Origin of the sequence: Microbacterium sp. TPD7012, from assembly GCF_003075395.1 — a bacterium.
Lineage (GTDB): Bacteria > Actinomycetota > Actinomycetes > Actinomycetales > Microbacteriaceae > Microbacterium.
The window spans coordinates 169224-225998 of sequence record NZ_QDFV01000003.1; the positions used below are offsets into that span (position 1 = coordinate 169224).

Genomic DNA, 56775 nt, shown 5'->3' on the forward strand with positions numbered 1-56775 from the left:
CACCGTCCATGGCGGCACGCTCACGGTCGACGGCGGCGCGGTCGTCGAGGAGCTGAACGCGTGACGCGCGAACTCGCCATCGCGATCATGATCGCCGTGGCCGTGCTCATCCTGCTCGCGATGCTGTTCGCGTGGCGACGACGACTGCGCCGGGACTCCGGTCTCACCGCACCGCTCGGAGTCCCGGAGCACGCGGAGGTCGCCCGCCGCGACGAGGTGCTGTACGTCTCGACGACGCGACACGACCAGCCGCTGGAGCGGCTGGCGGTCTCGCCGCTGATCTACCGCGCCCGCGGTGAGCTCGCGGTCACGGATCGGGGTGTCGCGCTCTGCCTCGACGGCGCGCCGACGGTGTTCCTCGCCTCGTCCCGCCTCGTGCACGTCGACAGGGCCACCGTCACGATCGATCGCGTCGTCGAGCCGGGCGGGCTCATCCGCATCGCCTGGAACGTCGACGACGACACGGTCGTCGACTCCTACCTGCGCCTCGCCACCGGCGACCCGAAGAACCTCATCTCTGAACTGCAGCGGCTCGTTCCCGCTGCCCCCGACACAGGAGCCACACGATGACCTCCCTGCCCGAAACCGCCGTCCTCGTCCTGGAAGACGGCACCCGCCACACCGGTCGTGCGTACGGCGCGCGCGGTCGCACCCTCGGCGAAGTGGTGTTCGCGACCGGCATGTCCGGCTACCAGGAGACGATCACCGACCCGTCGTACGCCGGTCAGATCGTCCTGCAGACCGCACCCCACATCGGGAACACCGGCATGAACGACGAGGACGCCGAGTCCCGCCGTATCTGGGTCGCCGGCTACATCGTCCGCGACCCCTCTCGCGTCGTCTCGAACTGGCGCGCGAACGCATCCCTCGACGAGGTGCTGCTGAACGACGGCATCGTCGGCATCAGCGGGATCGACACGCGCGCGATCACCCGTCACATCCGCTCGGCCGGATCGATGCGCGGCGGGGTCTTCTCCGGCGCGGATGCCGCTCTCGACGCGGAGGAGCAGCTGCGCATCGTCCGCGAGGCACCCGAGATGGCAGGGCGGAACCTGTCCGCCGAGGTGTCGGTGGACGTCGCGACCGTGACGACCGCGATGGGACAGCGGGTCGGCAACCTCGCGGTCCTCGACCTCGGGGTGAAGCAGGCCACGATCGACAACCTGGCCGCCCGCGGCTTCGAGGTGCACGTTCTCCCGCAGAACGTGACGATCGACGAGATCCGCTCGATCGACCCGGTCGCCGTCTTCTACTCGAACGGCCCCGGCGATCCTGCCGCATCCGGCGATCACGTCGAGCTGCTGCGCGCGGTCCTCGACGACGGCCTCCCGTTCTTCGGGATCTGCTTCGGCAACCAGCTGCTCGGCCGTGCTCTCGGGCTCGGCACCTACAAGCTGCCGTTCGGTCACCGCGGCATCAACCAGCCGGTCCTCGACAAGACCACGGGCCGCGTCGAGATCACGGCGCACAACCACGGCTTCGCGGTGGACGCCCCGCTGGAGGGGACGTTCGACAGCCCGAACGGCTACGGCAAGGTCGAGGTCAGCCATGTCGGACTGAACGACAACGTGGTCGAGGGCCTCCGGGCGCTCGACATCCCCGCCTTCTCGGTGCAGTACCACCCCGAGGCCGCCGCGGGCCCTCATGACGCCAACTACCTCTTCGACCGGTTCCGCGACCTGGTCATCGCGACTCAGAAGGACAGCAAGTAATGCCCAAGCGCGACGACATCAACTCCGTCCTCGTCATCGGATCCGGTCCGATCGTCATCGGTCAGGCCTGCGAGTTCGACTACTCCGGCACCCAGGCGTGCCGCGTGCTCCGCGAGGAGGGCGTCCGGGTCATCCTGGTCAACTCCAACCCTGCCACGATCATGACCGACCCCGACTTCGCCGACGCGACGTACATCGAGCCGATCACCTGGCAGGTCATCGAGACGATCATCGCGAAGGAGCGTCCCGACGCGATCCTCCCGACCCTCGGCGGGCAGACGGCGCTCAACGCCGCGATCGAGCTGCACAACCACGGCATACTCGAGAAGTACGACGTCGAGCTCATCGGCGCGAGCTTCGAGGCGATCAACAAGGGCGAGGATCGTCAGATCTTCAAGCAGCTGGTCCTGGATGCCGGCGCCGACGTCGCCGACTCCCGCATCGCCCACACGATGGACGAGGTGCTCACGGCGGCCGATGAGCTGGGCTACCCGCTCGTCGTGCGCCCCAGCTTCACGATGGGCGGCCTGGGGTCCGGATTCGCGTACGACGAGAGCGACCTCCGCCGCATCGCCGGCGCGGGGCTGCGCGACTCGCCGACCACCGAGGTCCTCCTGGAGGAGTCGATCCTCGGCTGGAAGGAGTACGAGCTCGAGCTCATGCGCGACACCGCCGACAACACGGTCGTCGTCTGCTCCATCGAGAACGTCGACCCGGTCGGCGTCCACACGGGAGACTCGATCACGGTCGCACCGGCTCTGACGCTCACCGACCGCGAGTACCAGAAGCTGCGCGACATCGGCATCGACATCATCCGCGCCGTGGGCGTCGACACCGGCGGCTGCAACATCCAGTTCGCCGTCAACCCCGAGAACGGGCGCATCATCGTCATCGAGATGAACCCGCGCGTCTCCCGGTCGAGCGCCCTCGCCTCCAAGGCGACCGGCTTCCCGATCGCGAAGCTCGCAGCCAAGCTCGCGCTCGGCTATCGCCTCGACGAGATCCCGAACGACATCACGGGAGTCACCCCGGCGAGCTTCGAGCCCACGCTCGACTACGTCGTGGTGAAGGTGCCGCGATTCGCGTTCGAGAAGTTCCCGGCCGCTGACGCGACGCTGACGACGACCATGAAGTCGGTCGGCGAGGCGATGGCGATCGGTCGCAACTACGCGACCGCGCTGCAGAAGGCGCTCCGTTCACTCGAGAAGCGCGGTTCGAGCTTCCACTGGGGCACGGAGGAGCGCTCGCTCGAAGAGCTCCTGGAGATCTCGAAGATCCCGACGGACGGCCGCATCGTCACGCTGCAGCAGGCGCTTCGCAAGGGCGCGACCGTCGAGCAGGCATTCGACGCCACGGCGATCGACCCCTGGTTCCTCGACCAGATCGTGCTGATCAACGAGGTCGCCGAGATCGTGCGCACGGCGCCCGAGCTGGATGCCGCGACACTCCGCTACGCGAAGGAGCACGGCTTCTCCGACGCGCAGCTCGCCGAGCTCCGCGGCACGACGGAGCCCGAGGTCCGCGGCGTCCGTCACGGTCTCGGCATCCGCCCGGTCTACAAGACCGTGGACACGTGCGCGGGGGAGTTCCCGGCTCTGACGCCTTACCACTACTCCAGCTACGACTTCGAGACGGAGGTCGCCCCCTCCGAGCGCACCAAGGTCGTCATCATCGGCTCGGGCCCGAACCGCATCGGGCAGGGCGTCGAGTTCGACTACTCCTGCGTGCACGCCTCGTTCGCGCTGTCGGACGCCGGGTTCGAGACCGTCATGGTCAACTGCAACCCGGAGACGGTCTCGACGGACTACGACACGTCCGACCGCCTGTACTTCGAGCCGCTGACGCTCGAGGACGTGCTCGAGGTCCTCGACGCGGAAGCCGCGAGCGGCACGATCCTCGGCGTCGTCTGCCAGCTCGGCGGACAGACCCCGCTGGGACTCGCCAAGGGGATCGAGGCGGCCGGCTACACCGTTCTCGGCACCAGCCCCGCCGCCATCGATCTCGCCGAGGAGCGCGAGCTGTTCTCGCGCCTGCTCGACGAGGCGGGGCTCGTCGCCCCGCGCAACGGCACCGCGATCGACGTCGAGGGTGCCGTGCGCATCGCTGAGGAGATCGGCTACCCCGTGCTCGTGCGCCCGAGCTTCGTGCTCGGCGGCCGCGGCATGGAGATCGTCTACGACACGGCATCGCTGCGCGACTACTTCGTGCGCACCGCCGGCGAGGTCGTCATCGAGGAGGGCAAGCCCCTGCTCGTCGACCGCTTCCTGGACGATGCGATCGAGCTCGACGTCGACGCGCTGTACGACGGCACCGACCTCTACATCGGCGGCGTCATGGAGCACCTCGAGGAAGCCGGCATCCATTCCGGCGACTCCAGCTGCACGCTCCCTCCGGTCTCACTCGGACGCACCGATGTCGACCGTGTGCGCGAGGCGACCCTCGCCATCGCCGAAGGCGTGGGCGTGCGCGGCCTGCTGAACGTGCAGTTCGCGATCAGCGCCGGCGTGCTCTACGTGATCGAGGCGAACCCCCGCGCCAGCCGCACGGTGCCCTTCGTGTCCAAGGCGCTCGGCATCCCGATGGCGAAGGCCGCGAGCCGCGTCATGACCGGCTCCACGATCGCGGAGCTGCGTGCCGAGGGCATGCTGCCGCAGCAGGACGGCTCCCGCGTCCCGCTCGGCGCCCCGGTCGCGGTCAAGGAGGCTGTGCTGCCGTTCAAGCGCTTCCGCACGGCGGACGGCAAGACGGTCGACTCCGTGCTCGGCCCGGAGATGCGCTCCACGGGTGAGGTCATGGGCATCGACCGCGACTTCCCGACGGCCTTCGCGAAGAGCCAGGCAGCGGCCTACGGCGGCATGCCCACCTCGGGCACCGTGTTCATCTCGGTCGCCGACTCCGACAAGCGCGCGGTGATCCTGCCGGCGCACCGCCTGCAGCAGCTCGGCTTCACGATCGTGGCGACCGAGGGCACCGCCGAGATCCTCTCGCGCAACGGCATCGCGGTGACCGTGGTGGAGAAGTACAGCGAGACCCAGGAGTCCGGCGCGAAGAACATCGTCGACCTGATCAACGAGGGTGCGATCGACATCGTCGTGAACACGCCCTCCGGTGGTGCGGCCCGTGCCGACGGCTACGAGATCCGTGCGGCGGCGGTCGCTGCCGACAAGGCGCTGTTCACCACGATGGCGGTGCTCGGCGCCGCCGTCAGCGGTATGGATGCCGCGCACGAGGGCTTCCAGGTGAAGAGTCTGCAGGAGTATGCGATCGATCGGGCGGCAGCGCTGTGAGTCAGAGCTTCGGTGCGAGGGTCCGCGGGGCGCTGGACGCCCGCGGTCCCCTCTGCGTCGGCATCGACCCGCACGCCGAGCTGCTCGCCGCGTGGGGCCTCGGTGATGACGCCGCCGGGGTGCGCGAGTTCGGGCTGCGCACCGTCGATGCCGCCGCGGGGCGCGTCGGGGTCGTGAAGCCGCAGGTCTCGTTCTTCGAGCGCTTCGGATCGCAGGGCATCGCGGCGCTGGAAGACGTGCTCGCAGCGGCCCGCGCCGCCGGACTGCTCGTCATCGCCGACGCGAAGCGCGGCGACATCGGTTCGACCATGGACGACTACGCCCGCGCCTGGCTGACGCCCGGCGCGCCTCTGGAAGCGGATGCCCTCACGGTGAACCCGTTCCTCGGCGTCGGAGCGCTCGACGGCACGTTCGCCCTCGCGGCGAAGCACGAGAAGGGCGTGTTCGTGCTCGCGGCGACCAGCAACCCCGAGGCCGCGGGCGTGCAGCGTGCGATCGGGGCCACCGGCCTGACGGTGTCGGCGGAGATCGTCGGCGAGGTGTCGGCGCGCAACGCGGGCCTGGTCGAGCCCGGGGCGTGGGGGAGCTTCGGCTTCGTCATCGGCGCGACGGTCGACTGGGATCAGGCAGGCATCACGCCGTTCGGCCCGATCGCCCCCATCCTGGCGCCCGGTTTCGGCACCCAGGGGGCGACGCCCGCCGACCTCCGCGCACGCTTCGGCACGATGGCGGATGCCGTGATCGCCAGCGAGAGCCGCAGCATCCTCTCCGCCGGTCCTGAGGGTCTCGCCGCGGCGATCTCCCATCGCGTCGCCGAGTATCGGGAGGTCGTCGGTGTCTGAACCGCTTCGGACCGTTCCCGAGGTCGACCGCGCGGCGGCCGCACGCCGGGCCGTCGAGCGCCGACGCGCCAGGGCGTCGCTGAAGCGCGATCTCACGATGCGCGTCGTGGCACCGCAGACGGTGCTGCATCGCGCCACCGCGGATGCGGACTCGGTCGAGGGATCCATGCGGATCACCGACTTCCTGCTCGCTCTCCCCGCCATCGGCGCCGGGAAGCGCGATCGCGTGCTGGAGGAGCTGCACATCTCCCCGGTCAAGCGTCTCGGCGGGCTCGGCGCCCGTCAGCGCGTCGTGCTGGAGACCTGGCTCGATTCCCGCTTCCCGGTGCTCGAGCCGCGCGGCGCACGCAGCCGTCTGCTCGTGCTGGCCGGTCCCACGGCGGTCGGCAAGGGCACCGTCGCGGCCCACATCCGTGAGCACAATCCCGAGATCCACCTCTCGGTGTCGGCGACGACCCGGCCTCCGCGGCCGGGTGAGATCGACGGCGTGCACTACTTCTTCGTCGATGACGCCGAGTTCGACCGCCTGATCGCCGACGACGAGCTCCTCGAGTACGCGGTGGTGCACAACCGCTCCCGCTACGGCACGCCGAGGGCGCCGATCGACGCGGCGCTGGCCGAAGGCAGGACCGTTCTGCTGGAGATCGACCTGCAGGGTGCCCGGCAGGTGCGACGCGCCGAGCCGGCCGCCACGCTCATCTTCCTGCTCCCGCCGAGCTGGGACGAACTGGTGCACCGCCTGGTCGGGCGGGGCACCGAGGAGGCGGAGGAACGCGCCAGGCGACTGCGCACCGCCAAGGTCGAACTGGCCGCCCAGAACGAGTTCGATCACCTCATCGTGAACGAGGACGTCGCCGCCGCCGCCCGTGAGGTCGTAGAATTGTCCTCAGGCTCTGCGCGCTGAGTCACCTTCGCGCGCCTTTGCACCGTCTTCGCGACGAACCCGTCGCCTGATCTGGAGGTCCCACCATGGCCGGACACCACACCAAGGGCATCATCGATCCCCCCATCGACAACCTTCTCGACCGCGTCGACTCCAAGTACGAGCTCGTGATCTACGCCGCCAAGCGCGCGCGCCAGATCAACGACTACTACTCCGACCTGCACGAGGGCAACCTCTTCGACAACGTCGGCCCGCTGGTCGACTCCTCGGTCGAGGACAAGCCGCTCACCATCGCGCTGCACGAGATCAACGAGGACAAGCTCCGCCTGCGTCACGCAGAGTGATATTCGAGACCGCGGCGCCGCACTGTCGGTGCCGCGGTCCAGAATGGGGGCAACACCCCTCCCACCGTCCGTCCCCGTTCTGGAGCACCGATGAGCGCGCTGCGTCTGTTCACGTCCGAGTCCGTCACCGAAGGGCACCCGGACAAGATCTGCGACCAGATCTCCGACAGCATCCTCGACGGGCTCATCGCGAAGGACCCCGGTTCCCGGGTCGCGGTGGAGACGCTCGTCACGACAGGCCTCGTGCACGTCGCCGGTGAGATCCGCACCGAGGCGTACGTCGACATCCCGACGATCGTGCGACAGGTCGTCAACGGCATCGGCTACACGTCGAGCGAGACCGGCTTCGACGGCGACTCCTGCGGTGTCAGCATCTCGGTCGGCGAGCAGTCCACCGACATCGCGCACGGCGTCGACAACGCGCAGGAGCACCGCGACGGCTCGTCGGTCGATCCGCTCGACGCGCTCGGCGCCGGCGACCAGGGCATCATGTTCGGCTTCGCCACCAACGAGACGCCGCAGCTCATGCCGATGGCCGCGTGGACGGCGCACCGCATCGCCGAGCGCCTGACCGAGGTGCGTCGCAGCGGTCTGCTGCCGTTCCTCCGTCCCGACGGCAAGACGCAGGTCACGCTGGGCTACGACGGCTTCACGCCGAAGACCGTCGACGCGGTCGTGCTCTCCACGCAGCACCACCCCGACATCTCCCAGGACGAGCTGAAGGCGCAGGTGCGCGAGCACGTCATCGATCCGATCCTCGCGACCACGGGCCTCGACCTGAGCGACGTCACGCACTACATCAACCCTGCCGGTCCGTTCGTCACGGGTGGTCCCAAGGGCGACGCCGGTCTCACCGGACGCAAGATCATCATCGACACCTATGGCGGAGCTGCCCGTCACGGCGGCGGCGCGTTCAGCGGCAAGGATCCGTCCAAGGTCGACCGCTCCGGGGCCTACGCCACCCGCTGGGTCGCGAAGAACGCGGTCGCGGCCGGTCTCGCCGACCGCCTCGAGGTGCAGGTCGCGTACGCGATCGGCGTCGCGCGTCCGGTCGGTCTCTACGTCGAGACCTTCGGCACCGGCAAGGTGACCGACGAGGCGATCATCCGGGCGATCGAGCAGGTCTTCGACCTCCGCCCGCAGGCCATCATCGAGCAGCTCGATCTGCTCCGTCCCATCTACGCGCAGACCGCCGCCTACGGCCACTTCGGCCGCGAGCTTCCCGACTTCACGTGGGAGCGCACTGACCGCGTCGAAGAGCTGCGCCGCGCCGCCGGTCTCTGATGGGGCCTCGGTCCTCATGACGTCCGAGAGCCGGCGCATCGCGCGCGTGCTCCTCGACTCACCGCTGCCGCAGCTCGACCGTCTGTTCGACTACTCCCTCCCCGCCGAGCTCGGCGAGGTCCGGCTCGGGGTGCGCGTGCGCGTTCCGCTGCGCACGGCCGGCCGTGTGATCGACGGCTACATCGTCGACATCGACAGGGAGGACGATGCCGACAGGCCCCTCTCCGAGGTCGACAGCGTCGTCTCCGAGGTCGCCGTGCTGCCCGAGCGCCTGCACCGACTCGCCCGACGCGTCGCCGACCGCGCGGCAGGGTCCGCCTCCGATGTGCTGCGACTCGTGATCCCGAAGCGGCAGGTGCGGGTCGAGAAGGCCTGGACCGCGGACAGCCCGGTGCCGGTGCTCGATGCGTCCGCCGTCGAACGGAGTCAGGAGATCCTCGACGTCTACGACGGACTCGTCGCCGTGCTCGACGGAGGAGGACGCGCCGCCGTCGAGGCCGTCCCGCAGCTGCGTGACGGGGGAGAGGCCTGGTCCCAGCTCCTCGCGGCCTCCGCGACACGGATGCTGGCCGCCGGCCGCTCGTCGATCCTCATCGTGCCCGACCACCGCGACCTCGATCGGCTGCTCACAGCCCTCGAGGCGCTCGTCCCCGGCGACGCGGTCGTGCGCTACGACTCCCGCCAGACGAACCCCGATCGGTACCGCGGCTTCCTCCGCACGCTCGAGGAGTCGCCCTGCATCGTCGTCGGGAACCGCTCCGCGGTCTACGCCCCGGTCGAGGCGGGTCTCGTCGCCGTCTGGGACGACGGAGACCCGTTGCTGGGCGAGCAGCTCGCACCGTACGTGAACGCGCGGGACGCGGCACTGCTCCGTCAGGAGCTCGAGCAGTCGGCGCTGCTCTTCGCGGGGCACACCCGCACGACCGACGTCGAGCGCCTCATCGCGCGCGGCTGGCTGCAGGACGTGCGCGCGTCCCGTCGCGTGCTGCCGAAGGTCGTGCTCAGCACCCCGCAGGAGATGGAGCAGCCCGCAGCGCAGCGGATGCCGTCCTCGGCGTTCCTGGCCGCGCGCACCGCCGCGGCGGAGGGGCCCGTCCTGGTGCAGGTGTCCCGTCCCGGCTTCTCGCCCTCGCTGGTCTGCGCGGAGTGCCGCGCACCTGCCCGCTGCCCGCACTGCGGCGGCCCGCTCGGCGCACGCCACCGCGGCGCTGTCCCCGTGTGCGGCTGGTGCGGCCGCAGCGCCCGCGCCTGGGTCTGCCCCGCATGCTCGTCGACGAAGCTCCGACTCGCATCCTCCGGGAGCGAGCGCACCGCCGACGAGCTCGGGCGCGCGTTCCCCGGCATCCGTGTGATCGTCGCCGACAGCGCGCACCCCGTCGAACGCGTCGACGCCAAGCCCGCGCTCGTCGTGGCGACACGCGGCGCCGAGCCGCTGGCCGCCGGAGGATACCGTGCCGTCGTCCTCCTGGACGGACCGCGGATGCTCCAGGCACCGGATCTGCGTATCGGGGAGGCGTGCCTGCGCTGGTGGTCGAACGCGGCGGCCCTCGCCGCTCCAGGAGCCCCGATCCATCTCGTCGGCGTCAGCGGTGCGGTCGGCATGGCCCTCGCGACCTGGAACCAGGCCGGCTACGCGCGATCCGAGCTCGAGAGCCGTGCGCCACTGCACATGCCCCCGACGGCGCGGGTGGCGCTGGTCGAGGGATCCGCCGCGGCCGTCTCCCGCGCGCTGGTCGCGCTGGGCGAGCTCGCCCTTCCCGCCGACGCCGTCCTCGGGCCCGTCCCGATCGACTCCGATGATGTCCCGCCGCGCGTGCGCGCGCTCGTCCGGTTCGGCTACGGCGCAGGCAGCCGTGTCGCCACCGTCCTGCGAGCGGCCGTCGTCGCCGAGGCCGTCGCCGGTCGTCGAGGCCGCGCGCGCAACGCGAAGAACACGCTCTCGGTTCGTCTCGATATCCTCGATCCAGAGCTCTGACCCTTCCGGAGAACCTTCATGCGCCTCGTCTTCGCCGGCACACCTGCTGCCGCCGTGCCCACACTGCGACGTCTCTCGACGCTGCACGACATCGTCGCGGTCGTCACGCGCCCCGATGCCCCTCTCGGGCGCAAGCGGGTGCTGACGCCTTCGCCGGTCGCCCAGGCGGCCGATGAGCTCGGTCTGCCGGTGATCCGTGCGAGCCGGCTCGACGACGACGCGACGGCGCGCATCACGGCGCTGCGGCCCGAGCTCGGGGTGATCGTCGCCTACGGCGGCCTGGTGCGCGAGCCGCTGCTCTCGGCTCCGGATGCCGGGTGGATCAACCTGCACTTCTCCCTGCTGCCCGCCTGGCGAGGAGCCGCGCCGGTGCAGCGTGCGCTGATCGCCGGTGACCGCGAGCTCGGAGCGAGCGTGTTCCAGCTCGTCCCGGAGCTCGATGCGGGCGACGTGTTCGCCATGCGCACGATCGTGGTCGCGCCGACCGCGACCGCCGAGCAGGCACTCGAGACCCTGGCCCGCGACGGTGCGGAGCTGACCGCGGAGGTTGTCGACGCGATCGCGAACGGGACCGCCCGCGCCGAGCCGCAGCGAGGAGCGCCCACGCTCGCCCCGAAGCTGACCCTGGTCGACGGCCTGCTCGACTGGTCGCAGCCCGCTGACGCGGTGTTCGCCCGGTTCCGCGGCGTGACTCCGGAACCCGGAGCGCACACCACCGTCGAGGGTCAGCGGCTCAAGATCCTCGAGGCGGCCCCGGCGGATGCTGCCGAGCCGGTGGAGCCCGGTCGCATCGTCGGCACGAAGTCGGCCCTGCTGATCGGCACGGCATCCGCTCCTCTCGCCGTCACGCGCGTGCAGCCGGCGGGCAAGGGCGCGATGAACGCCGTCGACTGGTGGCGCGGGCAGCGCGCCACGGAAGGGCTGCGTGCCGGATCATGAGCCCATCTGAGCAGGGGAGAGCACCGCGACGGACCTCCGGTCGTCAGGGTGTCGGCGCGCGTCCCACGAACACCGGGGACCGCTCGGGACGCCGGGGACCGACGCGCACCGTGCAGCCGGCGCGACGCGTCGCCTACGACGTGCTGCGCGCGGTGTCCGACTCCGACGCCTACGCGAACCTGCTGCTGCCCTCGGCCATCGCCGAGGCCGCTCTCTCGCCGCAGGACGCCGCTCTCGCGACAGAGCTCACCTACGGCACGCTGCGGCGCCGCGGGCTCTACGACGCGATCATCGCGGCGGCAGCCGATCGCGCCGTCGACGGCATCGACCCCGCGGTCCTCGATGCGCTGCGTCTCGCCGTGCACCAGCTGCTGGCGACTCGTGTGGCCTCGCATGCGGCCGTCAACGAGTCCGTGAACCTCGTCGCGACGGCAGCGGGACGCGGTGCGGGGAGCTTCACGAACGCCGTGCTGCGGAGGATCGCGCGCGACACCCCCGAGCACTGGCAGGAGCGGATCGAGGAGGATGCGCGCTCCGACGACGAGCGACTCGCGCTGCGGTCGGCGCATCCGGTCTGGATCATCCGAGCGCTGCGACGCGCTCTCGCGGACGAGGGACGCGTGGACGAGCTCGAGGCGCTGCTCGAGGCCGACAACGTCTCACCCGAGGTGACGCTGGTGGCGCTGCCGGGGCTGGCCGAACCCGTCGACCCCCGTCGGCCCTATGCCGTGACGGCCTTCGCGTCACCCGGCGGCGATCCGCGACGCTCCGTCGAGGCCTCGGGAGGCACCGTCCGCGTGCAGGACGAGGGCTCCCAGCTCGTCGCCCTCGCTCTGGCGGATGCCGCGCCGATCCGGGCAGGGGAGCGGTGGCTCGACTTGTGCGCGGGGCCCGGAGGCAAGACCGCCCTCCTTGCGGCCATCGCCCGCGAGCATGGCGCGACCCTCGAGGCGAACGAGGTCGTGCCGACGCGCGCCCGTCTGGTGCGCAACGCGCTCCGAGCCGTTCCGGGCGAGGTCGTCGTGCACGAACAGGACGGTCGTGAACTGGCCGCGGCGCGGGCGGGAGAGTTCGACCGGATCCTCGTCGACGCCCCCTGCACCGGCCTCGGCGCGCTGCGCCGCCGTCCGGAGGCGCGGTGGCGCAAGTCTCCGGCCGACGTCGCGGAGCTCGTGCCGCTGCAGGTCGACCTCCTGACGGCGGCACTGGAGGCTCTCGCGCCGGGCGGCATCGTGGCCTACGTCACATGCTCGCCGCATCTGGCCGAGACCGTCGGCGTCGTGCAGGAGGTGCTGCGCGACCGTGCCGACATCACCGAGCTCGACGCGAGGTCCGTGATCGCCGACCTCGCCCGGTCGCCGATCGACCTCGCCGATGACGGCCGCGCGGATTCCGGCAGCGCCCAGCTCTGGCCGCATCGTCATGGCACCGACGCCATGTTCCTCGCGCTGCTCCAGCGCACGGACGCCCCGAACACCGCAGCGAAGGAAGACTAGGACCGTGGAACTCCCCAGCGCACCCCGCATCAACCCCAGCATCCTGGCCGCCGACTTCGTGAACATGCAGGCCGATCTCGCCAAGATCGCGACCGCTGACTTCGCCCACGTCGACGTGATGGACAACCACTTCGTCCCGAACCTCACGTTCGGACCGCAGATGGTGGAGCGCATCCAGGCGACCAGTCCCATCCCGCTCGACGTGCATCTCATGATCACCGATCCGGACCGCTGGGCTCCGGGCTATGCCGAGCTGGGGGCGGCCAGCGTGACGTTCCATCTGGAGGCGGCGGCGGATCCGATCGCCCTCGCCCGTCGGCTGCGCGACATCGGGGCTCGCGCCGGCATCGCGATCAAGCCCGACACACCCGCGGAACCGCTGTACTCGGTGCTCGAGGAGTTCGACCAGATCCTCGTCATGACCGTGGAGCCGGGCTTCGGCGGTCAGGGTTTCATGCCCGAGACCATGCCCAAGCTGCGCGCTCTCGCCGACGAGGCGCAGCGCCGCGGATCGCAGGTGTGGCTGCAGGTCGACGGCGGGATCTCCGACAGCACGATCGAGATCGCCGCTGCCGCGGGCGCGAACACGTTCGTCGCGGGCTCGGCGGTCTTCGGCGCCGACGACATCGAGGCCGCTGTCACTCGGCTCAGGGACCGCGCGCGAGCCGGTAGCCTGGAGGGGTGAAGACTTTCGACGAGCTGTTCGCCGAGCTCAGCGTCAAGGCCGAGACCCGCCCAGAGGGATCCGGCACCGTCGCCGAGCTGGATGCCGGCGTGCACACGATCGGCAAGAAGATCGTCGAAGAGGCCGCCGAGGTGTGGATGGCATCGGAGTACGAATCCGACGAGGCCGCCGCCGAGGAGATCTCCCAGCTGCTGTACCACCTGCAGGTCATGATGATCGCGAAGGGTCTCAGCCTGCAGGACGTCTACCGACATCTGTGATGCGCTCCGTTCCTCTCCTCTCGAACTGAAGGCCATCCATGCTGCGCATCGCTGTTCCGAACAAGGGCTCGCTCTCCGAGACCGCCGCCGACATGCTCGCGGAGGCCGGCTATGCCGGTCGACGCGACCCGAAGACCCTGCACGTCATCGACGCCGAGAACGACGTCGAGTTCTTCTTCCTTCGCCCGAAGGACATCGCCACCTACGTCGGCTCGGGCGCCATCGATGTGGGCATCACCGGCCGGGATCTCCTGCTGGATGCCCGGATGCCGGGCGCACGGGAGATCGAGGCCCTCGGTTTCGCCGGCTCGACGTTCCGCTTCGCCGCGCCCTCGGGCCGCTACAGCGACGTCTCGGAGCTCGACGGCCTGCGCATCGCGACCTCGTATCCGGGCCTCGTCGACGCCTTCCTCGATGAGCGGGGAATCGCAGTCGACCTGGTCCCGCTCGACGGTGCGGTGGAGTCCGCCGTGCGCCTCGGCGTCGCGGACGCCGTCGCCGATGTCGTCGAGACCGGCACGACGCTCCGTCAGGCGGGGCTCGACGTGTTCGGTCCGGTGATCCTCGAGTCCGAGGCCGTCCTCATCGCCGGTCCGGTCGACGCCGACGGCTCCGAGACGCTGCTGCGTCGGCTCCGCGGCGTGATGGTGGCGCGTCGCTTCGTGATGATCGACTACGACCTGCCGGTCGCCCTCCTCGACGACGCCGTGAAGATCGCCGGAGGCGTCGAGTCGCCGACCGTCTCGCCGCTCCGCGACCCCGAGTGGGTGGCCGTGCGGGTCATGGTCGCGCGTTCGCGCGTCAACCACGTGATGGACGAGCTGTACGCGCTCGGCGCGCGCGCCATCCTCGTCACCGCCATCCACAACGCGAGGCTCTGATGACTCTCGCCAGCCGCGTCATCCCGTGTCTGGACGTCGCCGACGGCCGCGTCGTCAAGGGTGTCAACTTCGAGAACCTCCGCGACATGGGCGACCCGGTCGAGCTCGCCCGGCACTACGCCGCGCAGGGTGCGGACGAGATCACCTTCCTCGACGTCACCGCCACGGTCGACGCCCGCGCGACGACCTACGACGTGGTGCAGCGCACGGCCGAGCAGGTCTTCGTCCCTCTCACCGTCGGCGGGGGAGTGCGCAGCGTCGATGATGTGGCGCGACTGCTCTCGGTCGGCGCCGACAAGGTCGGAGTGAACTCGGCCGCCATCGCGCGTCCTGAGCTCATCGGCGAGATCGCCGACCGCTTCGGCGCCCAGGTGCTCGTCCTCTCGCTCGACGTGAAGCGCGCCGACACGACGCCCTCGGGCTTCGTGGTGACCACGCACGGAGGGCGGACGCAGACGACGCTCGACGCGCTCGCCTGGGCTCGCGAGGCCACCGAGCGCGGCGCCGGCGAGCTCCTCGTCAACTCGATCGACGCCGACGGCACCAAGGACGGCTTCGACCTCGAGCTCGTGCGTCTCATGCGCGAGGTCGCCGACGTCCCGGTGATCGCGTCCGGCGGGGCAGGCAAGGCCGCGGACTTCGCGCCCGCCATCAAGGCCGGAGCGGATGCCGTGCTCGCCGCGAGCGTTTTCCACACCGGCGCGCTGACCGTCGGCGACGTCAAGGACGCGCTGCGCGCGGAAGGGGTGCTGGTCCGATGACATCGGTCGAGGAGCGCATCGCGCAGGTCGTCTTCAACGCCGACGGCCTGGCACCGGTGATCGTGCAGCAGTGGGACACCCACGAGGTGCTGATGCTCGCCTGGGTCGACGCGGAGGCACTGCGTCGCACCCTCACATCGGGACGTGCGACGTACTGGTCGCGCTCCCGGCAGGAGTACTGGCGCAAGGGCGACACCTCCGGCAACATCCAGGTCGTGCGGGAGGCCCGCCTCGACTGCGACGGCGACGCGATCCTGCTCGAGGTCGCGCAGACCGGGCCTGCCTGCCACACCGGCACCCGCACGTGCTTCGACACCACCGACCTCGAGGCGACCGTCGGAGCGGGAGAGTCGTGACCTTCGCCCAGCGCGGTCGTTCGATCTCCGTCTCCGGATTCCTCCTCTCCGGCGCGATCGGCATCATCTCGTCCACGCAGACGTGGCTGACGGTCGAACGAGCGGATGCCGGGGAAGCGATCCTCGTGCCCGGTGCGTCGGCCCTCGTCCTGCTCGCTCCGCTGAGCCTGGCCGTCCTCGCCCTCGGCGCCGCACTCTCGATCGCGGCCCGCGTGCTGCGCGTCGTCTTCGCGGTGCTCGCCGGAGCGGCATCCGTCTTCCTCATCTGGTCGACGCTGCAGCTGCTCGCCGCCCCGCTCGACGCGGTGGGCCCCGCTGTGACCGACGCCACGGGGCTGGCCGGCGGGGGCGCCCTGGGCGATGTCGTGGAGGCGGTCGCGCCGACGGCGTGGCCGATCATCGCTCTGGTCGGCTGGGTCATCCTGCTCGCAGCATCCGTCGTCGTCCTCGTGACGTGGCGGGGCTGGAAGGCCGGTGGCCGCCGCTACCGCACGGATGCCGCCGACGCGGCTCCGCACGACGGTCCCGTCGACGCGGTCGATTCCTGGGACGAGCTGTCCCGCGGAACCGACCCGACGCGGTGACCCCGATAGACTGAACCCGCCCCGCACGTCGTCCCCCGGAGGAGAACATGACCAACCCGATCGCCGACCCCGGCCACGGACACTCGCCTGCGGCCTGGACCGCTGTCGTGATCATGCTCGTCGGCTTCACCGCCGGCACCGTCGCGTTCTGCTTCGAGCAGCCGGCCCTCGTCTGGATCTCCGCGGCTCTCATCCCGATCGGTGCGATCGTGGGCTGGGCGCTGGCCAAGGCCGGTTACGGCGTGAAGGGCCCCAAGTACTCGCCGAAGGCGCACTAGTGGTCCTCGCCGACCTGACGGCCGGCGCTGTCGCAGACGCCGAGCGTCGCGCGCTCTCGCGCCCCCTCGACGTCGTCGAGCGGGAGGCGCTCTCGCGTCCCGCGGCGAAGGACGCCCTGTCGTTCCTCGCTCCCGCCGAGCAGGTGAAGATCATCGCCGAGGTCAAGCGGGCCAGCCCCTCGCGCGGCGCCCTCGCCGACATCCCGGACCCCGCCCTTCAGGCATCGCTCTACGAGACCGGAGGAGCCTCCGCGATCAGCGTGCTCACCGAGGAGCGGCGGTTCGGCGGCAGCCTCGCCGATCTCGAGGCCGTCACCGCCCGTGTGTCCCTGCCGGTGCTGCGCAAGGACTTCATCGCGAATCGCTATCAGGTGCTCGAGGCCAGAGCGGCCGGAGCCGATCTCGTCCTGCTGATCGTCGCCGGGCTCGAGCCCGCCGTGCTGCAGGATCTCTTCAGCTTCATCACCGAGCTCGGCATGACGCCGCTCGTCGAGACGCACTCCGCCGACGAGCTCGAGGCGGCGATCGATCTCGGCGCACCGCTCATCGGCGTGAACGCGCGCGACCTGAAGACCCTCGAGCTCGACCGTGATCTGTTCGGCCGTCTGGTCGACCGGATCCCGGACACCGCGGTCAAGATCGCCGAATCCGCCGTCCTGACACCTGCCGACGTGGTGCACTACCGCTCCGCCGGCGCGGATGTCGTCCTGATCGGCGAGGCGCTCGTCACGGGCGACCCCGTCGCAACCCTCAAGAGCTTCCTGGAGGCGAAGTGAGCCTGCGCGATCAGCACGGACCGTACTTCGGCGAGTTCGGCGGGCGCTACATGCCCGAGTCGCTCATCGCGGCGATCGACGAGCTCACCGTTGCCTACGAGGCGGCGGTGGCCGATCCCGAGTTCCGTGCCGAGCTCGCCCAGCTCCTGAGCTCGTACGCCGGACGCCCCTCGGCCATCACCGAGGTGCCGCGGTTCGCCGCGCACGCCGGCGGTGCGCGGGTCTTCCTCAAGCGCGAGGACCTCAACCACACGGGGTCCCACAAGATCAACAACGTGCTCGGTCAGGCCCTGCTCACCAGGCGCCTCGGCAAGACCCGCGTGATCGCCGAGACCGGCGCGGGTCAGCACGGCGTCGCCACGGCCACCGCTGCCGCGCTGTTCGGCCTGGAGTGCACGATCTACATGGGTGAGGTCGACACCGAGCGTCAGGCGCTCAACGTCGCCCGCATGCGTCTGCTCGGCGCCGAGGTCGTCGCTGTGACCTCGGGTTCGCGCACGCTCAAGGACGCGATCAACGACGCGTACCGCGACTGGGTGGCATCCGTCGAGACGACGAACTACATCTTCGGCACCGCGGCGGGCCCCCATCCGTTCCCGGCGATGGTGCGCGATTTCCAGAAGATCATCGGCGAAGAGGCCAGGGCGCAGCTCCTCGACGAGGTCGGCCGCCTTCCCGATGCCGTCTTCGCGTGCGTCGGCGGCGGGTCGAACGCGATCGGCATGTTCGATGCCTTCCTCGACGACGAGAGCGTGAAGCTCTACGGCGTCGAAGCGGCCGGCGACGGCGTCGACACCGACCGGCACGCCGCCTCGATCGAACGCGGACGCCCCGGCGTCCTCCACGGAGCGCGGACCTACGTGCTGCAGAACGGCGACGGTCAGACGATCGAGTCGCACTCGATCTCCGCAGGACTCGACTATCCCGGCGTCGGCCCCGAGCACTCCTGGCTGGCCGACATCGGCCGCGCCGAGTACATCCCGGCCACCGATGACGAGGCGATGCAGGCGCTGCGTCTGCTGAGCCGCACCGAGGGCATCATCCCCGCGATCGAGTCGGCGCACGCCCTCGCCGGCGCACTGCGCGTCGGACGAGATCTCGGTCCGGATGCGATCATCGCCATCTGCCTCTCCGGGCGCGGCGACAAGGACATGGACACGGCCGCGCGCTACTTCGAGCTGTACGACGAGGAAGCCCTCGCGCACGACGTCGAGGACGAGAGCGTCGCCGACAAGGCCGCGTCGAAGGGGGAGCCGGAACTGTGAGCCGTGTGGAACAGGCCATCGCCGCCGCTCAGGCCGAAGGGCGCAGCGCCTTCGTCGGCTACCTGCCCGTCGGCTTCCCCGACCTCGAGACCAGCATCCAGGCCGCCATCGCTCTCGCGGAGAACGGCGTCGACATCATCGAGCTCGGCCCGCCCTACAGCGACCCGGTGATGGACGGCGCGATCATCCAGGAGGCGACGACCCAGGCGCTGGCCGCCGGGTTCACGACCGCCGACCTGTTCACCGCGGTGCGCGCCATCACGTCCGCGACCGATGCGCCCGTGCTCGTCATGACCTACTGGAACCCGGTCATGCAGTACGGCGTCGACCGCTACGCGGACGACCTGCTCGCCGCAGGCGGCGCCGGGCTGATCACACCCGACATCACGCCCGACGTCGCAGGGGAGTGGATCGCCGCGAGCGAGCGCACCGGACTCGACCGCGTCTTCCTCGCCGCGCCGACGTCGACGGATGAGCGCCTGGACCTCGTGGTGAAGTCGTCGACCGGCTTCGTCTACACCGTCTCGACCATGGGCATCACCGGAGAGCGCACCGAGCTCGACCGTGCGGCCCGCACCCTCGTCGCGCGCCTCCGCGAGCACGGAGCCACCCGTGCCTGCGTGGGCATCGGCATCTCCACCGCCGAGCAGATCGCGGGCGTCTCGGAGTACGCCGACGGCGCGATCGTCGGCACCGCGCTCGTCCGCGCGCTGCGCGACGGCGGCATCCCGGCTCTCGCCGAGGTCACCCGAAACCTGGCATCCGGCACGTCGTCGGCACGCCCCGATCACGAGAACTAGAATCGCACTCATGTCCCTCGCGCTCCACAGCACCTTCAACGGCGTGCTCGCCAGCATCCCGAGCCCTCCTGTGTCGTACTTCGACCTGGGGCCGATCCGGATCCACTTCTACGCGCTGTGCATCATCGCCGGCATCATCGCCGCCGCGCTGATCACCAACCACCGCCTGACCAAGCGCGGGGCGGAGCCGTGGGTCGTGATCGACATCTCGATCCTGGCCGTCCCGATCGCGATCATCGGCGCGCGCATCTTCCACGTGCTCACGCACCCGAACTTCTACTTCGGCGAGGGGAAGAACACCTGGAACCCGTTCGAACCGGGTTCCGTCTGGGCGATCTGGGAGGGCGGCATCGCCATCTTCGGTGCGCTCATCGGCGGCGCCATCGGCGCCTACCTCGGATGCCGGTGGACCGGCATCCGCTTCTGGACGTTCGCCGACGCGCTCGCTCCCGGACTTCTGCTGGCTCAGGCCATGGGTCGCTTCGGCAACTGGTTCAACCACGAGCTCTTCGGTCTCCCGACCGACCTGCCCTGGGGACTCGAGATCGAGTCGACCAACTCCGCGTTCCCTCCCGGCCTCCCCGACGGCACGCTGTTCCACCCCACGTTCCTGTACGAGGTGATCTGGAACGGCCTGGGCGTGCTTGTGCTGCTGTGGCTCGGCCGCAAGCTCTTCTTCCAGTGGGGTCGCCTGTTCGCGATCTACCTCATCTGGTACAGCGCGGGACGCGTCGTCTGGGAGTCGATCCGCATCGACCCGAGCGAGATCATCCTGGGCCTCCGCAGCAACGTCTGGGCCGCGATCATCGGCATCGTCGTCGGTCTCGCGATCCTCATCGTGCAGACGCGCCGTCACCCGGGTCTCGAGCCGTCGCCCTACCAGCCGGGCCGCGGACGGAGTGACGAAGGCGCTGATGTAGAATCGCAGGACAATCCCTCTGACTTCGTGGATCTGAGCGAGCCTCCGGCCGAAGAAGTCACCGCAGGAGCCAGCGCCACAAGCGTCGCTCCCACGGACGCGGACGGCTCTCGATAGCCTCCAGAAGTTCCGTGAGGAACCCCACGCATCCACCCGGCCAATGACGTCCCCGGGTCACCTGAAGATCTGAGGACGGTACCGCATGGCATCGAGCGACCTCCGCGCACCCGTCGGGCAGCAGTTCCCGGCCAAGCAGGGCATGTACAACCCGGCGTTCGAGAAGGACGCCTGCGGCCTCGCCATGGTGGCGACGCTGCGAGGCACGGCAGGGCACGACATCATCGCGCTCGCGCTGCAGGCGCTGCGCAACCTGGAGCACCGCGGTGCGATCGGTTCTGACGCCGGCACGGGCGACGGAGCGGGCATCCTCACGCAGATGCCCGATGAGTTCCTCCGCGCGGTGGCGGGCTTCGAGCTCCCGCCGGTGGGGGAGTACGCCGCGGGGCTCGCGTTCCTGCCGCGCGATTCGAGCGAACGTCGCCAGCAGAAGGCGGGCATCGAGAAGATCGCCCGCGCCGAAGGGCTGCGCGTGCTCGGCTGGCGCGAGGTGCCGACCGCCAACGACAACCTCGGCAAGCTCGCCGATGAGGCCCGTCCGGCTTTCGAGCAGCTGTTCGTCAGCGCCGGCGGAGCCACCCATGCGCAGGCCCCGCTCACGGGGATCGCGCTCGACCGTGTCGCCTACCGTCTGCGCAAGCGCGCCGGTCACGAGCTCGGCGCCTACTTCGTCTCGCTCTCGAGCCGCACGCTCGGCTACAAGGGCATGGTCACGACCCTGCAGCTCGAGCCGTTCTACCCCGACCTCCAGGACGAGCGCTTCGCCTCGGAGCTCGCCGTCGTGCACTCGCGGTACTCGACGAACACCTTCCCGTCCTGGCCTCTCGCGCAGCCGCTGCGGATGCTCGCCCACAACGGCGAGATCAACACGGTCGGCGGAAACCGCAACTGGATGCGCGCGCGTCAGTCGCAGCTCGAGTCCGAGCTGCTCGGAGACGTCGCGCCGCTGCTGCCGATCTGCACGGATGGCGCCAGCGACTCGGCCTCCTTCGACGAGGTGCTCGAGCTCCTGACGCTCACCGGGCGCAGTCTGCCGCACGCCATCATGATGATGGTCCCCGAGGCCTACGAGAAGCAGGCCGACATCACGCCGGAGCTCCGTTCGTTCTACGAGTACCACTCGAACCAGATGGAGCCGTGGGACGGACCCGCCGCCCTCATCTTCACCGATGGCACCCTCGTCGGCGCCACCCTCGACCGCAACGGACTGCGTCCTGGTCGCTGGACGGAGACGACCGACGGACTCGTCGTGATCGGCTCGGAGACCGGTGTGCTGACGTTCGAGCCGGAGCGCATCAAGCGCCGCGGCCGTCTGCAGCCGGGGAAGATGTTCCTCGTCGACACCGCGCAGCGGCGCATCGTCGAGGACCAGGAGATCAAGCGCGAGCTCTCCACGATGCACCCCTGGCAGGACTGGCTGGATGCCGGTGCCGTGCGCCTCGCCGATCTCCCGGAGCGCGAGCACATCGTGCACCCGCCGGCCTCGATCACCCGCCGTCAGCGCACGTTCGGATACACCGAGGAGGAGGTGCGCATCCTCCTGACCCCGATGGGTCAGACCGGTGTCGAGCCCCTCGGCGCGATGGGATCGGACACACCGATCGCGGTGCTCAGCAAGCGTCCGCGCCTGCTGTTCGACTACTTCACGCAGCAGTTCGCGCAGGTGACCAACCCGCCGCTGGACTCGATCCGCGAAGAGGTCGTCACGAGCCTCAAGCTCGGTCTCGGCCCGGAGAGCAACCTGCTCTCGTGGGGTCCCGAGCACACCCGCACGGTGTCGCTCGACTTCCCTGTGATCGACAACGACGAGCTCGCGAAGATCCGCCACATCGACAAGGCCCTTCCGGACCGGTCGAGCGTGACGGTCCGCGGCCTGTACCACTTCGACTCGGGCCCCGACTCGCTCGCCGACCGCCTCACCGAGATGTGCGCGGAGGTGGACGAGGCGATCGAGAACGGCGCCGAGTTCATCATCCTGTCGGACCGCGACTCGAACAAGGATCTGACGCCGATCCCGTCGCTGCTCATGGTCTCGGCGATCCACCACCACCTGATCCGCCGTGAGAACCGCATGAAGGTCGGTCTCATCGTCGAAGCGGGTGACGTGCGCGAGGTGCACCACGTCGCGACCCTCATCGGCTACGGCGCCTCGGCGATCAACCCGTACCTGGCGATGGAGACGGTCGAGCACCTGGTGCGCACCGGCTACATCACCGGCATCACACCCGAGAAGGCCGTCAAGAACCTGATCTACGCGCTCGGCAAGGGCGTGCTGAAGATCATGTCGAAGATGGGCATCTCCACGGTGTCGTCCTACGCCGGCGCGCAGGTCTTCGAAGCCGTGGGCCTCAGCCAGGAGTTCATCGACGCCTACTTCACCCGCACCGAGTCCAAGCTCGGCGGGGTCGGCATCGAGGAGATCTTCGCCGAGAACCAGGCGCGTCACGACTACGCCTACCCGGAGGACGCCGCGGCGCGCGCGCACGAGCGTCTGTGGACCGGCGGCGAGTACCAGTGGCGTCGCGACGGCTCTCCGCACCTCTTCAACCCGGAGACGGTCTTCAAGCTGCAGCACTCCACGCGCACGCGTCGCTACGACATCTTCCGCGAGTACACGAAGCTCGTCGACGACCAGGCGGCGGAGCTCAAGACGCTGCGCGGACTCTTCAGCCTGCGCACCGGCACCCGCAAGCCCGTGCCGCTGGACGAGGTCGAGCCGGTGTCCGCGATCGTCAAGCGGTTCTCGACGGGCGCGATGAGCTACGGCTCGATCTCGCGCGAGGCGCACGAGACCCTTGCGATCGCCATGAACCGGATCGGCGGCAAGTCGAACACCGGTGAGGGCGGCGAAGACCCCGACCGACTGGTCGACCCTGAGCGTCGCAGCGCGATCAAGCAGGTCGCCTCCGGCCGCTTCGGCGTCACGAGCCTCTACCTGACCGAGTCGGATGACATCCAGATCAAGCTCGCCCAGGGCGCCAAGCCCGGCGAGGGCGGGCAGCTGCCGCCGACCAAGGTGTACCCGTGGGTGGCGCGCACGCGTCACGCGACGGCCGGCGTGGGACTCATCTCGCCTCCTCCGCACCACGACATCTACTCGATCGAGGACCTCAAGCAGCTCATCTTCGACCTGAAGAGGGCGAACCCCGAGGCGCGCATCCACACCAAGCTCGTGAGCCAGTCGGGTATCGGCGCCGTCAGCGCCGGTGTGGCGAAGGCGCTCAGCGACGTCATCCTCGTCTCCGGACACGACGGCGGCACCGGCGCGAGCCCGCTGAACTCCCTCAAGCACGCGGGCACGCCGTGGGAGCTCGGTCTGGCCGAGACCCAGCAGACCCTCATGCTCAACGGCATGCGCGACCGCGTGGTCGTGCAGGTCGACGGTCAGCTCAAGACGGGCCGCGACGTGATCATCGGCGCCCTGCTCGGTGCGGAGGAGTTCGGCTTCGCGACGGCTCCGCTCGTGGTGAGCGGCTGCATCATGATGCGCGTCTGCCACCTCGACACGTGCCCGGTCGGCGTCGCCACGCAGAACCCGGCGCTGCGCGAGCGCTTCACCGGCAAGCCGGAGTTCGTCGTCAACTTCATGGAGTTCATCGCCGAAGAAGTGCGCGAGCTGCTGTCCGAGCTCGGCTACCGCTCGATCGACGAGATCGTCGGCCGTGCCGACCTCATCGAGATGAACGCGGCCGTGGACCACTGGAAGGCCGAGGGCCTGGACCTCAGCCCGGTGCTGGACGGTCCCGTCTTCCCGGCCGGCGAGCCGCGTCGAAGCGGCCGTGCACAGGATCACGAGCTCGAGAAGCACTTCGACGTGCAGCTGATCGACATCTCGAAGGGCGCGCTCCTCAACGGCGAGCCCGTCGTGGTCGAGCTTCCGATCGCGAACACCGAGCGGGCCGTCGGCACGATGCTCGGCCATCAGGTCACGTCGCGGCATGGCGCCGCGGGGCTCCCGAAGGAGACGATCGACGTCACCCTGCACGGAACGGCGGGGCAGTCGCTCGGCGCGTTCCTCCCGCCGGGAATCGTCCTGCGTCTGGAGGGCGACGCCAACGACTACGTGGGCAAGGGCCTCTCCGGCGGCGACATCACCATCCGTCCGCCGCGCGGCTCGTCGATCGCACCGCACGAGAACGTGATCGCCGGCAACGTCATCGGCTACGGTGCGACCTCCGGCACGATGTTCATCTCGGGTGTCGTGGGGGAGCGGTTCCTCGTCCGCAACTCGGGCGCCACCGCAGTCGTCGAGGGCGTGGGAGACCACGCGCTCGAGTACATGACCGGTGGGCTCGCCGTGATCCTCGGCTCGACCGGTCGCAACTTCGGCGCCGGCATGTCCGGCGGCATCGCCTACGTGCACGCGCTCGACACGGGCAAGGTGAACGCGCAGTCCCTCGGCAGCGGAGAGCTCCTCCTCGAGCAGCTGGACCGTGCCGATCTCGAGGTGCTGCGGAGCCTCCTCACGGCGCACGTCGAGCGCACCGCGTCACCGCGGGCATCCGCTCTCCTCGAGCGTTTCGATGAGACGGCGTCCGAGTTCGTCAAGGTGCTTCCCCGTGACTTCGCCGCCGTGCGGAGCATGCGCGAGGAAGCATTGGCCGAGGGGATCGACCCCGACGGCGACATCGTGTGGAACCGCATCCTGGAGGTGACCGGTGGCTGATCCCAAAGGCTTCATGAAGGTGACCGAGCGGGAACTCCCCGCACGACGTCCGGTGCCCGTGCGCATCATGGACTGGAAAGAGGTCTACGAGCGCGGCGACAAGGCGGTGCTGCAGCGCCAGGCCGGCCGCTGCATGGACTGCGGCGTGCCGTTCTGCCATTCCGGATGCCCGCTCGGCAACCTGATCCCGGAGTGGAACGACCTGACCTGGCGCGGCGAGGGCCGTGCCGCCATCGAGCGCCTGCACGCCACGAACAACTTCCCGGAGTTCACCGGTCGGCTCTGCCCCGCACCGTGCGAGAGCTCGTGCGTGCTCGGCATCAACCAGCCGGCGGTGACGATCAAGCAGATCGAGGTCTCGATCATCGATGAGGCCTTCGCGAAGGGCTGGGTCGAGCCCGAGCCGCCCGAGCGCCTCACCGGCAAGACCGTCGCCGTCGTCGGATCCGGCCCCGCCGGCCTCGCGGCCGCGCAGCAGCTCACGCGCGCCGGTCACACGGTCGCGGTGTTCGAACGCGACGACCGCATCGGCGGACTGCTCCGCTACGGCATCCCCGACTTCAAGATGGAGAAGGGACAGCTGGAGACGCGTCTTCGCCAGATGCAGGAGGAGGGCACCCGCTTCCGGGCGGGCGTCGAGATCGGCAAGGACATCTCCTGGGCCGACCTGCGCGCGCGCTACGACGCGGTCGTCATCGCGACCGGCGCGACGGTTCCGCGCGACCTTCCGATCCCCGGACGCGACCTCGACGGCGTGCACTTCGCCATGGAGTACCTGGTCGAGTCGAACCACGCGGTCGCCGGTGACAAGGTCACCAACCAGATCACCGCCGAGGGCAAGCACGTCATCGTGATCGGCGGCGGCGACACCGGCGCGGACTGCATCGGCACCGCGCACCGTCAGGGCGCACTCAGCGTCACCAACCTCGCCATCGGCAAGCAGCCCGGCACGGAGCGTCCCGACCACCAGCCGTGGCCGATGATGCCGACCGTGTTCGAGGTCGCTTCTGCCCACGAGGAGGGCGGCGAGCGGATGTTCCTCGCCTCCACCGTCGAGTTCCTCTCGAACGAGGTGGGCGAGGTGCGTGCACTTCGGGTCGCCGAGACCGAGTACATCGACGGACGCCGCGTGCCGAAGAGCGGCACCGAGCGCGAGATCCCCGCTGACCTCGTGCTGATCGCCATGGGCTTCACCGGCCCGGAGCAGGACGGCTACACCGAGGAGACCCTCCCGCAGGTGACCGACCGCGGTGCGTTCCGCCGCGACTCCAGCTACGAGTCGACCGTGTCCGGCGTGTTCGTCGCCGGTGACGCCGGCCGCGGACAGTCGCTCATCGTCTGGGCGATCGCCGAAGGCCGGGCCGCTGCCGCGAACGTCGACCGGTTCCTCATGGGCAGCACCGTGCTGCCCGAGCCGGTGCGTCCGCATGATGTCGCGATCGGCCTTCAGCCCGCGTAGGCTGAGCGGCGGCACCTCGCCTGATTCACCTTCCCCCACTTCTATCCCTGGAGAATTCTGTTGAGACGCGCGAAAATCGTCGCCACCCTGGGCCCCGCCACCTCCACCTATGAGACGGTGCGCGCACTGATCGATGCGGGGGTGGATGTCGCACGCCTGAACCTCAGCCACGGCGACTACTCCGTGCACGAGAACAACTACGCCAACGTGCGCCGTGCCGCGGACGACGCCGGCCGCGCCGTCGCGATCCTCGTGGACCTCCAGGGCCCGAAGATCCGTCTCGGCAAGTTCGAGAACGGGCCCTACGAGCTCGCGGTCGGTGACATCTTCAAGATCACCACCGAGGACATCATCGGCAACAAGGACATCTGCGGGACGACCTTCAAGGGTCTGCCGCAGGACGTCAAGCCGGGTGACTTCCTCCTCATCGACGACGGCAAGGTCCGCGTCGAGGTCGTCGAGACCGACGGCGTCGTCGTCACCACGAAGGTGATCGTCGCCGGTGCCGTCTCGAATAACAAGGGCATCAACCTGCCCGGTGTCGCCGTCAACGTCCCCGCGCTGAGCGAGAAGGACGAGGACGACCTGCGCTGGGGTCTGCGCATCGGCGCCGACCTGATCGCGCTGTCGTTCGTGCGCAACGCCTCGGACGTGACCCGTGTGCACGAGATCATGGCAGAGGAGGGCGTCAAGGTCCCCGTCATCGCCAAGGTCGAGAAGCCGCAGGCGGTCGACGCCCTCGAGGAGATCGTCGACGCGTTCGACGCGATCATGGTCGCCCGTGGCGACCTCGGTGTCGAGCTGCCGCTCGAGGCCGTGCCGATCGTGCAGAAGCGCGCCGTCGAGCTCGCCCGCCGCATGGCGAAGCCGGTCATCGTCGCGACGCAGATGCTCGAATCCATGATCAACAGCCCGGTCCCGACGCGCGCCGAGACGTCCGACGTCGCGAACGCCGTCCTCGACGGCGCCGACGCGGTCATGCTCTCCGGAGAGACGAGCGTGGGCGACTACCCGGTCGTTGTCGTCGAGACGATGGCCCGCATCATCGAGTCCACCGAGGAGCACGGCCTGGAGCGCATCGCGCCGCTCACCACCAAGCCGCGCACCCAGGGTGGCGCGATCACCCTCGCCGCCCTCGAGGTCGCCGAGTTCGTCGACGCGAAGTTCCTCTGCGTCTTCACGCAGTCGGGCGACTCCGCTCGTCGCCTGTCGCGTCTGCGCTCGCGCATCCCGATGCTGGCCTTCACGCCGGAGCCCGACATCCGCCGCCGCATGGCGCTCACGTGGGGCATCCGCTCGACCCTCGTCGACATGGTGCAGCACACCGACCTCATGTATCTGCAGGTCGACGACTATCTGCTGAAGAACGGTCTGGCCGAGGAAGGGGACAAGGTCGTCGTGATCTCCGGTTCCCCTCCCGGAATCGTGGGCTCGACGAACGACATCCGCGTCCACAAGGTCGGGGACGCCGTCGGCGGTGCTGCTCCGATCTACAAGGAAGCCACCGTCTGATCCGTTGGTGCGCAGCAGAGGGGCGGGACTTCGGTCTCGCCCCTCTGTCGTCCGTCTCGGTGTATGTTCCCCCTATGGACAACGACCGGGAGATGCTCGTCCACTCCGAGGCGGAGGCCGCAGCATCCATCCGCTGAAGGCCGCTGGCTGGTGGCTCGCCGACTACGCCTACGCCGGGTACTGGCAGCTCAGGGCGACGTTCTCCCGATCAGACGCGACGTCATACGCGTCGGGCGACGCGGCACCCATCGTGGTGCTCCCCGGCGTGTACGAGACCTGGCGATTCCTGCAGCCGCTGATCACGGAGCTGCATGCCCGAGGGCATCCCGTCCATGTCGTCGACGCCCTGCAGCGGAATCAGCGCCCTGTGGCTGAGATGGCGGAGAGCGTGACCGCGTTCCTCGAGGCACGGGATCTGCATGACGTCATCCTCGTCGCGCACAGCAAGGGCGGTCTGGCCGGCAAGCTCGCCATGACCGGACGCGCGGCAGGACGGGTGCGCTCGATGCTCGCGGTGGCGACGCCCTTCGGCGGCTCACGCTACGCCCGGATGTTCCCCGTGCGCACGCTGCGTGCGTTCGCTCCGGAGGACCCGTCGATCGTCGGTCTCGCCCGGCAGCTCAGCGTCAACTCCCGGATCGTCTCGATCTACGCCGACTTCGATCCGCACATCCCCGAGGGGAGCGAGCTGGCGGGAGCGAAGAACGTCCGGCTCGACACCGGAGGGCACTTCCGCATCCTCGCCCATCCGCGCGTCCTCGCCGAGCTGGCGGTGCTGGCCGAGTAGACCTCGCCCCGAACGTCGAACATCTCGCGCTCGCCTCCACGAGGCTTCGGGCTGCTGTCAGGGGGCATAGGTCATCACGTCCCCGACGAGAGGCGCCTCGGAGGTGCGGTCGCCCGAGACGGTGGTATCGAGCTCGTAGGGCGTGCCGGCGAAGCCCGCTTCGAGCGCCTCAGCGCTCGGCACGACTCCGTCGAGGGTGAACGAGTCGATCAGGAACGGCACGCCGTTCGAGGCGAGCGGGCTCGGCGAGTCCATGATGTGGAAGTGCAGGTGTGGGGCGTCGGAGTTGCCCGAGTTTCCGAGCAGCGCGATCGGCTCGCCCTTCTTCAGCTGCTGACCCACCTCGACGTGCGCTGGGTTGCCGGGCTGCAGGTGCGCATAGAAGGCGAACCGGCCGTCGCCGATGTCCTGCACGATGTAGTTGCCGCCGTATTCGTCGAGGGTGAGGCCGGTCGGGTTCGCGCCCGGTGTCTGCTCCGGTCGGTCGGTGGTCATCGCGACCACCGGCCCGTCGGCGACTGCGATGACGTCGTTGCCGAAGGACGGGTAGTTCTGGGCCACGGTCTTGTCTCTGGTGAACAGCCGGTCATCGTCGGTCAGCTGCACGTAATCGATCGCCCAGCGTTCCGGGACCTTGAAGCCGGCGTTGATGGGGCTGACCGCTCCGCGGTGCGGTGTGAGGGTGCAGCATCCGTTGCCGTTCAGCCAGCCCGCGCCCTGCAGCGGTGGACCGATGGCGACGGGAGTCGAAGCGCTCACCGTGACGGCGGGAACGTGTTCGACGATGACGGAGTCGTGGATGGGTGGATTGGCTTCCGGCATCCGCACCGTCACGGTGTGCTCGATCGCGGTCGGCACCTCGGCGGCAGAGTCGACGATCGCGTCCATCCAGATCATGGCACTTCCGCCGCCCGGGAGGGTACCGCCCGCGTCGCCCGTGCCGACACCGCGGTAGACGGCGGTCAACTCCTCGCCGGTGAGCGACTGCAGTGTGCCTCCGTCGGCGCGGGATTCGACGGACTCGATCGTTGCCGGCGACGCCGAGGCGTTGACGAGCAGGAGCTCATAGGCCAGATGCATGCGACCGTCGGTGGCGGGAGCCGCGATCGGCGGATTCGTGACGGTCACGACCACCGGGGAGTAGGCATCCTGAGCGGCATCGTACTGGGCGGGTGAGGACTCGACCGGCGTCATGGCGGGAGAGTCGGACGCGCCCGACGGGCCAGTGCATCCGCTCAGGAACAGCACGGAGATGGAGGACATCGCAACAGCGGAGAACAGCGCCGAGCGTGGTCTGGGACGGGGCATACATCTCATTGTGCCCAAGGCAGGCTGCTCGCGGTGCTCGAACGGGAGATGTCAGCCGCAGTTCCCCGAGGGTGTGCGCCCGTCGCCCAGAGTAGGGAGCCAGAGCAGCAGATCCGGGAGCGCGGCGTAGGCGGCCAGTCCGTGATTGATGTCGGGGTAGGTGTGGAACGTGAGATCCGCCTGCTGGGAGCAGAGCAGCTTCACATAGGCCTCGGTCGCACTCGGGCGCACCAGCTGGTCGGCCTCGCCCTGTCCGACGAAGACGGGTACGGTCACGGGCTGCCCGCCCGCGCTGTTCTCCTCCAGCAGGGTCTTCCACGGCTCGGTGGTGGCCGGGTCGCTGGTCACATAGCCGCCGCCGAGCGGATCGGCGATCGCATGGAGCTCCTTCGTCTGCGTGAGGAGGCAGAGCTCGGCCATCTCGGGGGTGGCCTTCGCCCCGGCGGGAGTGAGTATCGCGGTGATCTCGTCCGCCGTGTACCGGTCGGCGTATGCGACCGTGTAGGCGGGGATGGCGAGCGACGCGATGGTCACTCCGGAGAGATCGATGATGTCATCGGTCATCAGCGCGTTCAGATTCGCCGCCGGCGCAGCCACCGCGACACCCTGCAGCTTCAGCTCCGGGGCGTACGACGATGCCCGCTCCGCCGCGAAGAGCACGGCCTGCCCTCCCTGCGAATGCCCCCACAGGACGACGCGGTCGCCGATGTCCGCGCCGTCGATCGTGCGCGCTGCGCGCACGATGTCCAGCACGCTGTTCGACTCCGGTACGCCGAGGAGGTAGGAGGACTGCCCTTCGATGCCGAGGCCCGGGTAGTCGGTCGCGGCGATCGCGTATCCCTCGGCCAGCAGTTCGTGAAGACCCTCGATGTACTGGAAGGGATCGAGACCGAGCGATGGTGCGCACTGCGCGGCGGCACCCGTGGTCGGATGGGCCCAGGAGATCACCGTACGTCCGTTCTCCGGCGCAGGTCCCTCCGGGACGATCACGACGCCGGAGACCGGGATGTCATCGCCGGCGAGGTCTCGCGAGTGGTAGATCACCCGCCACGCCGATGTTCCCGCCGGTGCGCTCGCGATCGGTTCGATGCGGATGATCTCGCCGGGGTCGCCGGTCGGGGCGGGGGAGGGGAGCGAGTAGAACGCCGGATCGGTCTTGAGGTCGGCCTGCCCTTCGATGTACCGGCGGGCGAACTCCGCTGCGGCGAGCCCGAGCACGACGACGAGGACGGCCCCGATGATGAGAAGGATCCGTCGTCGCCTCGGTCGATGTGCGTGCGCCGCAGGCGCGCCACTGTCCATAGGGACTGTATAGCGCACAGAGGGTGCCGGCGGTGGGACTCGAACCCACACGCCCTTTCGGACAAAGCATTTTGAGTGCTCCGCGTCTGCCATTCCGCCACGCCGGCTCGTGTGTCGCGCCTTCGACTTTAGCGCAGGAGATCTCACCGCAGCGTCGGACCACAGCCGGTAGCCGGGGCCTCTCCACTAGGATGGATCTGTGACCGAGCAAGAACAGGCTGTAGAGCCCACGGCATCCGCACCCCGACGCGTCGTCGTCGCCGAAGACGAATCGCTGATCCGTCTCGACATCGTCGAGATCCTCCGCGACAACGGCTTCGATGTCGTCGGCGAGGCCGGCGACGGTGAGACCGCTGTCGCTCTCGCGACCGAGCTGCGCCCCGATCTCGTCATCATGGACGTCAAGATGCCTCAGCTCGACGGCATCAGCGCGGCCGAGAAGCTGCACAAGGGGAACATCGCCCCGGTCGTGCTCCTCACGGCGTTCAGCCAGAAGGAGCTCGTCGAGCGCGCGAGCGAGGCCGGCGCTCTGGCTTACGTCGTCAAGCCGTTCACCCCGAACGACCTGCTCCCGGCGATCGAGATCGCGTTGGCCCGCCACGAGCAGATCATCACGCTCGAGGCCGAGGTCGCCGACATGGTCGAGCGCTTCGAGACCCGCAAGCTCGTCGACCGGGCCAAGGGCCTGCTCAACGAGAAGATGGGGCTGAGCGAGCCCGAGGCGTTCCGCTGGATCCAGAAGGCGTCGATGGACCGCCGTCTGACGATGCAGGACGTCGCGAAGGCGATCATCGAGCAGCTCGCGCCGAAGAAGTGAGCCCGGAGGGCTCGGAGTGAGCCTGCCGAAATCCGCTGTTCGGCTCGACGCCGAGCACATCCTGCGCCCGATCCGGATCGGTGACGGTGCCGCTCTCGCGCGCGCCTACGTCGCGAACCGCGACCATCTCGCGCCCTGGGAGCCCACCCGTGCAGAGTCCTTCTTCACGCAGGAGTTCCAGGAGCGGCACGCACAGGAGTGCGAGACGGATGCCGCCTCGGGACGCAGCATCCGATTCGTCATCGAATCCGACGACGGCGAGATCCGCGGGCGGATGAACCTCAACAACATCGTGCGGGGTGCGTTCTGGAGCGCCGACCTCGGCTACTGGATCGACGTCTCGCGTCTCCGCCGTGGTCTCGCGTCCCGTGCCGTCGAGCGTGTGGCCGCCCACGCCAGGGAGGAACTGCGGCTCCATCGCCTGCAGGCGGCGACGCTGCTGCACAACATCGGTTCGCAGCGCGTGCTCGCCGAGAGCGGGTTCGAGCGCATCGGTCTGGCGCCGAAGTATCTGCGCATCGCGGGGGAGTGGCAGGACCACCTGCTCTTCCAGCTGCTGCTGGAGGAGCCGCTCAGTCCGCGGCGGGAACGGCCTTGATCATGTTGGTGATCCGGATCGTCGAGCAGCGCCGGCCCTGATCGTCGGTCACGACGATCTCGTGGACCGTGATGCTGCGGCCGAGGTGCACCGGGGTGCAGACGCCGGTGACGACACCGGAGGTCGCCGAACGCGTGTGCGTGGCGTTGATGTCGACGCCGACGGCGAGGCGTCCGGGGCCGGCGTGCAGATTCGCCGCCATCGACCCGAGCGACTCGCCGAGCACGACGTACGCGCCGCCGTGCATGAGACCGACGGGCTGCGTGTTGCCTTCGACGGGCATCGTCGCGACGCACCGCTCGAGGCTGAACTCGAGGAACTCCATGCCCATCTTCTGGGCGAGCGCCCCCATCCCTCGAGCTGTCGCCCAGTCGAGTCCCTCGCTCGTCGCGACGTCGCTCATGAATCCTCCTCAGCGGGTGTCTGCCGTCCTCGTTAGGCTGACAGGGTGACGGACTCCGCAAAGCCTACCCTCATGGTCATCGACGGCCATTCGCTCGCCTATCGTGCCTTCTTCGCCCTTCCGGTCGAGAACTTCACGACCAAGGACAATCAGCACACGAACGCCATCTACGGCTTCCTGTCGATGCTGGTGAACCTCATCAAGGCCGAGCAGCCGACCCATCTGGCGATCGCCTTCGACACCTCCCGGCACTCGTTCCGCACCGACGAGTACCCCGAGTACAAGGCGACGAGGTCCGAGACGCCCCAGGAGTTCCGCGGCCAGATCCCTCTCCTCCAGGACTGCCTCGCGGCCATGTCGATCCCGGTTCTCACGAAAGAGGGGATCGAGGCCGACGACATCCTCGCGACCCTCTCGACACAGGGCGCGGAGCAGGGCTACGACGTGCTCGTCGTCTCGGGCGATCGCGACAGCATCCAGCTGGTGAACGACGAGGTGACCCTGCTGTACCCATCGGTGCAGGGTGTGTCGCAGCTGAAGCGCTACGACCCCACCACGGTGCAGGAGCGCTACGGCGTGCCACCCGAGCAGTATCCCGACATCGCGGCCCTGGTCGGCGAGACCAGCGACAACCTTCCCGGAGTCCCGAAGGTGGGGGAGAAGACCGCGGTGAAGTGGCTCACCCAGTTCGGCACGCTCGACGAGCTGCTCGATCGCGCCGATGAGATCAAGGGTGTGGTCGGCGGCAACCTGCGTGACCACATCGACGACGTGCGGCGCAACCGCAAGCTGAACCGTCTGCTCCGTGACGTCGAGCTTCCTGTCGCTCCCGACGACCTCGCGGTGACGCCGATCGATGCGCAGGCCGTTCGCGACATCTTCGCGCGGCTCGAGTTCCGTACGCTGCTTCCGCGTGTCTTCGACGCTGTCGGCGCCGGTGAGGTCGCCGACGATCCCGCCTCCGCGGTCGTCCTGCCCGTGCCCGCCGAGGTCGCGCCGGCTGACCTCGCGACGTGGGCCGCGGCACAGGACGGCGACGTCGCGCTCCGCATCACGACGCAGGGCGGCAAGCCCGTCCGCATCGGCGCGGCGACGACGACCGAGCTGCGGGAGTCCGACTGGACGGATGCCGCGGCAGACGCGCTCCGCGGCTGGATCGAGTCGTCGAGCCCGAAGGTGCTGCACGACGCGAAGCCCCAGGTCAAGGCGCTGTTGCGCCAGGGCATCCGCCTCGCCGGTCTCGCCTACGACACGAGTCTTGCGGGCTGGCTGCTGCGCCCGAGCTTCCCCGACAAGACGCTCGCCGACCTGGTCGAGCGCTACCTCGGCGAGAAGCTTCCCGAGGCAGACCCCTCTCAGCTCGTCCCCGAGACCGAGGGCGCCACGCCGTCCCAGGAGGCCTGGTTCGCGCTTCGGGTCGCCGACGCGCTGCGGGACGACATCCCCGAGTCGGTCACCAAGGTGCTCGTCGAGATCGAGCTCCCGACCCTGATGACGCTCGCCGACATGGAGGTCGCCGGTGTCGCGGTCTCGCACGAGGTGCTGTCGACCTTCTCGGGCGAGCTCGCCACCCGCGCCGAGGGGATCGCCCAGGAGGCCTTCTCGAGCATCGGCCGAGAGTTCAATCTCGGTTCGCCCAAGCAGCTGCAGGAGGTCCTGTTCGAAGATCTCCAGCTCCCGAAGACCCGTAAGACCAAGTCCGGGTACTCGACGGATGCTGCAGCGCTGGCCGACCTGCAGGAGACCCACCCGCACCCGTTCCTCAGCCTGCTCCTGCAGCACCGCGAGGCGACGAAGCTGCGTCAGATCATCGAGTCGCTCGACACGGCGATCGGCGACGACCACCGCGTCCACACCACGTACGTGCAGACCGGCAGTCAGACGGGACGGCTCTCCAGCACCGACCCCAATCTGCAGAACATCCCGGTGCGCACGGAGGAGTCGCGTCGCATCCGCAGCGCGTTCCAGGTCGGCGAGGGCTATGAGGCTCTGCTGACGGCGGACTACTCCCAGATCGAGATGCGCATCATGGCGCACCTCTCCGGCGACGAAGGGCTCATCGAGGCGTTCAACAGCGGCGAGGACCTGCACCGGTTCGTCGGTGCCCGGGTGTTCGGTGTCGACCCGAGCGAGGTGACCTCCGCCATGCGCACCAAGGTGAAGGCCATGTCGTACGGCCTCGTCTACGGGCTGTCCGCCTTCGGTCTCTCCAAGCAGCTGCGCATCGAGCAGTCCGAGGCGAAGCAGCTGATGGTGGAGTACTTCGCCCGTTTCGGCGCTGTCCGCGACTATCTCCGCGCCTCTGTGATGAAGGCGAAGGAGGTCGGCTACACCGAGACGATCTTCGGGCGTCGACGTCCGTTCCCCGACCTCGCGAGCCCGAACCGCGTGCTGCGGGAGAACGCCGAGCGTGCGGCTCTCAACGCCCCGATCCAGGGCAGTGCCGCCGACATCATGAAGATCGCGCTCCTGCACATCCATGACGATCTGCGCTCCGATCAGCTCTCCTCGCGTGCGCTGCTGCAGATCCATGATGAACTCGTGGTCGAGGTCGCGCCGGGCGAGTGGGACGCCGTCGAGCGGATCGTGCGGGCGCGCATGGGCGATGCCGCCGACCTGAGGGTGCCGCTCGACGTGCAGGTCGGTCGCGGTGCGGACTGGAACGAGGCCGCGCACTGAGGTCGGCGCATCGCGCAGAACCGATATATCGAGAGGATGCGGGGGATTAGGCTGAAGGGATGACTTCAGCTCCCCGCACTCCGTCTGCCATCGACCAGGTCGCTGACGAGTGGGTCGACACGATCGCTGTCCTCGCACCGACTCTCGGTACCTACATCGGCCGTGACGAGGTGAACGACCGCTTCGGCGATCTGAGTCCCGCGGGTCATGAGGAGATCGCCGCGGCGACCCGTTCGACGCTCTACAAGCTGTCTGCGCTCGAGCCAGGCGACGCGATCGACGAGGTCACCAAGACCGATCTGAGTGCCGAGCTCCGTCTCGACCTCGAGCTGCACGAGGCGAAGTGGCACCTGCGCGACCTCAACGTGATCGCCTCGGCGGCGCAGGACGTGCGATCGGCGTTCGATCTGATGCCGACGGCCACTGCCGACGACTGGGGCGTGATCGCCACGCGTCTGGCGGCGGTGCCCGGCGCGCTGCGCGGCTACACCGAGACGCTGCGCCAGGGCATCGCCGAGGGAGTCACCCCGGCGCGTCGTCAGGTCGTCGAGGTCGCGACGCAGATCGATCGCTACACCGCGGATGACGGCTTCTTCGCAGCGTTCGTCGCTGACGCCGGCCCCGACGAGGGTCAGCTTCCCGCATCTCTCGCCCGCACGCTCGCCGACAACTCCGCGGCCGCGCGTGTCGCGTACCACGAGCTGCGTCGCTTCCTCGCCGAGGAGCTCGCGCCCGCTGCCGGTGACGTCGACGCGGTCGGCCGTGAGCTCTACGCGCTGAACTCGCGCCGCTTCCTCGGCGCGACGATCGACCTGGACGAGACCTACGAGTGGGGACGCGAGGAGCTCGCCCGCATGGTCGCCGAGCAGACCGCGATCGCGAACGAGATCCTGCCCGGCGCCTCGGTCGAAGAGGCCGTCGCCCACCTGGAGGCCGACCCTGCCCGCAAGCTCGTGGGCACCGACGCGCTCCAGAAGTGGATGCAGGAGACGAGCGACCGCGCTGTCGCTGAACTCGGCGCCTCCCACTTCGACATCCCCGAAGCGATCCGCACGCTCGAGTGCATGATCGCGCCCACACAGGAGGGCGGGATCTATTACACCGGACCGACGGATGACTTCTCGCGTCCGGGACGCATGTGGTGGTCGGTCCCCGAGGGTGTCACCGAGTTCGACACGTGGCGCGAGCTGACCACGGTCTTCCACGAGGGCGTTCCCGGACACCACTTGCAGATCGCTCAGGCGGTGTACAACCGCGCCGAGCTGAACACCTGGCGGCGCCTCCTCGCCGGCACCTCCGGTCATGCCGAGGGTTGGGCGCTGTACGCCGAGCGCCTGATGGAGCAGCTCGGTTACCTGGACGACCCCGCCGACCGACTGGGCATGCTCGACGGCCAGCGCATGCGCGCCGCTCGCGTCGTGCTCGACATCGGGGTGCACCTGGGCAAGCCCCGCCTCGACGGAACGGGCACCTGGGACGCCGCCTACGCTCTCGAGTTCCTGCGGAGCAACGTCAACATGTCCGACCAGTTCGTGCAGTTCGAGGTGAACCGCTACCTCGGCTGGCCGGGGCAGGCGCCGTCGTACAAGGTCGGTCAGCGCATCTGGGAACAGGTTCGCGACGCCGTGCGCGAAGCCGAAGGAGAATCCTTCTCGTTCAAGGATTTCCACAAGCGGGCGCTCGACATGGGCGGCGTCGGCCTCGACACGCTCCGGAGCTCACTCCTCCCGCGGTGACGGGAATGGTCCGGCACCGGGAGGTGTTCATTCATCTGAATGGAAAGGGATGACATGAGCATCGAATTCGGACTGGACACCTTCGGCGACATCACGAGGGACTCCGACGGAGAACTCCTCACCGGCGCACAGACGATCCGCAACGTCGTCGCGCAGGCGGAGATGGCCGATCGGGTCGGGGTCGACTTCTTCGGCGTGGGGGAGCATCACCGCTCCGAGTTCGCGATCTCCGCCCCGGAGATGGTGCTGGCAGCGATCGCCGCGCGCACCGAGCGCATCCGCCTGGGCACAGCTGTCACAGTGCTGTCATCCGATGACCCCGTGCGCGTATTCGAGCGGTTCTCGACGCTGGACGCACTGTCGCACGGCCGCGCCGAGGTCGTGCTCGGCCGCGGCTCCTTCATCGAGTCGTTCCCGCTGTTCGGCTACGACCTCCGCGACTACGAGGCGCTCTTCGAGCAGAAGCTCGAGCTGTTCACGGAGCTCCTCAAGGAGGAGCCCGTCACCTGGTCGGGAACCATGCGCGCCTCGCTCGAGAACGCGAACGTCTTCCCCAAGACCGAGAACGGGCTCCGCACGTGGGTCGGGGTGGGCGGCAGCCCCGAGTCCGTGGTCCGCGTCGCCCGCCACGGGCTCGGACTGATGCTCGCGATCATCGGCGGTCCGGCGGTGCGCTTCAAGCCCTTCGTCGAGCTGTACCACCGCTCGGTCGCCTCGTTCGGGACGATATCGCACCCGGTGGCCGTGCACTCTCCGGGGCACATCGCTGAGACGGATGCCGAAGCGTGGGACGCCGCATACTCCGGCTTCGAGGCGATGAACAACACCATCGGACGCGAGCGCGGCTGGCCGGCGTACAGCCGTGCGCGATTCCAGAACGACGTCGGCCCCGAAGGGGCCATCTACGCGGGCTCGCCCGAACGCGTGGCGGCCAAGATCGCCGACACCATCACGACTCTCGGGCTCGGCCGCTTCGATCTCAAGTATGCGACAGGCACTCTGTCCCATGAGTCCATGATGCGGAGCATCGAGCTCTACGGCACCGAGGTCATTCCGCGGGTGCGCAAGATCCTGTCCGAACGGGACTGACTCGTCATCGTGGGGCGGCGCGGCCGCGCGCCGTCCTACGATGAGGTCATGGCCAACACCGCCCTGCCGAGCCGTGCCTCGCTCGCCGAGCGCCTCGACGATCTGCCGTTCACGAGACGCCATCTCCGCGTCCTGAGCGGTTCGGGCGTCGGGTGGGCGCTCGACGCGATGGATGTCGGTCTCATCTCCTTCATCCTCGCGGCGCTCACGCAGCAATGGGGCCTGACGAAGACGGACGCCGGTTGGATCGCGTCCATCGGGTTCCTCGGCATGGCGGTCGGGGCGACGCTCGGAGGTCTCCTCGCCGATCGTCTCGGCCGCCGTCAGGTCTTCGCGCTCACGCTCCTCGTGTACGGCATCGCCACCGGAGCCAGCGCGCTCGTCGGCGGGATCGCCGCGCTGCTGGTGCTGCGGTTCTTCGTCGGGCTCGGACTCGGCGCCGAGCTGCCGGTCGCCTCAACCTACGTGAGCGAGTTCGCACCAGCGCGCATCCGCGGCAGGCTCATCGTCATCCTCGAGGCGTTCTGGGCCGTGGGCTGGACCGTGTCCGCGCTCATCGGGTACTTCGTGATCCCGGCATCCGACGCGGGATGGCGCTGGGCGTTCGCGTTGGGGGCCATCCCGGCCGTCTACGCCCTGATCATCCGCTGGGGACTGCCGGAGTCTCCGCGTTGGCTCGCCTCCCGCGGACGCATCGCCGAAGCGGATCGGATCGTCTCGACCTTCGAGGCGGACGCCGGTCTCGTCGCGGCGCCCGCGATCCGCAAGGAGCCCGCGTCCCGTGCGATCGCGATCACGACCAGGGCGCGTCTCACGACCCTGTGGAACCGCGAGTTCCGCGTCCGCACGCTCTGTCTCTGGTTGGTCTGGCTGTGCGTGAACTTCGCGTACTACGGCGCATTCATCTGGATCCCGAGCATCCTCCTCGATGCCGGATTCGACCTGGTCAGGTCCTTCGGCTTCACGCTGATCATCACTCTGGCACAGCTCCCCGGGTACGCCGTCGCGGCGTGGCTCATCGAGGTCTGGGGCAGGCGCGCCACCCTTTCGGTCTTCCTCGTCGGGTCCGCCGTCTCCGCCGTGTTCTTCGGCACGGCCGCGTCGGAGTTCGCCATCATCGCCTCGGGGATGGCCCTGTCGTTCTTCAACCTCGGAGCGTGGGGCGCGCTGTACGCCGTGACCCCGGAGACGTATCCGACGTCACTCCGAGGGACCGGTGCCGGCTGGGCGGCCGGCGTCGGGCGCATCGCCTCGATCGTCGCGCCGCTGTCCGTGCCCGTGCTGCTCGTGGCGGGCGGCACGCCGCTGCTGTTCGTCGTCTTCGGCGCCTGCTTCTTGGTCGCGGCCGGGGCCGCCTGGGGCCTTGCGGATCGCGGAGGCATCGCACTCGACGACCGCTGACGTGCGCCTCTCCCGCCGCGGGCGGGAATAGGCTTGTGCGGTGGCAGATGTGCGATTCGTGGCGATCGGCGACTCCTTCACAGAAGGCGTCGGCGACGTCCTTCCCGACGGCAGAGAGCGCGGTTGGGCCGACCTGGCAGCCCAGGGCTGGGCCGATGCGGCGGGTCACCCGATCCAGTACGCCAACCTCGCGATCCGCGGCAAGCTCGCCTGGCCGATCGTGGAGCAGCAGCTGGAGCCCGCACTCGCGCTGCGTCCGACCCACCTCTCGTTCAACGGGGGAGGGAACGACATGCTGCGGCCGCGGACCGATGTCGAGCACATCGCCGATGCCTTCAGTCGCGTGCTCCGTCGCTGTGACGAGGAGGGTGTGACCATGATCCTGCTCTCCGGCGCGAACCCGAGCGGCCAGCTTCCCATGGGATCGCTCGTTCAGCGACGCGGCGACCTGCTCTCCGAGGCGGTGCTCCGCCGGATCGAGAACCGGCCGGATGTGATCCGGGCTCTCAACTGGCCGGACAGGGAACTCGCCGACCCCGCGTACTGGTCAGAGGATCGACTGCACATGAACGCCGCGGGACACCATCGCGTCGCCGCACGAGTGATCCATGCGCTCGGCTTCGAGCCGCCCGAGACGTGGTGGGCGCCGCGCGAAAGGGGAGGAGCGAGGCCGTCCGGACTCTCCTACTACCGCGAACACGTCGGCCCGTGGGTCCGCCGTCGCGTGACACGCACATCCTCCGGAGACGGCCGCGCGGCCAAGTACCCCACGTGGGTCGAGCGGATCCCCACGTGAAGCGCCTGCGCGGTCGGCGGATGCCACGCCGCGTCACGCAACTCCTCGTCGGCCTGTTCCTGTACGGCATCGGGATATCCTTCCTCGTCCGAGGAATGATCGGAGCGGCGCCCTGGGACGTGCTGACGCAGGGCATCGCGCGCCACGTGCCGCTGAGCTTCGGCATCATCACGATCCTCGTCAGTGGCGTCGTGCTGCTGCTCTGGATCCCGATCCGGCAGAAGCCCGGAATCGGCACTCTGCTCAACGCCCTGCTGGTCGGCCCGGCCGCCGACATCGGCTTCCTGCTGATCCCGGAGACGGACGAGCTCTGGATCCGGATCGCGTTCTTCGTCATCGGCCTGCTCGTGCTGTCGGGTGCGACGGGTCTGTACATCGGTGCGGCCTTCGGTCCTGGACCGCGCGACGGATTGATGACCGGGTTGCACCGGCGCACCGGCTGGCCCATCTGGGTCGTTCGCACCGGACTGGAGGTGACTGTGGTCGCGGTCGGATGGGCCCTGGGCGGGAACGTGGGCATCGGCACCGTGGCGTTCGCTCTGCTCGTCGGACCGCTGTGCCAGTTCTTCCTGCGCGTATTCGCGGTCGGGCTTCCCGAGGTCGCGGCGTCTGCGGACGCCGCGGCGCCGACGGGCGAGATCCGGATCGCGAGCTGAGCGGAATGTCCGACTTCGAGATGACCACGCTTCCCGCGGGCTCTGTGATCCTCCATGACGCGAGGCGGAAGGTGCAGCGCACGGTCGCGCTGGAGCCGTTCGCGATCGGCGTCTACCCCGTGACCGAGGAGCAGATGGCGGACGTGCTCGGCATCGCCGTCCGGCATCCGTCACGTCCGGCGGTCGACGTGAGCTGGCTCCGCGCCGTGCACTTCTGCAACGCCGCATCCGAGTGGGAGGGCTTCGACCCGGTCTATCTGTTCGATGGCGAGGACGTGAGCTGGGATGCCACGGCAGACGGCTATCGCCTGCCCACGGAAGCGGAGTGGGAGTTCGCCTGCCGCGCAGGATCGACCGGCCCACACTACGCACCCCTCGCGGATGCCGCCTGGACGAGCGCCGACGGCGTCGCCTGGCCGAAGAACGTCGGCGGGAAGATCCCGAACCTCCACGGACTGTTCGACACGCTCGGCAACGTCTGGGAGTGGTGCTGGGATCTGCTGGATCCGGCGCGCTACGACGACTACCGGGTGTTCCGCGGTGGAGGGTTCGCGGATGACGCCTGGAGCGTGCGCGCATCGGTCCGTCGCGGTGGAGCTCCGAGAACGCAGCAGGACGACGTGGGTCTGCGCCTCGCGCGTGGCGCGTTCGACACGGTCGACGAAGCGCAGGGATGGTCCGCGAAGATCGACCGGGAGCGCGCGGTCGTCGACGGGCCTCTGCCGCCGGGGTGGACGCCGCTGCGGCGGTGAGCGGTCAGTCCACGGGGCGCGTCGACTCCGCTCAGGCCTGTTCCAGGTGCTTGACCATGTACCGATTCGGGTCCTCCGAGGGTGCAAAGCCGAACTGCGCGTAGAGTCCGTGCGCGTCGGCTGTGGCCAGGAGAATGCGCTTCACCGGCAGCGGCTGCAGATCGGCGATGACGCCCTCGACGAGCATCTTGCCGACGCCGCTGCCTCGAGCGCTCTCGTCGACGAAGACATCGCACAGCCAGGCGAAGGTCACGGCATCCGTCACGACGCGGGCGTAGGCGACCTGTTCGCCGTCCCCATTCCAGACGCCGTAGTTGCGGGAGGCGTCGATCGCGGCATCCTGGATCTCGCGAGGCCGCCCCGTCGCCCAGTAGGCCTGCTCGCTCAGCCAGGCGTGCACCTGGGCGCGGTCGATGCGGGTCGAGTCGGAGGAGAATGTGAAGCCGGAGTCCATGCTTCATCCTATGAGCGCTCAGCGACGCGGATCGGGATCCAAGCCGATCCGGATGCGCGTGCGCTTGCGTTCGATCAGGATGAAGACGACGCCGAGGATCCAGAGGGGAATCGGCATCAGGAATGCGACCCGGAACGCTTCGAGCGAGTAGGTCGCCGGGGTTCCGGCTCCCTGCAGGTCGAGGGCGAGACCGATCAGGAAGATCGCGATGAGCGCGGCGATGAAGCCGCCGGCGTTGGTCACTCCCGTCGCCGTGCTCAGCCGGTGCGAGGGGTTGTGCGTCCGCGCGTGGTCGAACGCGATCATCGACGCGGGACCGCCGGTCGCCAGGGCAACCGCGAGGATGTACAGCAGCCACAGCGGGGCAGGCCCGGGGAGCGCGATGACGACGACCCAGGCCAGCATCTGCACGCCCACAGCGGGCAGCACGAGCGCCATCGACCGGTAGTTCGGGAGTCGCCGGGAGAGGTCGCCGATGACGGGGCCGAGCACCATGCCGGCGATGACGTAGACCGAGATGATCCCCGCGGCGTGGGCGGTGTCGAGGCCCTGAGCCGCCGTCAGGAACGGCATCCCCCAGAGCAGGATGAACGCGGTGCCGGCGAACGGCGACGTGAAGTGCGACCAGAACGCGAGCCGGGTGCCGGGGTGCGCCCAGGCGGCGCGGATGCCGACGCCGGTGTCGATCGCGGATGTGACGACCCGGATCACCCCGGTGTCGGTGTTCACGGTGACGTCGGCATTCCGCTCAGGCGGGTGGTTTCGGATGATCAGGGCGACGAGGATCGCGAAGAGGACGCCGAGGCCGGCGATGCTGCCGAAGGTGATCGTCCACGTCGTCGCATGCAGGAGAGCCGCGAGCGGGACGAGGGCGATCAGCTGGCCCGCCTGCCCGACGATGCCGGTGAACTGCACCATGATCGGACCTCGCTGCGCAGGGAACCAGGTTGCGACGAGACGGAGGACGGCGGGGAAGATCGCGGCGTCGCCGGCGCCGAGGAGGATGCGGGCGAAGATCGCGATGCCGACGCTGGGGGAGAGGGCCATGGTCAGCTGCCCTGCGGCCATCAGGAGCATGCCGATCGTCATGATCGGGCGTGACCCGTATCGGTCGAGCAGGACGCCGATCGGGATCTGCATGCCGCCGTAGACCGCGAGCTGGACGACCGCGAAGAGCGCGAGCGTCGACGCGTCTGCCTGGAAGCGATCAGCGGCCTCGACGCCGACCGCGCCGAGCGAGGTGCGGTTCGTGATCGCGAGCACGTAGGCCGCGACACCCACGGACCAGACCAGCCATGCCCGCCACTCCGGCGTCGAGACGGGGGAGCGGGGGACCTGCGACACGCCTCAACGCTACTCCTGTGCAGCCGGGCAGGTTTCGCATCGTCACTCGTGCAAGCGGATGCCCATCACCTGCACTGCGCGAGATTCCGTGACGTGGACGGCAGGATCGATCACAGCCCAGCCGAGCCGGCTGTAGAGCTTCTGCGCCGACCGCGCCTCCTGGTAGCAGGAGAGAAGCGCGGTGCGGTGCGGAAGATCATCGAGGACCGCAGCCATCAAAGCGGCCGCGACCCCACGGCGGCGGTGTGATCCGTCGACGGCGAGTTCCTCCACCGAGAAGCACTCCTGGTCGAGCCAGACCTCCTTCACGTCTGGCGGCAGCGCTGCTTCCAGACGATCCCACCACCAGTCGCCACGGGAGACGCCGGTCCCGAGGACGAGGCCGACCACCCGGTCACCCTCCGTCGCGATGAGCAGCCGGAACGACGGCTTCTCGGAGGCACGGCGTCGCACGCGGGAAGTGAAGCTCTCGATGCTCTGCGAGCGCTCCTCACCGTACGGCGCTTCGGAGAAGACCTCAGCGTAGAGCTCCGCCGCCCGCGTCAGCTGATCGTGGCTGCCGTTCCAGACGGCTATGGTCGTCGAACTCATCCTCACAGCCTGCCAGAGGCGAGAGACGTCGTCGGGTGCCCGCATGTCGGCAGCCACCGATACGGTGATCGCATGACGCCTCGACCCGCGCACCATTCCATCGACTACGTAGAGCTCGTCGTGACAGACCTCGCCGCCGCCATGACCTTCTACACCGAGGCTTTCGGCTGGTCCTTCGTCGACTACGGACCGGGCTATGCCGGCATCGCCTCGCCGAGCGGTGACGGGAGCGAGGTGGGAGGCCTGCTGCTCGCCGACGAGGCGCGCCCGGTCGGCGGACCGCTCGTGCTGCTGTATTCGACCGATCTCGAGACGACGATGGACGCCATCGTGGCGGCGGGAGGCGCGATCCTCCAGCTGCCCTACGAGTTCCCCGGTGGGCGGCGCCTGCACTTCGCCGATCCGAGCGGCAACGAGCTCGGAGTGTGGACCTCGCAGTAGACGAGACCCACGACGTTCAGGTGAGCCGTCCGGTGAGGTGGACGGTCACGTCATCACCGTCGGTCTTCCCGATCCTCTTGCGGATCGCTGCGGTCACCGGCAGCTTGTGTGTGCCGTCGCCCAACGCCATGAAGGCGCCCCGGAACGGCTCTCCGTCCACTGTTCCGACGACCTTGACGAGCCCGCGCGTACCGAAGACGGATGCGGAGTCGGGGAGCTGGACGCAGGTCCACGTGTCTCCGTCGCGCACCTTGCCGAGCGTGGCGACGAACGTGATGTCGAGCGGTGCGAGTGTGGTCATGATGTCCTCCGGTTCTGCGATCAGACGAAGAGACCGACGATGATGCCGATCAGTGCGAGCTTGACGACCCAATCGACGAGGTGGATAGCGGCCGCCGAGACGGCCGTGTTCTCGTGTATGACGCCGCCCATGAGCAGCGTGAGCGGCAGCACGGAGAGAGCGAGGCCCAGGAGCAGCCCCGGGACGGCTCCGTGCCACTCCGCGCACACCAGGATCCCGGCCATCAGGCACGCGGTGATGATGCTGCGCAGGACGACGGACGCCATCTGGGCGGCCATGGACAGCCCGGGCCGCGGCGTGCTCGTGCGGCTGATCGTGGCCGAGACGGCGGGGATCGCGTACAGCGCCGCACTGGCGATGAATGACGCGACGGTGGCGACGGCGATTCCGAGAATGAGCATTTCGACTCCTTTAGTACCGACTGGTACTCAGACTAGACTGGTCATTTAGAACCGTCAAGTACTAAAGTGGCAGCATGACGACAGAAGCTCGCGCACCGGGCCGACCCGCAGGCCTCACGGGGGAGGATCTCCTCGCGGTGGCGCGCGACGTGTTCTTGGAGCGCGGGTACGGGGGAGCCTCCATGGAGGAGGTCGCCAGACGAGCACGGATCTCGAAGGCGTCGCTCTATCGCGAGCACCCCTCGAAGTCGGCCCTCTACGAAGCAGTGGTCCGCCACTGGGCATCCGCCGGCCGCGACGCGATGCGCCCGGCTCTGGAGCGGCTGCAGGCGGCGGATGATCTTCGGCAGGGGCTCGCCGAACTGGCGGAGACGATGCGCTTCGGCATCCTGAGCGAACCGGTGCTCGCCATGCGCCGTCTCGTGACGGCGGAGGCCGTGACGCAACCCGAAGTGGCGAGAATGTACCTCGAGGAGAGTTGGAACACCAACATCCGGAACCTCGCGGAGACCCTGCGCGCGGTAGCGGCACGGCATGGGCTTCGGATGGACGATGTGGATGCTGCAGCCGCGGACCTCACGTGGCTCGTGATCGGAGCACCGCTCAACGCCCGCCTGCTTGCCGACGACATCGAGGCCCCGCCGGTGGATCGCGCTGTCGACCTCTTCCTTGCGGGCCACCGGCGGCGGTGAGCAGCGCGGAAGCGAGCGCCCGCCCCGATGACCGCGGAACGGTGGGGCCCGTAGTCTTTGCGGATGCTGTTCTCTCTCACCGGCGCGAGTGGCGCGGGCAAGTCGACGGTGTTGGCGCATCTCGCGAAGGCGACCTGGTCGGAGCCGATCCGCTGCGTCGAGTTCGACTCCATCGGCGTCCCGGCCTTCGCGAGTGAGGTCCACCTGCGCTACCGAGTGCTCGCGTGAGCAGGTCCGTCGCGGGGAGATCAGTTGATGAGCTTCAGGAAATGACTGACCTGAGCCTCGGTCGTACCGGCCGGGTTGCGGAGGAAACCGCCGTTCCCGGGCAGGAGCATGGTCAGCCAGAACGCCGCCCAGAGAGGCCGGTACGCGAGCATCCGCTCCCGTTCATCCGCCGACAGCCCGACGGCAGTCGAGAGCGCGTCGGGATCGAACACATTACCCAGGCGCCCCGCGAGATGCTCGACATGATCGGCCAGATCATACGCCGGATCGGTGAGTCCGCCGTCTTCGAAGTCGACGAGGCGGCACGTGCGGCCGTCCCAGAGGATGTTCGCGGGGTTGAGATCCGCGATTCCGAGCCCGACGAGTCGTGGGGTCGGGAGGACATCGGGCTGGCTCAGCCAGTCGTGCGCGGCCGCAATGCCGTCGGCGACCCGAACGGCATCCAGGCAAGGGGAGAGGTCGTACGTGTCGCTCAGCCACGCATCGAGCGCCTGCGGAAGTGTCGAAGGGCCGTAGCGGCGCTCCACGATCCCCGCGGCAGCGATGTCCTCGACGGGAATGTCGTAGAGTCGCCGCAGCGTCCGCCCGAGCGAAGACGTCTGCTCAGCAGCGAGCGGCTTGTCGCCGAGCGGCACGCCGGGTATCCGCTCCATGATCACCACGGGGTACTCGTCGTCAGTGGTCCGCCCCAAGGGCCGCGGGGTGATCCCCGGAACCTGTTTCCAGACGAGTTGCAGACAGCGCCACTCACGATCGGCTTCGCCGTCTGCCCAGCTCAGAAACCTCTTACGAACCACCGTGTCGGTGATCTGCAGATCGTGCGTGTGGGAAGGCATACCGCACAGCCTAGGAGAGGCCATCGCTGTGCTCCTCGCGCTCTGCACCGGCCGGCGCATGGTGATCGAGGAGAGACGGAGGAGCTCGCACCATTCGTAATCTGACATAATGTGCATTATCGGCTTATGCTCGCGGACGCGCGATGAGGCCGATCGCGAGGCTTCGTCATGTGACTCCACGCAACGTCGAGATCGCCTGGGAAGCCGCGCGACACGCGAATCAGCAGAACTGGGATGATCGGGTTCCGCCGCACCAAGCGGCATACGGGCTCGAGGCCTATGACGACCCGACGTATCTCAGCGACGTCGTGCGACACGATCTTCCCGTCCTCGAGTCGTCCCTGTCATCTGGGAGCGTCTCCGGTCTGGATGTGTTGTGCCACCTGCAGTGCCACATCGGGACAGACACGGTCTCACTGGCTCGCGCGGGCGCCACAGTCACCGGAGTGGACTTCTCACGGCCCGCCCTCCGTGCCGCTGCGGAGCTCGCGAATCGTACGGGCACATCCGCCACCTGGGTGGAGACGGATGTGCTCGACGCCCGAAACGTCGTCGAAGGTCACTTCGACGTGGTCTACACGAGCATCGGGACGATCACATGGCTGGCGGATCTGGATCGGTGGGCGAAGCAGATCGCCGCTCTGCTTCGCCCGGGCGGCACCTTCTTCATCCGCGACGGGCACCCGTCGCTCTACGCCTTGGACGAGGAAGCCACGTCACTGACGATTCGCTACCCGTACTTCGGCGATGGCCGAGCTCAGCAATGGGATGACGCGTCCACCTACGCCGGAGACGGCACCGTGGCGCATCCGCGCACCTTCGAATGGCCGCATCCGCTGTCGGAGATCCTCGGTGCGCTGCTGCACGCCGGACTCCGCCTGCTCCATTTCGATGAAGGACGCACGTTGCCGTGGCAGTTCAGCCCTCGCATGGTCGAGGTCGACGGCGGCTGGGCGTGGCCCGATTCCGAACGCGACCTCGTGCCCTGCACGTACACGATCGTCACGCGTCGGGACTGAGACCCGCTCTCGGCAGTCAGTCCTTCGCACCATAGAGGTGCTCGCGGAGGACACTCGCGGCTGCTCCCGCCGCGCTCTCCCCCGGCGCCGCATCGACTCCGGCGGTGAAGATGACATCTCCATGATCCGCGTACAGCGACCATTCGGCGGAGAAGACGTCGTTCCCACCGTCGTGCCAGTAGATGCGGCCGAGGTCCGGAACGTCCTGCACCACGAGTCCGTACCCGTAGAAGCTCGATCCGGCATCGTCCTCGGCGATGTGCGGCTGCTGAAGGCGGTCCAGTGACGCAGGCGAGAGTAGGCCGCCGCTCGTCAGCTCCTGGAGGAAGCGGACGAACGTGGGCGCCGTGGTGACCAGGCCGCCGTTGCCCACGAGGTTCCAGGAGACCTCATGCGCACCCCAACTCGCTTCGCGAACGCTCTCGCCGCTCGTGGAGCGCATCGACAGCTCATCGACGTACTCCGACAGGTACCCGATGCCACCGATCCCCGCGGGGGCCAGAACCTCATCCCGCAGGTACTCCTCGTAGGACTTGCCGCTGCGCACCTCGATGATGGCGGCGAGGATCGAGTAGCCGACGTTGGAGTAGGCGTATCTCGTACCCGGAATCTCGATCGACGGCGATGCGAACGCGTGCCTCAGCAACTCGTCTCGATCGATCTGCTCGGAGTCGTCACCGACCGATTCGGGCAGGCCGCTGCTGTGCGTCAGCAACTGCTCGACGGTGATGTCCGACTTGTCGTCAGGCACACCGGAGAAGACCTCCGCCAGCTTCTCGTCGAGACGGACGCCGGACTGATCGACGAGCTTCGAGATGGCCACGGCGGTGACCGTCTTCGTGATCGAGCCGATGTCGACCAACGTCTTCTCGGCCGGGATGCTGTCGTCCTGCAGCGCACCGAACTCTCGCACCGCAACCGGCGCCCCCTCCACCGACACGGCGGTGACCACCGAGGCGTCAGCGCGGTCCAGCGCACCGTAGGCCGCTTCGAGGTCGCTCGGGCTCGAAGGTGAAGACGCCTCAGGCGCCGGCGCGCTCGCGCACCCCGTGATGGCGAGCACGAGAACGGTGAGCGAGAGACCTCTGACGAGACGGGACACGTCCCGATGCTAGATCGGGACGAGGCCCGCTGCGGAACTCATAGCAACATGAGAACGACCTCGGGGGCAGCCCATAGGTGCGATCGCTGTCACGCCCCGACGTACTCTGCCAGGTGCTCCCCCGTCAACGTCGTTTTTTGGGATACCAAATCCGCGGGTATGCCCTCGAAGACCACTGTGCCTCCGTCGTGGCCCGCGCCCGGACCGATGTCGATGATCCAGTCGGCGTGCGCCATCACGGCCTGGTGATGCTCGATCACGATCACGGTCTTCCCCGAGTCGACGAGCCGATCGAGAAGACCGAGGATCTTGTCGACATCGGCCAGATGAAGGCCCGTGGTGGGCTCGTCGAGCACGTAGATGTCGCCCTTCTCCCCCATCTGGATGGCCAGCTTGATCCTCTGCCGCTCTCCCCCGGACAACGTCGACAACGGCTGGCCGAGTGACAGGTATCCGAGTCCGACGTCGTCCAGACGGCCCAGGATCGCGGTCACCGCCGGGATCTTGGCCTCGCCCTCGGAGAAGAAGACCCTCGCCTCCGAAACCGGCAGGTCCAGCACTTCGGTGATGTCCTTGCCGGCCAGCTTGTATTCCAGGACGCTCGCCTGGAACCGCTTGCCGCCGCAGTCCTCGCAGGGCGTCTCGATGGTGTCCATGAAGCCGAGTTCGGTGATGATGACCCCGGCGCCCTTGCAGGTCGGACACGCTCCCTCGGAGTTCGCGCTGAACAGAGCCGGCTTGACGCCGTTCACCTTGGCGAAGGCCTTGCGAATCGGCTCGAGCATGCCGGTGTACGTCGCCGGATTGCTCCGGCGAGAGCCCTTGATCGCTCCCTGGTCGATCGCCACCACACCGTCGCGACGCGAGACCGAACCGTGGATGAGCGAGCTCTTCCCCGACCCTGCGACCCCGGTCACGACCGTCAGCACTCCGGTCGGGATGTCGACGTCGACGTTCCGGAGATTGTTCTCGGTGGCTCCGCGCACTTCGATCGCGCCGTCGCTCGCGCGCACGGATCCCTTCAACTGCGCGCGGTCCTCCAGATGATCGCCGGTACGCGTGCCGCTGGTCTTGAGCCCCTCGACCGTCCCCTCGAAGCAGATCTGTCCCCCGGCGCCGCCGGCTCCCGGCCCCAGGTCGATCACGTGATCGCCGATGGCGATGGTCTCGGGCTTGTGCTCGACGACGAGGACCGTGTTCCCCTTGTCGCGCAGTTTCAGCAGCAGGCTGTTCATCCGCTGGATGTCGTGCGGGTGCAGTCCGATCGTCGGCTCGTCGAACACATAGGTGACGTCGGTCAGAGAGGATCCGAGGTGGCGGAGCATCTTGATCCGCTGCGCCTCTCCCCCGGAGAGCGAGCCGGAGGGCCGCTCCAGACTGAGGTAGCCCAGTCCGAGCGTGACGAACGCGTCGAGGTTCGCGCTGAGAGCCTCGAGCAGCGGACCCGCTCCGGGCAGATCGAGTCCCCGCACCCACGCGGCGAGGTCCGTCACCTGCATCCGACACGCATCCGCGATGCTGACGCCCTCGATCTTCGACGAGCGAGCGCCCTCGGTGAGTCGCGTCCCATCGCACTCCGGGCAGACCGCGAAGGTCGCGACCCGTTCGACGAAAGCACGGATGTGGGGCTGCAGCGCGTCGAGGTCCTTCGACAGCATCGACTTGGTGATCTTCGGGATCAGGCCCTCATAGGTCATGTTGATGCCGGAGATCTTCACCTTCGTCACCTCCCCGTAGAGAAGGAGGTGACGCTGCTTCTCGGTGAACTCCGCGATCGGCTTGTCGGCGGGATAGAAGCCCGACGCCGAGAAGCCCTTCACCATCCATCCGTCGGCGGTGTACCCGGGGACCATGATCGCTCCCTCGTCGAGCGACTTCGACTCGTCGACGATCTGGGCGAGGTCGAGGTCGGACACCGCTCCCCTGCCCTCGCAGCGCGGGCACATCCCGCCGAGGTAGATCGCGTCCTTCACGATCTTCTTCTCGCCTCCGGGCCCCGTCATCACGCCGCTCGCCCGCTGGGTCGGGATGTTGAAGGAGAACGCCGTCGGTCCTCCGATGTAGGGCGAGCCGAGCTTGCTGAAGAGGATGCGGAGCATCGCGTTCGCGTCGGTCACCGTGCCGACCGTCGAACGAGGGTTGGCGCCCAGGCGCTCCTGGTCGACGATGATGGCCGTGGTCAGCCCGTCGAGGACGTCGACGTCGGGTCGAGGCACCGACGGCATGAACCCCTGCACGAACGCGCTGTACGTCTCGTCGATCATGCGCCGGGACTCGGCGGCGATCGTGTCGAACACGAGCGAGCTCTTGCCGGACCCGGAGACGCCCGTGAACACCGTGAGGCGGCGCTTCGGGATGTCGACGCTCACGTCTTTCAGATTGTTCTCGCGCGCGCCCTGCACGCGGATCAGATCGTGGGTGTCTGCGGGATGCTCGGCGGCGGTCATCGGCGTCCTTCGTTGTCGTGGCTGATCGGTCAGCCGGCCTGATTGATACGGAGCAGATTTCCTGCCGGGTCGCGGAAGGCGCAGTCGCGCACCCCGTACGGCTGATCCATCGGCTCCTGGACGACGTCGGCGCCTCCTTCGACCAGGCGCTCGAACAGCCCGTCGAGATCGTCGCTCGCGAGTGTCAGCGCACCGTAGCTGCCCTTCGCGATGAGTTCCAGGATGGTCTGCCGCTCCGTGTCGGTGATGCCGGGGTCGGTGGCCGGCGGATGGAGGACGATCGAGGTCTCGGGCTGGCCGGCAGGACCGACGGTGAGCCAGCGGAGGCCGTCGTACCCGACGTCGTTGCGCACCTCGAACCCGAGGGTGTCTCGGTAGAACCCGAGAGCCGCATCGGCGTCGGTGTGCGGGAGGAAGGCGTAGTGGATGCTGATGTTCATGGTGTTCACGCTAGATGCGCATCGGTGCGCGGTGCTTCTTGATTCCTGATCGGTCTGGTCACGTGCTTGGCCTGGAAGGACGGGATGCCGTCGACGTTGGCGGCGCGTTCACGGTACACCCGGGGTGAGACACCGACCAGCTCCGTGAACCTGGTGCTGAAGGTTCCGAGCGACGAGCATCCGACTTCGAAGCACACCTCGGTCACCGTCAGGTCCCCGCGTCGCAGCAGGGCCATCGCCCGCTCGATGCGCCGGGTCATGAGATACGAGTAGGGCGACTCCCCGTACGCCTCACGGAACTGGCGGCTCAGATGTCCGGCGGACATGTGCACTCCCCTGGCGAGCGCCTCCACGTCCAGCGGCCGCGCGTACTCGCGGTCGATGCGATCTCTCACCTTCCGCATCACGGCGAGCTCGCGCAGGCGGGCGTCATCCATGGCAGTCACGAGACGATCCTGCCACGTCACCAGGCGTCACGGGGTGACGTCCTGCGACGCGCGGTCGGATCATCTTCCACAGGCGATCCTGAGAGCGCTACCCTGAGGGGCATCCCCACAGGATTCTCTCAGAAAGGGTCCACACCATGTCCGAAACACTCCCCGAAGCGAAGTCCCTGTTCAAGTCGATCCGTGTCGCGCTGGCCGTGTCCGGCGTCGTCGCGCTCATTGCCGGACTCGTCCTCCTGATCTGGCCGGTGAAGTCCGCGGTCATCGTGACGGCGATCTTCGCCACCTATCTGATCATCGCCGGCCTGGTCTACATCGGCCTCGGCATCTTCTCGGGCGCGAAGGGCGGATGGTCGCGCGTCGGTCACATCGTGCTCGGTCTCGTCTACATCGTCGCCGGTGTGATCGCGTACGCCAACCTCGGCGCGGCAGCCGCGACTCTCGCATTCGTCGTCGTCTTCTTCATCGGCATCAGCTGGATCGTGGACGGCGTGGTCTCCCTGTCGCTCCTCGGCCGCGACGGCTCCCGCGTGTGGACGCTGCTCTACGCGCTGCTGAGCATCATCGCCGGCATCATCGTGCTGTTCTCGCCGATCATCGCCGGCCTCGCGTTCTGGCTGCTGCTCGGGATCTCGCTCGTCGCGCTCGGCATCGTGCAGATCGTGCGCGCGATCACCCTCGGCAAGGATGAGAAGGCCTTCACCGCCGCGCAGGAAGGCGCTCCGGCCTGACCGACCAGAAGACACGGATCGGCCCCGCTCTGCGAGAAGCAGGACGGGGCCGATCGCCGTTCAGAGAGGTCCTACTCGGCGGCGAATGCGCTGACGTCGCCGACGAGCCTGGTGTTGTCGGCCGGCACAGGGTCGACCGCGGCCTTGGCCACCTCGGCCGCGAACTCCGAGACGTTGTAGAGCTTGCCTGCCGACTCGCGGCGCTCGGCGATCGCACCGGGGTTGGCGCGCTCGAGAAGCGTCGCCGTGATCGTTCCCTCGATCATGTCGCCGGACACGACGGTGAAGCCGATGCCCTTCTCGGCGAGGCCGGGGATGAGCTCACGGAGCGCGTCCTCCCCCGCACGCTTCGAGAGCGCGACGGGCTCGTACTCGGGCATCGTCGGCGTGGTGCGGATGAAGTGCGCCTGGTGGCTGGTGACGAACACCACGCGAGCGCCCTCGCCGAGCAGCGGCGTCGCCGCGTTCAGCACGTTGAGCTGCGCGTCGCGGTTAAGGGTGAGGGCGTAGTCCTCGGCCATCCCCGATTCCATGCCTCCGGAGGCGTTCAGCACCAGGACATCGAGCCGGCCGTACTCGGCGCGGATCGCGTCGAACATCTCGGCGACGGATGCCGGATCGGTGAGGTCGGCGCCCACGACGAGAGCGCGACGGCCGAGCTCGCGCAGTTGTGCGGCGAGCTTCTCGGCTCGGGGCGCCTTGTTGCGGAAGTTGATGACGACGTCAGCGCCGGCCTCGGCGAGGTAGCGCACCGTGTCGGCGCCGATCCCCCGCGATGAGCCGGTGACAAGGGCGACCTTGCCGTCGAGAGATCCTGCGGGAAGAACGTCGGTCACGATGACTCCTGGAGATGGGTGAGAAGCCGTGATCGCACGGCTCTCACACACTATCAATCCGGCTCGGCGACTCCAGAGAGCGTCGACGGCGCGTGATAGGTTGACCGCAAAGGAGGCCGCATGAACGACTTCTCCGTCTTCATCGAACTGATCGACAACTGGGCGTGGATCGGTTGGCTGGTCCTGATCGCACTCTTCCTCGTGATCGAGATGCTGACGCTCGACTTCACCTTCCTCATGCTGAGCTTCGGCAGCGCGATCGGCCTCGTCAGCGATCTCGTGGGGTTGCCCATCTGGGCTCAGGTTCTCATCGCGGCCGCAGCCGCCGCCCTGTTCATCCTCTTCCTGCGGCCGCCACTGCTGAAGCGGCTGCGGCGCGGGGAAGATCCGACGAAGTCGAACGTCGACGCGCTGATCGACCTGCGCGGCGTCGCTCTGCACGACATCACCCAGATCTCCGGCCAGGTCAAGCTCAGCAACGGCGACACCTGGACCGCCCGCACATCCACCTCAGTGCCGATCCCCCAGGGCTCACCGGTCGCGGTCACCGCGATCAATGGGGCGACCGCCACCGTCCGTCCCGTCAATGACTAGGAGAAACACATGAACGACTCCTCGTTCATCCCCGCCGCCATCGGCTGGATACTCGTCATCGCGGTGATCATCTTCGTGGTGGTCACCCTCGCGCGCTCGATCCGGATCATCCCGCAGGCGACAGCCGGTGTCGTGGAGCGGCTCGGCCGGTACCACAAGACCCTCATGCCGGGTCTGAACCTCCTGGTCCCCTTCATCGACCGGCTCCGCCCCCTCATCGACATGCGCGAGCAGGTCGTCTCGTTCCCGCCGCAGCCGGTCATCACCGAGGACAACCTCGTCGTCTCCATCGACACCGTCGTCTACTTCCAGGTGACCGACGCCCGCGCCGCGACCTACGAGATCGCGAACTACCTCGGCGCGGTCGAGCAGCTCACCACCACGACGCTGCGAAACGTCGTCGGTGGTCTGAACCTCGAAGAGGCTCTCACCAGCCGCGACAACATCAACGGCCAGCTGCGCGTGGTGCTCGACGAGGCGACCGGCAAGTGGGGAATCCGCGTCGGCCGCGTCGAGCTGAAGGCCATCGACCCGCCGATCTCCATCCAGGACTCGATGGAGAAGCAGATGCGCGCCGAGCGTGACCGCCGTGCCGCTATCCTCACGGCAGAGGGAACCAAGCAGTCCGCGATCCTCGAAGCAGAAGGTGCGCGTCAGGCCGAGATCCTCCGCGCCGAGGGCGACAAGCAGGCCGCGGTGCTCCGCGCGCAGGGTGAGGCCGAGGCGATCCAGAACGTCTTCACGGCGATCCACCAGGGCGCTCCGGACGACAAGCTCCTCGCGTACCAGTACCTGCAGATGCTGCCGAAGATCAGCGAAGGCCAGTCGAACAAGCTGTGGATCATCCCGAGCGAGCTCACCGAGGCGCTGAAGGGCATCGGCAGCGCATTCACGCCGAAGCCCGGCCAGGGCCAGACCAACACGCTCCCGGGCGCGTGACGCACCCGTACTTCTCGAAGGCACGGCATCCCCGAGTCCTCGCTCACCGCGGTCTGATCACCGCGGCGGGCGAGGATTCCGGCGTGTGGGAGAACACGGCGGCGTCCTTCGCCGCCGCGCACGCCGCCGGTGCCGACTACATCGAGACGGACTGCCAGGTGACGGCCGACGGCGATGTGGTGCTCTTCCACGATGCGACGCTCGAACGCCTCCTCGGGGATCGCCGCGCGGTGCGGGAGGTGCGCACGAGAGAGCTCCGCAGCGTCTTCGCCGACCACGGCGGTCTGCTCACGGTCGCAGAGGCGCTCTCCTCGTTCCCGCAGATCCGGTTCAACATCGACGTGAAGACGGATGCCGCCACGGGGCTTCTGGGCCCGGTCCTCGCGGACCACACGCACCGGGTGCTCGTCACGAGCTTCTCCGACGCTTACCGTCGCGCCACGATCGCCGCTGTCATGGGAGCGGGAGCCTCACTCCGGCCCGCCACGTCGAGCGGAAGCCGCGCCATCGCCGCAGTGCGCGCGCTGT

General features: G+C 68.7%; 57 protein-coding genes and 1 tRNA gene (2 of these 58 running past the window's edge). 43 read left to right on the forward strand and 15 right to left on the reverse strand.

Features of this window, described 5'->3' with window-relative positions:
* The 26 genes from DC434_RS08870 to DC434_RS08995 all read left to right on the forward strand — a co-directional run.
* On the forward strand, positions 1-64 hold the end of the coding sequence (locus DC434_RS08870; protein ID WP_116634935.1) for a dihydroorotase. It extends 1241 nt beyond the left edge of the window; 64 of the gene's 1305 nt are visible here — the last part of the coding sequence; its start codon lies beyond the left edge, outside the window; the stop codon is at positions 62-64.
* Positions 61-570 carry a hypothetical protein gene (locus tag DC434_RS08875; RefSeq protein WP_243408874.1) on the forward strand — a complete coding sequence of 170 codons (510 nt, stop codon included), beginning with the start codon at positions 61-63 and terminating at the stop codon, positions 568-570. Before DC434_RS08870 ends, DC434_RS08875 begins: the two co-directional genes overlap by 4 nt.
* Positions 567-1712, forward strand: coding sequence for a glutamine-hydrolyzing carbamoyl-phosphate synthase small subunit (carA, locus tag DC434_RS08880; protein ID WP_116634936.1), 1146 nt, complete (start codon positions 567-569; stop codon positions 1710-1712). The genes DC434_RS08875 and carA overlap by 4 nt, the downstream gene beginning before the upstream one ends.
* Positions 1712-4999: a carbamoyl-phosphate synthase large subunit gene (gene carB, locus DC434_RS08885; protein ID WP_116634937.1), complete on the forward strand. Its 3288-nt coding sequence runs from the start codon at positions 1712-1714 to the stop codon at positions 4997-4999. The genes carA and carB overlap by 1 nt, the downstream gene beginning before the upstream one ends.
* The gene (gene pyrF / locus DC434_RS08890; protein ID WP_116634938.1) at positions 4996-5841 is read left to right on the forward strand and encodes an orotidine-5'-phosphate decarboxylase; all 846 of its coding nucleotides are present in this window, start codon (positions 4996-4998) and stop codon (positions 5839-5841) included. The genes carB and pyrF overlap by 4 nt, the downstream gene beginning before the upstream one ends.
* A complete protein-coding gene (gene gmk / locus DC434_RS08895) occupies positions 5834-6745 on the forward strand; it encodes a guanylate kinase (RefSeq protein WP_116634939.1) in 912 nt (303 codons plus the stop codon). The genes pyrF and gmk overlap by 8 nt, the downstream gene beginning before the upstream one ends.
* Positions 6746-6810: 65 nt before the next feature.
* Positions 6811-7068, forward strand: coding sequence for a DNA-directed RNA polymerase subunit omega (gene rpoZ / locus DC434_RS08900; protein WP_116634940.1), 258 nt, complete (start codon positions 6811-6813; stop codon positions 7066-7068).
* Between the two features lie 90 nt (positions 7069-7158).
* Entirely contained in the window at positions 7159-8352 is a 1194-nt protein-coding gene (gene metK / locus DC434_RS08905; protein WP_116634941.1) for a methionine adenosyltransferase, read from the forward strand.
* Between the two features lie 16 nt (positions 8353-8368).
* Positions 8369-10327, forward strand: a complete 1959-nt coding sequence (locus DC434_RS08910) for a primosomal protein N' (protein WP_116634942.1) — start codon at positions 8369-8371, stop codon at positions 10325-10327.
* An 18-nt stretch (positions 10328-10345) separates the two neighbouring features.
* Positions 10346-11266, forward strand: a complete 921-nt coding sequence (fmt, locus tag DC434_RS08915; RefSeq protein ID WP_116634943.1) for a methionyl-tRNA formyltransferase — start codon at positions 10346-10348, stop codon at positions 11264-11266.
* Positions 11263-12762 (forward strand): transcription antitermination factor NusB, encoded by a 1500-nt coding sequence (locus tag DC434_RS08920; RefSeq protein ID WP_207769940.1) that lies wholly within the window; start codon positions 11263-11265, stop codon positions 12760-12762. Before fmt ends, DC434_RS08920 begins: the two co-directional genes overlap by 4 nt.
* A 4-nt stretch (positions 12763-12766) precedes the next feature.
* Positions 12767-13447 (forward strand): ribulose-phosphate 3-epimerase, encoded by a 681-nt coding sequence (gene rpe / locus DC434_RS08925; protein WP_279303205.1) that lies wholly within the window; start codon positions 12767-12769, stop codon positions 13445-13447.
* The gene (locus DC434_RS08930; RefSeq protein ID WP_116634946.1) at positions 13444-13707 is read left to right on the forward strand and encodes a phosphoribosyl-ATP diphosphatase; all 264 of its coding nucleotides are present in this window, start codon (positions 13444-13446) and stop codon (positions 13705-13707) included. The genes rpe and DC434_RS08930 overlap by 4 nt, the downstream gene beginning before the upstream one ends.
* A gap of 38 nt (positions 13708-13745) precedes the next feature.
* Positions 13746-14588, forward strand: a complete 843-nt coding sequence (gene hisG / locus DC434_RS08935) for an ATP phosphoribosyltransferase (RefSeq protein ID WP_116634947.1) — start codon at positions 13746-13748, stop codon at positions 14586-14588.
* Positions 14588-15349 carry an imidazole glycerol phosphate synthase subunit HisF gene (gene hisF, locus DC434_RS08940; RefSeq protein ID WP_116634948.1) on the forward strand — a complete coding sequence of 254 codons (762 nt, stop codon included), beginning with the start codon at positions 14588-14590 and terminating at the stop codon, positions 15347-15349. Before hisG ends, hisF begins: the two co-directional genes overlap by 1 nt.
* Positions 15346-15705 carry a phosphoribosyl-AMP cyclohydrolase gene (gene hisI / locus DC434_RS08945; RefSeq protein ID WP_116634949.1) on the forward strand — a complete coding sequence of 120 codons (360 nt, stop codon included), beginning with the start codon at positions 15346-15348 and terminating at the stop codon, positions 15703-15705. The genes hisF and hisI overlap by 4 nt, the downstream gene beginning before the upstream one ends.
* On the forward strand, positions 15702-16289 hold the full coding sequence (locus tag DC434_RS08950; protein WP_116634950.1) for a Trp biosynthesis-associated membrane protein: 588 nt from the start codon (positions 15702-15704) through the stop codon (positions 16287-16289). Before hisI ends, DC434_RS08950 begins: the two co-directional genes overlap by 4 nt.
* A 47-nt stretch (positions 16290-16336) precedes the next feature.
* A complete protein-coding gene (locus DC434_RS08955; protein WP_116634951.1) occupies positions 16337-16567 on the forward strand; it encodes an HGxxPAAW family protein in 231 nt (76 codons plus the stop codon).
* Entirely contained in the window at positions 16567-17343 is a 777-nt protein-coding gene (trpC, locus tag DC434_RS08960; protein WP_116634952.1) for an indole-3-glycerol phosphate synthase TrpC, read from the forward strand. Before DC434_RS08955 ends, trpC begins: the two co-directional genes overlap by 1 nt.
* Positions 17340-18608: a tryptophan synthase subunit beta gene (trpB, locus tag DC434_RS08965; RefSeq protein WP_116634953.1), complete on the forward strand. Its 1269-nt coding sequence runs from the start codon at positions 17340-17342 to the stop codon at positions 18606-18608. The genes trpC and trpB overlap by 4 nt, the downstream gene beginning before the upstream one ends.
* Positions 18605-19408, forward strand: a complete 804-nt coding sequence (gene trpA, locus DC434_RS08970) for a tryptophan synthase subunit alpha (protein ID WP_116634954.1) — start codon at positions 18605-18607, stop codon at positions 19406-19408. Before trpB ends, trpA begins: the two co-directional genes overlap by 4 nt.
* Before the next feature lie 10 nt (positions 19409-19418).
* On the forward strand, positions 19419-20444 hold the full coding sequence (gene lgt / locus DC434_RS08975; RefSeq protein ID WP_116634955.1) for a prolipoprotein diacylglyceryl transferase: 1026 nt from the start codon (positions 19419-19421) through the stop codon (positions 20442-20444).
* 85 nt (positions 20445-20529) lie between these two features.
* Positions 20530-25110 carry a glutamate synthase large subunit gene (gltB, locus tag DC434_RS08980; protein WP_116634956.1) on the forward strand — a complete coding sequence of 1527 codons (4581 nt, stop codon included), beginning with the start codon at positions 20530-20532 and terminating at the stop codon, positions 25108-25110.
* Positions 25103-26569: a glutamate synthase subunit beta gene (locus DC434_RS08985; RefSeq protein ID WP_116634957.1), complete on the forward strand. Its 1467-nt coding sequence runs from the start codon at positions 25103-25105 to the stop codon at positions 26567-26569. Before gltB ends, DC434_RS08985 begins: the two co-directional genes overlap by 8 nt.
* A 60-nt stretch (positions 26570-26629) precedes the next feature.
* Positions 26630-28081, forward strand: coding sequence for a pyruvate kinase (pyk, locus tag DC434_RS08990; RefSeq protein WP_116634958.1), 1452 nt, complete (start codon positions 26630-26632; stop codon positions 28079-28081).
* Positions 28082-28331: 250 nt separating this feature from the next.
* Positions 28332-28868, forward strand: coding sequence for an alpha/beta hydrolase (locus DC434_RS08995; RefSeq protein ID WP_347707146.1), 537 nt, complete (start codon positions 28332-28334; stop codon positions 28866-28868).
* A gap of 57 nt (positions 28869-28925) precedes the next feature.
* Here DC434_RS08995 and DC434_RS09000 read toward each other — a convergent pair whose 3' ends face one another.
* The 3 genes from DC434_RS09000 to DC434_RS09010 form a co-directional block, all read right to left on the reverse strand.
* Entirely contained in the window at positions 28926-30131 is a 1206-nt protein-coding gene (locus DC434_RS09000; RefSeq protein WP_165808040.1) for a M23 family metallopeptidase, read from the reverse strand.
* Positions 30132-30227: 96 nt separating this feature from the next.
* On the reverse strand, positions 30228-31478 hold the full coding sequence (locus tag DC434_RS09005) for an alpha/beta fold hydrolase (RefSeq protein WP_116634960.1): 1251 nt from the start codon (positions 31476-31478) through the stop codon (positions 30228-30230).
* A 24-nt stretch (positions 31479-31502) separates the two neighbouring features.
* Positions 31503-31585 (reverse strand) — tRNA-Leu (locus tag DC434_RS09010).
* Between the two features lie 92 nt (positions 31586-31677).
* On the opposite strand from DC434_RS09010, the gene DC434_RS09015 reads away from it, so the two are divergent.
* On the forward strand, positions 31678-32295 hold the full coding sequence (locus DC434_RS09015) for a response regulator (RefSeq protein WP_116634961.1): 618 nt from the start codon (positions 31678-31680) through the stop codon (positions 32293-32295).
* Between the two features lie 16 nt (positions 32296-32311).
* The gene (locus DC434_RS09020; RefSeq protein WP_243408875.1) at positions 32312-32893 is read left to right on the forward strand and encodes a GNAT family protein; all 582 of its coding nucleotides are present in this window, start codon (positions 32312-32314) and stop codon (positions 32891-32893) included.
* Here DC434_RS09020 and DC434_RS09025 read toward each other — a convergent pair.
* Positions 32868-33296, reverse strand: a complete 429-nt coding sequence (locus DC434_RS09025) for a hotdog fold thioesterase (protein WP_116634962.1) — start codon at positions 33294-33296, stop codon at positions 32868-32870. The genes DC434_RS09020 and DC434_RS09025 overlap by 26 nt on opposite strands.
* A 45-nt stretch (positions 33297-33341) precedes the next feature.
* Here DC434_RS09025 and polA point away from each other — a divergent pair, with 45 nt between their 5' ends.
* From polA to DC434_RS09060, 7 genes are read left to right on the forward strand one after another with little or no spacing between them, the layout of a single operon-like run.
* Entirely contained in the window at positions 33342-35975 is a 2634-nt protein-coding gene (gene polA / locus DC434_RS09030; protein ID WP_207769941.1) for a DNA polymerase I, read from the forward strand.
* Positions 35976-36034: 59 nt separating this feature from the next.
* Positions 36035-37711 (forward strand): DUF885 domain-containing protein, encoded by a 1677-nt coding sequence (locus DC434_RS09035; RefSeq protein WP_116634964.1) that lies wholly within the window; start codon positions 36035-36037, stop codon positions 37709-37711.
* Between the two features lie 54 nt (positions 37712-37765).
* Positions 37766-38800: an LLM class flavin-dependent oxidoreductase gene (locus DC434_RS09040; protein ID WP_116634965.1), complete on the forward strand. Its 1035-nt coding sequence runs from the start codon at positions 37766-37768 to the stop codon at positions 38798-38800.
* Positions 38801-38848: 48 nt separating this feature from the next.
* Positions 38849-40201 (forward strand): MFS transporter, encoded by a 1353-nt coding sequence (locus DC434_RS09045; RefSeq protein WP_116634966.1) that lies wholly within the window; start codon positions 38849-38851, stop codon positions 40199-40201.
* Between the two features lie 49 nt (positions 40202-40250).
* Positions 40251-40997 (forward strand): SGNH/GDSL hydrolase family protein, encoded by a 747-nt coding sequence (locus DC434_RS09050; protein WP_116635396.1) that lies wholly within the window; start codon positions 40251-40253, stop codon positions 40995-40997.
* A complete protein-coding gene (locus DC434_RS09055) occupies positions 40994-41653 on the forward strand; it encodes a hypothetical protein (RefSeq protein ID WP_243408876.1) in 660 nt (219 codons plus the stop codon). Before DC434_RS09050 ends, DC434_RS09055 begins: the two co-directional genes overlap by 4 nt.
* Before the next feature lie 5 nt (positions 41654-41658).
* Positions 41659-42405, forward strand: coding sequence for an SUMF1/EgtB/PvdO family nonheme iron enzyme (locus DC434_RS09060; protein WP_116634967.1), 747 nt, complete (start codon positions 41659-41661; stop codon positions 42403-42405).
* A gap of 31 nt (positions 42406-42436) precedes the next feature.
* Here DC434_RS09060 and DC434_RS09065 read toward each other — a convergent pair whose 3' ends face one another.
* From DC434_RS09065 to DC434_RS09075, 3 genes are read right to left on the reverse strand one after another with little or no spacing between them, the layout of a single operon-like run.
* Positions 42437-42859 carry a GNAT family N-acetyltransferase gene (locus tag DC434_RS09065; RefSeq protein WP_116634968.1) on the reverse strand — a complete coding sequence of 141 codons (423 nt, stop codon included), beginning with the start codon at positions 42857-42859 and terminating at the stop codon, positions 42437-42439.
* 18 nt (positions 42860-42877) lie between these two features.
* On the reverse strand, positions 42878-44203 hold the full coding sequence (locus DC434_RS09070; RefSeq protein ID WP_116634969.1) for an MFS transporter: 1326 nt from the start codon (positions 44201-44203) through the stop codon (positions 42878-42880).
* 42 nt (positions 44204-44245) lie between these two features.
* Entirely contained in the window at positions 44246-44794 is a 549-nt protein-coding gene (locus tag DC434_RS09075) for a GNAT family N-acetyltransferase (protein ID WP_165808041.1), read from the reverse strand.
* A gap of 72 nt (positions 44795-44866) precedes the next feature.
* On the opposite strand from DC434_RS09075, the gene DC434_RS09080 reads away from it, so the two are divergent.
* On the forward strand, positions 44867-45235 hold the full coding sequence (locus DC434_RS09080; RefSeq protein ID WP_116634971.1) for a VOC family protein: 369 nt from the start codon (positions 44867-44869) through the stop codon (positions 45233-45235).
* A gap of 16 nt (positions 45236-45251) precedes the next feature.
* Here the strand turns inward: DC434_RS09080 and DC434_RS09085 are convergent, their stop codons facing one another.
* Entirely contained in the window at positions 45252-45536 is a 285-nt protein-coding gene (locus DC434_RS09085) for a DUF1905 domain-containing protein (RefSeq protein ID WP_116634972.1), read from the reverse strand.
* A 20-nt stretch (positions 45537-45556) separates the two neighbouring features.
* Positions 45557-45937, reverse strand: a complete 381-nt coding sequence (locus tag DC434_RS09090) for a DUF1761 family protein (RefSeq protein ID WP_116634973.1) — start codon at positions 45935-45937, stop codon at positions 45557-45559.
* Positions 45938-46011: 74 nt separating this feature from the next.
* Here DC434_RS09090 and DC434_RS09095 point away from each other — a divergent pair, with 74 nt between their 5' ends.
* Together DC434_RS09095 and DC434_RS20110 are read left to right on the forward strand one after the other, a co-directional pair.
* On the forward strand, positions 46012-46629 hold the full coding sequence (locus DC434_RS09095; protein WP_116634974.1) for a TetR/AcrR family transcriptional regulator: 618 nt from the start codon (positions 46012-46014) through the stop codon (positions 46627-46629).
* A 63-nt stretch (positions 46630-46692) separates the two neighbouring features.
* Positions 46693-46857 (forward strand): hypothetical protein, encoded by a 165-nt coding sequence (locus DC434_RS20110; protein ID WP_165808042.1) that lies wholly within the window; start codon positions 46693-46695, stop codon positions 46855-46857.
* A gap of 20 nt (positions 46858-46877) precedes the next feature.
* Here DC434_RS20110 and DC434_RS09100 read toward each other — a convergent pair whose 3' ends face one another.
* A complete protein-coding gene (locus DC434_RS09100) occupies positions 46878-47753 on the reverse strand; it encodes an aminoglycoside phosphotransferase family protein (RefSeq protein ID WP_165808043.1) in 876 nt (291 codons plus the stop codon).
* Between the two features lie 110 nt (positions 47754-47863).
* Here DC434_RS09100 and DC434_RS09105 point away from each other — a divergent pair, with 110 nt between their 5' ends.
* Complete coding sequence (locus DC434_RS09105; protein WP_116634975.1) at positions 47864-48712, forward strand: class I SAM-dependent methyltransferase; 849 nt, start codon at positions 47864-47866, stop codon at positions 48710-48712.
* A gap of 16 nt (positions 48713-48728) precedes the next feature.
* Here the strand turns inward: DC434_RS09105 and DC434_RS09110 are convergent, their stop codons facing one another.
* The 4 genes from DC434_RS09110 to DC434_RS09125 all read right to left on the reverse strand — a co-directional run bounded on the left by DC434_RS09110 (position 48729) and on the right by DC434_RS09125 (position 53138).
* Entirely contained in the window at positions 48729-49814 is a 1086-nt protein-coding gene (locus DC434_RS09110) for a serine hydrolase domain-containing protein (protein ID WP_116634976.1), read from the reverse strand.
* Positions 49815-49903: 89 nt separating this feature from the next.
* A complete protein-coding gene (locus DC434_RS09115) occupies positions 49904-52261 on the reverse strand; it encodes an excinuclease ABC subunit UvrA (protein WP_116634977.1) in 2358 nt (785 codons plus the stop codon).
* Between the two features lie 29 nt (positions 52262-52290).
* A complete protein-coding gene (locus DC434_RS09120; RefSeq protein WP_116635400.1) occupies positions 52291-52701 on the reverse strand; it encodes a VOC family protein in 411 nt (136 codons plus the stop codon).
* Positions 52702-52706: 5 nt separating this feature from the next.
* Positions 52707-53138: a helix-turn-helix transcriptional regulator gene (locus DC434_RS09125; RefSeq protein WP_207769954.1), complete on the reverse strand. Its 432-nt coding sequence runs from the start codon at positions 53136-53138 to the stop codon at positions 52707-52709.
* Between the two features lie 146 nt (positions 53139-53284).
* Here DC434_RS09125 and DC434_RS09130 point away from each other — a divergent pair, with 146 nt between their 5' ends.
* Positions 53285-53878, forward strand: a complete 594-nt coding sequence (locus DC434_RS09130) for a DUF308 domain-containing protein (RefSeq protein WP_116634978.1) — start codon at positions 53285-53287, stop codon at positions 53876-53878.
* Between the two features lie 71 nt (positions 53879-53949).
* Here DC434_RS09130 and DC434_RS09135 read toward each other — a convergent pair whose 3' ends face one another.
* A complete protein-coding gene (locus DC434_RS09135; RefSeq protein WP_116634979.1) occupies positions 53950-54714 on the reverse strand; it encodes an SDR family oxidoreductase in 765 nt (254 codons plus the stop codon).
* A gap of 120 nt (positions 54715-54834) precedes the next feature.
* Here DC434_RS09135 and DC434_RS09140 point away from each other — a divergent pair, with 120 nt between their 5' ends.
* The 3 genes in view from DC434_RS09140 to DC434_RS09150 are tightly spaced (at most 9 nt apart) and all read left to right on the forward strand, a layout consistent with a single transcriptional unit that may run on beyond the window.
* Positions 54835-55308: an NfeD family protein gene (locus DC434_RS09140; RefSeq protein WP_116634980.1), complete on the forward strand. Its 474-nt coding sequence runs from the start codon at positions 54835-54837 to the stop codon at positions 55306-55308.
* 9 nt (positions 55309-55317) lie between these two features.
* Positions 55318-56247, forward strand: a complete 930-nt coding sequence (locus DC434_RS09145) for an SPFH domain-containing protein (protein ID WP_116634981.1) — start codon at positions 55318-55320, stop codon at positions 56245-56247.
* Positions 56244-56775: the 5' portion of a glycerophosphodiester phosphodiesterase family protein gene (locus tag DC434_RS09150; RefSeq protein ID WP_116634982.1), read on the forward strand. Its footprint extends 266 nt past the window's final position; only the first 532 of its 798 coding nucleotides appear in the window; the start codon lies at positions 56244-56246; its stop codon lies beyond the right edge, outside the window. Before DC434_RS09145 ends, DC434_RS09150 begins: the two co-directional genes overlap by 4 nt.

Excerpts from the sequence above, each read along its gene's own strand:
- carA (WP_116634936.1), top strand. The coding sequence starts at position 567 with ATGACCTCCCTGCCCGAAACCGCCGTCCTCGTCCTGGAAGACGGCACC.
- carB (WP_116634937.1), top strand. The coding sequence starts at position 1,712 with ATGCCCAAGCGCGACGACATCAACTCCGTCCTCGTCATCGGATCCGGT.
- rpoZ (WP_116634940.1), top strand. The coding sequence starts at position 6,811 with ATGGCCGGACACCACACCAAGGGCATCATCGATCCCCCCATCGACAAC.
- metK (WP_116634941.1), top strand. The coding sequence starts at position 7,159 with ATGAGCGCGCTGCGTCTGTTCACGTCCGAGTCCGTCACCGAAGGGCAC.
- DC434_RS08910 (WP_116634942.1), top strand. The coding sequence starts at position 8,369 with ATGACGTCCGAGAGCCGGCGCATCGCGCGCGTGCTCCTCGACTCACCG.
- fmt (WP_116634943.1), top strand. The coding sequence starts at position 10,346 with ATGCGCCTCGTCTTCGCCGGCACACCTGCTGCCGCCGTGCCCACACTG.
- DC434_RS08920 (WP_207769940.1), top strand. The coding sequence starts at position 11,263 with ATGAGCCCATCTGAGCAGGGGAGAGCACCGCGACGGACCTCCGGTCGT.
- hisG (WP_116634947.1), top strand. The coding sequence starts at position 13,746 with ATGCTGCGCATCGCTGTTCCGAACAAGGGCTCGCTCTCCGAGACCGCC.
- hisF (WP_116634948.1), top strand. The coding sequence starts at position 14,588 with ATGACTCTCGCCAGCCGCGTCATCCCGTGTCTGGACGTCGCCGACGGC.
- hisI (WP_116634949.1), top strand. The coding sequence starts at position 15,346 with ATGACATCGGTCGAGGAGCGCATCGCGCAGGTCGTCTTCAACGCCGAC.
- DC434_RS08955 (WP_116634951.1), top strand. The coding sequence starts at position 16,337 with ATGACCAACCCGATCGCCGACCCCGGCCACGGACACTCGCCTGCGGCC.
- lgt (WP_116634955.1), top strand. The coding sequence starts at position 19,419 with ATGTCCCTCGCGCTCCACAGCACCTTCAACGGCGTGCTCGCCAGCATC.
- gltB (WP_116634956.1), top strand. The coding sequence starts at position 20,530 with ATGGCATCGAGCGACCTCCGCGCACCCGTCGGGCAGCAGTTCCCGGCC.
- DC434_RS09000 (WP_165808040.1), bottom strand. The coding sequence starts at position 30,131 with ATGTCCTCCATCTCCGTGCTGTTCCTGAGCGGATGCACTGGCCCGTCG.
- DC434_RS09005 (WP_116634960.1), bottom strand. The coding sequence starts at position 31,478 with ATGGACAGTGGCGCGCCTGCGGCGCACGCACATCGACCGAGGCGACGA.
- DC434_RS09025 (WP_116634962.1), bottom strand. The coding sequence starts at position 33,296 with ATGAGCGACGTCGCGACGAGCGAGGGACTCGACTGGGCGACAGCTCGA.
- DC434_RS09035 (WP_116634964.1), top strand. The coding sequence starts at position 36,035 with ATGACTTCAGCTCCCCGCACTCCGTCTGCCATCGACCAGGTCGCTGAC.
- DC434_RS09040 (WP_116634965.1), top strand. The coding sequence starts at position 37,766 with ATGAGCATCGAATTCGGACTGGACACCTTCGGCGACATCACGAGGGAC.
- DC434_RS09045 (WP_116634966.1), top strand. The coding sequence starts at position 38,849 with ATGGCCAACACCGCCCTGCCGAGCCGTGCCTCGCTCGCCGAGCGCCTC.
- DC434_RS09060 (WP_116634967.1), top strand. The coding sequence starts at position 41,659 with ATGTCCGACTTCGAGATGACCACGCTTCCCGCGGGCTCTGTGATCCTC.
- DC434_RS09065 (WP_116634968.1), bottom strand. The coding sequence starts at position 42,859 with ATGGACTCCGGCTTCACATTCTCCTCCGACTCGACCCGCATCGACCGC.
- DC434_RS09075 (WP_165808041.1), bottom strand. The coding sequence starts at position 44,794 with ATGAGTTCGACGACCATAGCCGTCTGGAACGGCAGCCACGATCAGCTG.
- DC434_RS09080 (WP_116634971.1), top strand. The coding sequence starts at position 44,867 with ATGACGCCTCGACCCGCGCACCATTCCATCGACTACGTAGAGCTCGTC.
- DC434_RS09085 (WP_116634972.1), bottom strand. The coding sequence starts at position 45,536 with ATGACCACACTCGCACCGCTCGACATCACGTTCGTCGCCACGCTCGGC.
- DC434_RS09090 (WP_116634973.1), bottom strand. The coding sequence starts at position 45,937 with ATGCTCATTCTCGGAATCGCCGTCGCCACCGTCGCGTCATTCATCGCC.
- DC434_RS09095 (WP_116634974.1), top strand. The coding sequence starts at position 46,012 with ATGACGACAGAAGCTCGCGCACCGGGCCGACCCGCAGGCCTCACGGGG.
- DC434_RS20110 (WP_165808042.1), top strand. The coding sequence starts at position 46,693 with ATGCTGTTCTCTCTCACCGGCGCGAGTGGCGCGGGCAAGTCGACGGTG.
- DC434_RS09100 (WP_165808043.1), bottom strand. The coding sequence starts at position 47,753 with ATGCGCCGGCCGGTGCAGAGCGCGAGGAGCACAGCGATGGCCTCTCCT.
- DC434_RS09115 (WP_116634977.1), bottom strand. The coding sequence starts at position 52,261 with ATGACCGCCGCCGAGCATCCCGCAGACACCCACGATCTGATCCGCGTG.
- DC434_RS09120 (WP_116635400.1), bottom strand. The coding sequence starts at position 52,701 with ATGAACATCAGCATCCACTACGCCTTCCTCCCGCACACCGACGCCGAT.
- DC434_RS09125 (WP_207769954.1), bottom strand. The coding sequence starts at position 53,138 with ATGGATGACGCCCGCCTGCGCGAGCTCGCCGTGATGCGGAAGGTGAGA.
- DC434_RS09130 (WP_116634978.1), top strand. The coding sequence starts at position 53,285 with ATGTCCGAAACACTCCCCGAAGCGAAGTCCCTGTTCAAGTCGATCCGT.
- DC434_RS09140 (WP_116634980.1), top strand. The coding sequence starts at position 54,835 with ATGAACGACTTCTCCGTCTTCATCGAACTGATCGACAACTGGGCGTGG.
- DC434_RS09145 (WP_116634981.1), top strand. The coding sequence starts at position 55,318 with ATGAACGACTCCTCGTTCATCCCCGCCGCCATCGGCTGGATACTCGTC.